The sequence below is a fragment of the Oxalobacter vibrioformis genome (assembly GCF_027118995.1).
GTDB lineage: Bacteria > Pseudomonadota > Gammaproteobacteria > Burkholderiales > Burkholderiaceae_D > Oxalobacter > Oxalobacter vibrioformis.
This window is the reverse complement of sequence record NZ_CP098242.1, coordinates 1,603,280-1,652,500: the sequence shown is the minus strand read 5'-3', so window position 1 is coordinate 1,652,500 and position 49,221 is coordinate 1,603,280. Positions and strand designations below refer to the sequence as shown.

Here is a 49,221-nt window from a genome sequence, read left to right as displayed (position 1 = left end):
ACTGGAAGCGGAAGACCAGGCACTGTTAAGGCCGCTGCACCTGATTACGGCCAAACCCACCATGTATGTGGCAAATGTTTCCGAGGATGGATTTGAAAACAATCCGCTTTTGGACAAACTGTCAGAATATGCGCAATCCAAAAATGCCCCTATTGTGGCTATTTGCGCCGCTATTGAAGCGGAAATTGCCGAGTTGGATGACGAGGACCGCCTGGTCTTCCTGGCTGACATGGGTATGGATGAACCCGGGTTAAGCCGATTGATTCGCGCTGCATACAGCCTTTTGGGCCTGCAGACTTATTTCACGGCAGGCGTCAAGGAAGTTCGCGCATGGACGATCAGAAAAGGGGATACAGCACCTATGGCTGCCGGCGTTATCCATACTGATTTTCAGCGAGGATTTATTCGCGCACAAACCATTTCGTACGACGATTTTGTCACCCATAAGGGAGAACAGGGTGCCAAGGAAGCCGGTCGTGTTCGCGCCGAAGGAAAAGAATATGTGGTACAGGATGGAGATGTACTGAACTTTTTATTTAATGTCTGATAGGGTTTAACCCTTATATTTTTTTGTCCCGCGCAGACCATAAAAGATTAATAAATTAACAACACCCTTGAAAGCGAACCATTAAATATTAAAAAACTGAATTTAAGCCGATTTTGAACAGGTTTTAGGGCATCAAGACAACAATCAGCACCCGTTCAACCAGATGTGACGCAGAGAACATGGAAAAAACCCCGTTTGATAGCAACAAAAACAAGCATCTTACGAATCACGAGGCCGATGATGAATATCCAAAACCTTCCCTATTCCTTGACGCATCTGTCATCCATGGACCTGATTGAAGAAAATACACAACTTCGTGACCAGATGGATCGTCTGCTTCGTTTTGGCCACGAAAATCAGCAGATACTGAGCCGTAACCATGAAATGAGCCTGAAGCTTATCGCGGCGGATACATTGACCGACCTAATTCGGCATATTTTTGTGACGATGAAAAACACTGCCCAGCTTGATGTGATTTCCACGATCCTCCTTGACCCCAAGGATGAGCTCGGCGAACTGGTTTCTTTCCTTGGGATTGACACCAGCAAACATCCCCTCCTTATGCTGGCGCAGAATATGGAATCCTTTCACCCTTCTTTAAGCAGCCTGCATAAACCGCTTTTAGGATCATACTGTCCCCAGCAACATCGCGGGCTTTTCACTGCGGTTTCCAGACCGCCAAGAAGTGTTGCTGTCATCCCATTCAGACGCCATCATCGCCTGACCGGTTTTGTCTGTCTTGGCAGTATGGATATCAATCGCTTCATTTCCGGCATGGCAACGGATTTCCTCCAGCTTCAGGGTTCCATCATGGCAATCTGCCTGGACAACGTCATTACGCAGGAAAAACTCAAACAGGTCAGCTTGACCGATCCACTGACGGCCATTGGCAATCGCCGTCATCTGGAAGAACAGTTACTCAAGGAACTCTCATTGGCACGCAGGCACGACAGCGCCCTGTCATGCCTTTTTATTGATATCGACAAATTCAAACTGATCAATGACCGCCTGGGACACCCGGCTGGTGATGAAGTGCTGAAAGAACTGGCAATCCGGATCAAAAATGAGTTGCGCAGCTATGATATTCCTGCCCGATTCGGCGGTGAAGAATTTGTCCTGGTGCTGCCCAATACGGAATCACACGATGCAAAAACCATCGCGGAACGCATTCGCCTGGCAGCAGCCGGCAAAGCATTCAGTCTGCCTGACAAGGAGTTTTGTGATGTCACGATTTCCATTGGCGGTTTTACTGTAACCGGCATTGAACCCGGCCAGAGCCTGTCCGATCTGGCTTATTTTATTCTGTCACAGGCTGATCTGGCATTATATGAAGCAAAAGAGAGCGGAAGAAACCGGGTTGTCTGGGCAAACCAGGCTCATCCTTTTCCCGGCAACGCAGAAATGAATGAAGGATGAGCCTAGCCCTGCCGCTGGAGGGATTCAAATTTCACACGCAGCATGTCGTGTGTTTCAGCCAGTTCCGGCGTTCTGACAATACAGTTGACGGGACAAACAATGGCACATTGCGGCTCATCATAATGGCCGACACATTCGGTACAGCGTGACGGGTTGATTTCATAAATTTCCGGCCCAAGAACAATCGCTTCATTAGGGCATTCCGGCACACAGACATCACAGTTAATGCAGTCCCGGGTAATAAAAAGCGCCATGTCTGCTCCGGATAAATGGGAATATCCCTCCTGCCTGATGGACAAAAGGGGAAACTGGAGCGCTGATCAATCCGTCATCAGACGGATTTTGTTTTTCAGCCAGTTTTCAACAGAAGGGAAGACAAATTTGGAGACATCCCCGCCCAGGACTGCGATTTCACGGACAATCGTGCCGGAAATAAACTGGTACTGATCCGAAGGCGTCATAAAGAGTGTCTCGGCTTCCGGCATGAGATATCGGTTCATGCCTGCCATCTGGAATTCATACTCAAAATCAGAAACAGCCCGCAATCCGCGGATAATGACGCGCGCATCGTGCTCCCTGACCAGATCTTTCAGAAGGCCGGTAAAGGCAACCACTTTGACATTCTGATAATGACCCAGCACTTCATTGGCAATCTCAAGCCGTTCTTCCATTGTAAAGAAAGGTTTTTTGGTCCTGCTGTCTGCCACGCCGACAATCAGTTTTTTGAATAATCCGGATGACCGCCGGACAATGTCCTCATGACCACGCGTAAGTGGATCAAATGTACCCGGATAAACGGCAATGGTCATTTTTTTTCATTCCTTCAATAAAAACAGCAGGCTCATATTATGCCTGAAGATGGTCTTCATACAGCAATTGCAATAGGTGATAACAGACATGTCCTGCCCTGTCCTGTCGAATTATATGCCATTGCCTGCCATTTTTGCTCAAGTTTTCAACAGTTTCTTCGCTCAGAAAGGTGGATGATTCAACATACACAACCCCCTCTTCCTTGAGCAAATCCGCACACAACGGCAGGATTTCAGGCAGGATATTGGCCTGAAAAGGAGGATCAAGAAAAACAACATTAAACTGTTTTTTTTGTGCAACAAGACGCTGCGCTACCTGGAGGGCATCACCCTGCACAAGCGTAACCAGAGCCCCGGCATTCAGTTTGTCACTGGTCGCCTGCAACTGTGCAAAAGCCGCACGGTGTGACTCCACCATCGTTACCTGTCTTGTGCCGCGGCTTGCCGCCTCAAAACCGAAAGCGCCGGTACCGGCAAAGAGATCAAGACAATCCATGGCTTCCCAGCGGCCGCCAAAAAGCGTATACAACCAGTTAAACAGTGTTTCCCTGACACGGCTGGGCGTCGGTCGCAGGTCGGGTGCCACACTGACGGGTAAAAGCGAACGCTTCCACTGTCCACCAATGATCCTGACCTGGTAGCTGAGTTTGCTTTTCTGGCTGGCAGATGATTGTCGACGTCGCATGTCACTCTTTTCTGTTGGGCTGATGAAGCACGGATTATTTCGATTCGCCAACAATCACTGTTGACAGACGATCGGCAGAGAGTTTGCGGGCAAAGGCTTCGCGTACATCAGCCACCGTGACAGCATTGATGCGATCCGTCCAGTTGTTCAGATAATCCAGCGGCAAACCATAGTATCCGATCATCGAGACCAGAGCGAGTATCTTCACATTGTTGTCCATGCGAAGCGGAAAACCCTCAACCAGATTGTCTTTTGCCGCTTTCAGTTCCTCTTCGGTCGGCCCGTTCTGCATGAAGGTATCAAATGTCTCCCTGACCACCCGGATCGCTCCTTTTGTCTGTTCTTTTTTTGTCTGCAGGCTGATCATAAACGGCCCCTTTTGCATGCGCGACTCAAACTGGCTGAAGACACTGTAGGAAAGTCCTCTTTTTTCCCGGACCTCCTTCATCAGACGGGAAACAAAACCCCCTCCGCCCAGGATGTAATTGCCGACTGTCAGTGCAAAGAAATCCGGATCACCGCGCGTTAAGGCTGGCATGCCAACCAGGATATGCGACTGGGTTGCCGGGTGTTCAATAAATTGTTCGCCCCCCGCTTTCACCGCCACATCCGGCAACGGGGCGGTTTTTTGTCCCGCAGGCTGGCGGTTCAGCCGTACACTGAGCTCTTCTGCGATGGCTTCGGCACGGGAACGGGAAGCATCTCCCACGATAGTAATCGTTGCTGTCTCGGCCACATAATACCGCCGGTGAAATTCCTGCAAATCCTTGCGGGTAATGGTGGAAAGCGACTCGGGCGTCGGGCTGAAAGCATAGGGATGTGAGCCATACAGCGCTTTCATGAAGGCACGGGAAGCAATGGCGTCCGGCTGTGTCAGTGCCTCACGAATGGCGGAAACAGCCCGTGTCCTGTCCCGCTGCAGCATATCGGCAGGAAAAGCCGGTTGAGCAAGGAGCCGTGCCAGTACACGGATCGCCTGGTCTGACTCTTTTTCTGAAGACAATGTCCTCAGGATGACACTTGATCTGTCCATGCCGGCACTGCCGGAACGCTCGGCACCGGTATCGGCAAACGTGTCTGAAATCCGTGCTTCCGTCAGCGCCGGTTCTTTGAACGGCGCTGCTGAAGCCACGATACCCCGCGCCAGCATCAGATTGGTCAGCGCAGCAAGGCCTGCCTTTCCATCGGGATCCCTTCGTGAGCCGGCATCAAAATCCACGCTGATATCCAGAACCGGAATGGCATGCGTCTCAACGAAAAACACCTTTGCGCCGTTTTTTGTCTGCCAGGATTCAATGGTGATTGCCGCATGAAGCGGTATCTGCACCAGCAAAAGCATCGTCAGCCCCAGCAGGCGGGTAAACCATGAAGTGAATATATCGTGGTAAGAAAACAGTTTCATAAGCTGAACCAATCCCTGTCTGTTAGTTGGCATCAATGTCTGAGAGGCGCCTGAGGCGGCTTTTTATTATGGTCCAGTGGCAAAGGAACCAGGGTTCCCACGGTGAGCGTATCATCGCCAAAATACCGGGAAGCGACAGACTGGACATCATCTGAGGTCACTTCCTTGAGTTTTTCAATGACACGATCCATCTGCCGGTAACCGATACCGGTCATTTCCAGTACACCGATTTCCAGGGCCTGGCCGAAAAGCGAATCCCGCTTGTATATCTGCGAAGAAATAATCTGCATTTTCACCCGCTCAAGTTCAGCCTGCGATACCCCTTCCCTTGCAATCCGGGCAACCTCTGCGCGCAGGCGTTTTTCGAGTTCAGGGGTTTCTGTCCTGCCAAGCGGTACAGCGGCAAGCGTAAAAAGCGCCGGGCCTCTGGATGGCGTGGCATAACCTGCCGCAACACTGCTGGCAACTTTATCCTTGCGCACCAGCCTGGCAGACAGGCGGGCATTATCATAACCATCCAGGATGGCTGAAAGAACATCCAGGGCATACACATCCCGGTCATTTTCAATATCACGCAATGAAGGTACCTTGAAGGCCAGCACGACCATCGGATTTTCCGCAGGCGCCTTGACGGTAACGCGCCGTATGCCCTGCTGCTTTGGCTCTGTCTGCGGACGGCTCGGGATCACCTCACGGGCAGGAATATTCCCGAAATGTTTTTTTGCCAGGGCAAATACGTCCGCGGCCCTGACATCACCCACCACGACCATGGTGGCATTGTTCGGCGCATACCAGCGCTCGTACCAGTTTTTCGCATCAGCCGCTGTCATGTTTTCCAGGTCGTTCATCCATCCGATGATCGGCCAGTGATACGGGTGTGCCACAAATGCTGCGGCATATACCGCTTCATCCAGAAGCGATGCCGGCTGGTCTTCCGTACGCAGACGTCTTTCCTCCATGACAACCTTGATTTCCTTGCCAAATTCTTCCGTGGTCAACAGGAGACTTTGCATCCTGTCAGCTTCCAGTTCCATCATCCGTTCAAGCTGGCTGTTCTGGATCTGCTGAAAGTAAGCGGTGTAATCCCTGCCGGTAAACGCATTGTCACGCCCACCAAGTGACGCCACCATCCGGCTGAATTCACCCTGTCCGTATTTTTTTGTCCCCTTGAACATCATGTGCTCCAGCACGTGTGCCACACCGGTTGTCCCGCTGGTCTCATCCATGGAGCCGGCCTTGTACCAGACCATATGCACCACAACCGGCGAACGGGTATCTTCCCGGACAATGATTTTCATCCCGTTTTCAAGCGTAATGTCTTTCGCTTCCTGTGCGGACACGGTACCTGACATACCCAGCACAAAAAATAAAAGGCCCATCAGAATATTTTGAAATTTCATAGTGCCGGCTCTGCTAAAATGATGATTATTGTCAGACAGCAAAACGGCCTTTGCTGTCTTTTTAGTGATTACAGTATATTGCGCATCCATGTTCAGCTTTTTTCGAAAAAAAACCGAAACAAATGCCTCCGATGAGGCAAAAACAGACACACCTTCCACACCGGAAACAACAGAGAATCCCGCTGCACCAAGCCCACAAACTGAAACTCACGTTCCTGATACTGCCACAAGCGCGCCGCCAAGCCAAGAACATCCGGCAGAAAATCGCTCATGGTTTGATCGGCTTAAAGACGGTTTATCCAAAACCTCAGCCAATCTCAATATTTTCGGCACCGTCATGCTGGATGACGACCTGTACGATGAACTGGAAATGGCGCTCTTGACATCGGACGCCGGTATTGAGGCTACGGAACAGCTTCTTTATGACCTTCGGGAGAAAGTCGGCCGGGAGCGTCTGTCACGACCGGAAGACATTCGTAACGCCCTGCGGGAACTCCTGACCGATATGCTCAAACCACTTGAGAAACGTCTTGAAATCGGCCGTCACCAGCCACTGGTCATGATGATTGCTGGCGTCAACGGCGCAGGCAAAACCACAACCATCGGCAAGCTGGCCCGCCATCTTCAGGCACATGGCCAAACGGTACTGCTTGCTGCAGGAGATACCTTCCGGGCCGCAGCCCGGGAACAGCTGGCCATCTGGGGTGACCGCAACCAGATTACGGTCATTGCACAGGAATCGGGTGACCCGGCTGCGGTTGCCTTTGATGCGGTACAATCTGCCAAGGCAAAAGGTATCGATGTTGTCATGGTGGATACGGCTGGCCGTCTGCCCACGCAACTGCATCTGATGGAAGAGCTGAAAAAAGTCCAACGCGTCATCGGGAAAGGCGAAACATCCGCACCGCATGAAGTGCTTCTGGTGATCGACGGTAATACCGGACAGAATGCGCTGGCACAGGTAAGGGCATTTGATGAGGCGCTCACCCTCACCGGACTGATCGTCACCAAACTGGATGGCACGGCAAAGGGAGGCATTCTCGCTGCCATTGCCAAAGTCCGTCCCATTCCGGTTTACTTTATCGGTGTGGGTGAGAAAATTGAAGATCTGCAACCTTTTGTTGCCGAGGAATTTACGCGAGCGTTATTGAACTGAACCGCAAAACATGTCTGCCATGATCGAATTTTTTGATGTTTCCCGTTTTTATCCGGGTGATATCACTGCTGTCAGCAATATCACCTTCTCCATCCAGCCGGGAGAAATGGTGTTTCTGACCGGTCCCTCCGGCGCAGGCAAATCCACGCTGCTCAAAATGATCGCCGCCATCGAAAAACCGGATGACGGCACACTTACCGTCAATGGACAGGATATTGCCAACCTGAGACCGGCGGGCATTGCTTCTTTGCGCCAGAACCTGGGACTTGTCCTGCAACAGCAGGCACTGCTTGAAGACAGAACCATCCTGGACAATGTCATGCTGCCACTGATCGTAACCGGCACATCAAGAGCTGAAGCAGAAGCCCGCGCCAACGCAGCCCTGGACAAGGTTGACCTGGCAGATCGCGCCTGGTTTCGTCCGCAAACCCTGTCTGGGGGCGAACAGCAGCGGGTAGCGGTTGCCCGGGCGATCGTCAACAAGCCAAAAATCATCCTGGCAGATGAACCGACCACCAATCTGGATCGGGAAAGCGCCGTCAAGGTCATTGATGCCATCAGCTTTTTCCAGTCGGCAGGTGTCACCTGTATTATCGCAACACATGATGGCCAGTTGCTTGAGCGGGCAAACCGGATTATTTATCTGAAACAGGGGCGGCTGATCAAATCCGAGCAGCGCGTCAGGCCTCAGACGGGAAGACCATGAGTAACTGGTTCAGACAGCATTTTTTCGCCATCGGTGACGCCTTTGCCCAATTGCGGCGTGCACCCGGCAATTCTTTTTTCAATATTCTCGTCCTGTCCATGACGCTGGCTCTGCCGTTTGCCGGTGTCACCCTGCTGGAAAATCTCCAGACACTGACAGGCCGGATGGCCGTTGAACCTGAAATCAGTATTTTTCTGAATCTTGAGGTTTCCCGTGAAGATGCACAGGCACTCGAACAACCCATCCGCCGTATCCTTTATTCCGATGAGCGCAGCAACCAGGTTGTTTTCATTCCCAAGGAAAAAGCGCTGCAGATCCTGCAGCAAAAAGAAGGCATTACCGACATCGTCAAGACACTGGGCCGAAACCCACTACCGGACGGATACCTTATCCGCATTGCCCGTAATGATGGCGACCCGCGTTTTGCACTGCATATTGAAAACATTGCCCGACAGCTGGAAGGACTTCCCCATGTGCAAAAAGTCCAGATAGATTCCGCCTGGATAAAACGCCTTGCCGCATTTGTCCGTGTAGTCCGGATGTGTATTCTCTTTCTCGGCATCACGCTGGGTGTTGTCGTCATTGCCGTCATTTTCAATACCATCCGTCTCCAGGTGCTCACACGGATTGATGAGATCACCCTGACCCGAATGGTTGGCGCCACCCGTTCCTACATCCGGCGTCCTTTTTATTACACGGGCATCCTGCTCGGACTTTTTTCAGGCGCTTTGGCGCTGGGTATTGTCGTATTGGCCCTGTATCCCTTGAACAACGTCATTGCAGACCTTGCCCGCCTTTACGCATCTGATCTGCAACTGGCGCCGCCCAATCCGCTTGTTTCAGTGTCCCTGCTCCTGATCAGTGCCGCTTTGGGCTGGATAGGCGCGCTTTTTTCGGTCAATCGCCACCTGGGCCGCATGAGCTGATTGGCCTCATTCGCAAAAGCCATTGATTTTCAGGGAAAAAGCCGCTTTTCTTGCGGCGTCTCAAACCCATCCGGACATCCTGTTTTATCCTGATTTCACTTGGGTCAGGACTCATTGATTTGCCGTGGGCGAAAAGTGGATTTTTCCTGTCTGTCAAGGCGTCGGGGCAAAATCAGACGAAGGCGTATTGGACATACGGCGAGGTCGATTTTGACCCGACAACACTGGCAGACGGGGAAAAGTCGCTTTGCAGCAGGCTAATTAATGAGTCCTGACCCTAGGCCTTGCGCCCGTCTTTAAAACGCATGCGCCCGTTAGCACTCTCTCTCAAAGAGTGCTAAAATAGAGGGTATGGAAAAACAATTTAATTCACTCACCTTGGAAAAAGTTAAGGGGGAAGCATGACCGCATCCGCACCATCTGCATTGATGCCGGCGAACAATCATTTTTTGGCTCTTGGTTTTACCGGCGCTCTGGGCAATATTGAAGCCTACATCGCAGAAGTCAACCGCCTGCCGATGCTCACGCATGAGCAGGAGACTTCACTGGCCGAGCGTTATCGTGAACACAATGATCTGGCTGCCGCACAGGAACTGGTGCTGTCACATCTGAGGCTGGTTGCCTCCGTTGCCCGTGGCTATCTGGGCTATGGCCTGCCGCATGCCGACCTGATCCAGGAAGGCAATATCGGCCTGATGAAAGCAGTCAAGCGTTTTGATCCCACTATGGGAGTACGCCTGGTTTCCTACGCCATTCACTGGATCAAGGCAGAAATTCATGAGTACATCCTGAAAAACTGGCGTATGGTCAAGGTTGCCACAACCAAGGCCCAGCGCAAGCTCTTCTTCAATCTGCGCAGCCACCGCAATGGCAGTGAAACCATGAATGAAGCACAAATCGACTCTCTGGCAAAAAAACTCAATGTCAAACGGGAGGAAGTGCTGGAAATGGAAACCCGCATGAATGGCCGTGACATTGCGCTGGAACCGCCAACTGACGATGACGACGAAAGCTTTGCGCCCATTTCCTATCTTTCATCGGAAGAAAACGAGCCGACCAGGGTACTGGAAACGCTTGAAACGGAACGGCTTCAATCCGAAGGACTGGAAGAGGCGCTGGGCAAACTGGATCCGCGTTCCCGCCGTATCATTGAGGCACGCTGGCTTGCCAACGATGAGGGTTCCGGTGCAACCCTGCATACCCTCGCAGAGGAATTCGGAGTATCTGCCGAGCGTATTCGCCAGATCGAAACCGCTGCCATGAAGAAGATGAAAACGGCGCTGGTTGCCTACCAGTAATCCGGCAGGTATGCCACAATAAAAGGCACGTCAGGTGCCTTTTATTTTGCCTGCGCCACTGGCCAGGTGTTACAGGCAAGCCTGACCTGAAAGAAAACGCCTGAACCATGCCGCTTTTTCAATATGCGTTAAAGCCCGTTAAAGAATGCCTGTTCCCGCTGAGCGACAACGGGCAGAAAAATGTTGCCTGGTTCTGGCTGACAGACAGTGCTTACTGCATTGACCTCGGCACAGTCAGGCTCTTTGAAAACTCCCGTATCTGGCAGGAAAAATACGGATTGCCCCCTGAGGCATCAGGATGGGATGAATACCCCTATATCAGGCAACTGGAGGATTTGTTTGACATCCTGCCTGAAATCACCACACCGGTTCCCGATTGGGCATGGAAGCGGGTTGGCACGCCAGAAAAACGCTTTGCACTCAAAAGACAACTCGACAACTGATTCGAAAAACTGGATGCTCCGTCTGATGAGAAATGGGAACTTTATGGCGATATGACTCGCCTGGTGTGGGACAACAACCGCCTGGATACCGGCTACCTGCGTTTTCGCAGTTTTTGCTGGTTCTGCCGCATAGGCGAACAGCTTGTCATCCAGTATGATTTCCGCGACATCGACGAAGATGGCCTCCCGGTCTGGTCTGCCTCTATAGGCTCATATGAAATATCCTACGAGCTTTTTATGCAGGAGATGGAAAATCTCCTGCACCATTTTTTCCTCGACATGGAAAAACAGTTTGGTCAATGGGTAACGTATCACCCCGAATTCAACCGTCTCGCCTGACCCGTGCTACCGGATGCACAATCGGTATCACGGCTTTCACTGGCGATATGGGAAGAAATGAACCGGTGCTTCTGCCTGTTTTTCTTTCTCCGGGTAAGAGCAGAAAGCGTGGCCGTAGATAATCTCAAACGGCAGGCTGATCCTGCCATCAGCATCCCTTTCATTTTCCAGATAATCCAGTAAATCCGAATAAGCTGTTTTTCCCATCAACCCCTGCCTGCGTGTACGAAGGGCATTTCCGCCCAGTGCACGAACATCTGAAAGCAGACTGTTGACATGCTCATAGGTGACGTGAATCACCTCCCTGTCCAAAACAGGCGAAACAAATCCGGCTTCAACCATCCTGTCGCCCAGATCATGCATTTCCGTAAAAGGGAGGACGTGTCCATACCCGTCCACCTGCTGAAAAGCCACTTTCAGGGGAGAAAGTGTCTCCGGACCAAAGCATGAAAACATCAGCATGCCGTCCTTGCTTAGTACACGTTTCCATGCCGAAAAAACGGACAGCGGCTCGGGGTGCCAGTGCAGCGACAGGCTGGACCACAGCATATCAAAACTGCCGTTCATAAAAGGCAATTCGGCAAAATTGGCACAGACCGTTCCCATCACCTTTCCGTGTTTTTTTGCCTCAAGCAGCATGGCATGGGAAGCATCCAGCGCCACCATTTTTGCACCGGGGAAGCGATCCCGCAAAAGCGGTAAATCCGCTCCCTCCCCACAGCCGGCATCCAGCATCCGCTTCGGTTCAACCCGGATCATCGACAGTCGCTCGTGCATCCGGTCTGCCACTTCCCTGCGCAGGAAAGCCGAGCCGGCAATGCGCGAAGGAAGAGCAAAAAGCTGCCGTACCCGCATGAGGTCAACAGGGCTGTCAGGCAAAACGAGCGGTTCTTCCGAAAAGGACATGAATTTCAAAAAGAGAATGCGATAATGTGTGAAGTTTAACCCTGAAAGAAAAATTCGGCGAATGATGGCGTTATTGCGATGCCACCACCTTCTAGACATGCTGCTGACACTCCGGAAAAAAACAGCCCGGCTGGCTGATCACATTGTGCGCTCCCTGCCGCACTTTTGCGCGCTGTGCCATTCACCCGGGTCATCCGGGCTGTGCGATAGCTGTCAGAAACGCTATTTTACCGGGGATGAGACCCGATGCCGCCAATGCGCCCACCAACTGACAGAAAGCAAAAACGATGTTCGTCTTTGTGGCGTCTGCCTCAAACGCTCCCCGACGTTTGACCAGACAATTACAGCAGCGGACTATGTCCCACCGATTGACCAGCTCGTCCAGTCGCTCAAGTTCGGCAGCCGCCTGGACCTGGCACCGCTTTTTGCTACCCTGATGGATCGCGCCATACAGAAAAACTCGCTGGAAAATACGTCTTATCCCACCATTCTGGCGCCTGTCCCCCTATCCAATAACCGGCTTATCACACGAGGGTTTAACCAGGCCCTTGAAATCGCAAAGCCGCTATCACACCAACGGAACATCCCCCTTATGCCGCACCTGATTGAACGTATTCGTGACACCCCTCCCCAGACAGTCATTTCCTTAAAGGAGCGGCGCAGAAATATCCGCGGGGCATTTGTTATCAATGCCGCATTCAAGACACAGATACAGGGTGCGCATATCGCCATTGTTGACGATGTGCTGACAACCGGTGAAACGATGGGCGAGCTGGCGCGCCTGCTAAAACAGGCAGGCGCCGCACAGGTCAGCGGTTTTGTTTTTGCCCGAACCCCGCTTTGAATCTGGAGAAGGCATGTTTCACGTCGTACTCGTTGAACCGGAAATCCCCCCCAATACAGGCAATATTATCCGTCTTTGTGCCAATACCGGTGCGCAGCTCCACCTGGTCGAACCCCTGGGATTTCCACTGGAAGACGCCAAAATGCGGCGAGCCGGGCTTGATTATCATGAATTCGCCACAATGAAGGTTTACCGTAACTGGGAAGATTTCATCACGAAAAACCAGCCGGATAAAAACAGAATGTTTGTCCTGACAACACATGGCGCCACGCCTTTTGCCAATACCCCCTTCAAGCCGGGAGATTTTTTTGTCTTCGGCTCAGAGACAAAAGGACTGTCTGCCGGACTGCGCGACAGTTTTCCTGTATCACAGCGTATCCGTCTGCCCATGCGCCCGGATAACCGCAGTCTCAACCTATCCAACAGCGTGGCGGTTGTCGTTTTTGAAGCCTGGCGCCAGAACAGTTTTGAAGGCAGTGTCTGAAATAAAAAAACCGGCGGTCAAATGACCGCCGGTCTGGTCTTGTTAAAACCGGTCAACCGCCAAAAAAGTCTTTCACTTTCTGCCCCCATGACTTGTCCTGAGGTGTATGTCTTTCACCACCTTCCACGACCAGCTTGTCGAATTCCTTGAGCAGTTCTTTTTGTTTGTCGGTAAGTTTCACCGGTGTCTCCAGCGTCACATGACAGAAAAGATCACCCGCCTGGCCGGAGCGCACGCCTTTGATGCCCTTGCCGCGCAAACGGAATATCTTGCCCGTCTGGGTACCCTCCGGGATATTGAACGATACCTTGCCATCCAGTGTCGGCACCTCGATATCGCCACCAAGCCCTGCCCGACCAAATGAGACGGGCACTTCGCAGTGGAGATCATCGCCTTCCCGCTGGAATACCGGATGCGGCTTGATGCGGATTTCCACATAAAGGTCTCCCGGCGGCCCGCCATTGGCTCCTGGCTCACCATTGCCGGAAGAACGGATCCGCATGCCATCATCAATACCGGCAGGAATCTTGACTTCCAGGGTCTTGTTGCGCTTGACGCGGCCTACGCCGTGACACTGAATACAGGGGTCCTTGATGATCTTGCCCATGCCGTTACAGGTGGGGCAGGTCTGCAGGATACTGAAAAATCCCTGCTGCATCCGCACCTGGCCGGAACCATCACAGGTCTTGCAGGTTTCCGGCGTGGTGCCCGGCTTGGCACCGGAACCATGACAGGTATCACAGACATCCCATGAAGGAACGCGAATCGTCTTGTCAGCCCCTGTTGCGGCCTCTTCAAGCGTAATATCCAGGTTGTATCGCAGATCGGCCCCCCGGTACATCTGCGGGCCGCTGCTTCGCTGCTGCCCACGGCCGGTGCCGAAAATATCGCCAAAAATGTCGCCAAACGCATCGGCAAAGCCACCAGCACCAGCTCCAGAACCTCTGAAGCCTCCCCCCATATTCATATTGGGGTCCACCCCTGCATGGCCAAACCGGTCATAAGCAGCCCGCTTTTCCTCATCGGACAGCATCTCGTAGGCTTCCTTAACCTCTTTGAACTTGGCTTCTGCCGTCTTGCTGTCGGGATTGCGGTCAGGGTGGAACTTCATCGCCAGTTTGCGATAAGCCTTCTTGATCTCATCTTCCGACGCATTTTTGGGTACGCCCAGGGTTTCGTAAAAATCGCGTTTTGACATGTTGTTTCACACTATCCAGTTGTCTCCGGCATATCAGTATCTACCGGATGCTGTTTCCTTTTCCCGCCTGGCTCACTTTGTGTGGCGGGAAACCTGCCCGGGTATCAGGCAGAAAGCCGGACCAGGGTTTCATGAAAAGTGAAACCCTGATCCGGCAGTATACATAAAGCCTCCCAGAAGTTTATTCGCTCTTGGCGTCTTTATCTTCGTCCTTGACTTCCTTGAATTCTGCATCAACGACATCGGCTTCCTGTGGCTGGTCGCCCGCGGCCTCTGCGCCGGCATCGCCGCCTTCGCCAGCAGCACCGGCCTGCTGGGCCTGCATGTCGGCATACATTTTTTCACCCAGCTTCTGCGCGGCAGTGGAAAGCGCTGATATTTTGGCGTCAATCGCTTCCTTGTCATTTTCCCGCAGGGTTTCTTCGAGTTCCTTTATGGCATTCTCAATGGCATCCTTGTCGGCAGCCTCAAGCTTGTCGCCATACTCGCCCATCGATTTTTTGGTTGAGTGCAACAGGCCGTCGCCCTGATTACGGGAATCCGCCAGTTCACGCATCTTATGGTCTTCTGCGGCATTGAGTTCCGCATCCTTGATCATGCGCTGGATTTCTTCCTCGTTCAGCCCGGAGTTGGCCTTGATGGTGATCTTGTTTTCCTTGCCCGTGGCCTTGTCCTGGGCACTGACATTCAAAATACCATTGGCATCAATATCAAAGGTCACTTCGATCTGCGGCATGCCGCGCGGTGCTGTCGGGATACCCTCCAGATTGAATTCACCCAGCGCCTTGTTGCCCACAGCCATCTCACGCTCACCCTGGTATACCTTGATCGTTACTGCCGGCTGGTTATCCTCGGCGGTGGAGAATACCTGGCTGAACTTGGTCGGGATGGTTGTATTTTTCTGGATCATCTTGGTCATCACCCCACCCAGGGTTTCGATACCCAGCGACAGTGGCGTCACGTCAAGCAAAAGCAGATCCGTGCGGTCACCGGAAAGCACCGAACCCTGCAGTGCAGCACCAACCGCAACCGCCTCATCCGGATTCACATCCTTTCTCGGTTCCTTGCCAAAGAATTCCTTGACCTTTTCCTGCACCTTCGGCATGCGGGTCATACCGCCTACCAGGATAATGTCATTGATATCACTGGCCTTGAGTCCGGCATCCTGCAGCGCAATTTTGCATGGCTCGAGGGTGCGGTCAATCAATCCTTCCACCAGCGACTCAAGCTTCGCGCGGGAAATCCGGACATTCAGGTGAAGCGGTGTGCCATTGTTCATGGCGATGTACGGCTCATTCACCTCGGTCTGCTGTGCGGAAGACAGCTCGATTTTGGCGCGTTCTGCAGATGCCTTGATGCGCTGCAGCGCAATCGGATCATTTTTCAGGTTGATGCCATTCTGCTTGTTGAATTCTTCCAGGATGAAATCGATCAGGAGCTGGTCAAAATCTTCACCGCCCAGGAAAGTATCACCGTTGGTCGACAGCACTTCAAACTGCTTGTCACCTTCGACATCGGCAATTTCGATGATGGAAACGTCAAATGTACCGCCACCCAGATCATATACCGCAATCTTGCGATCACCCTTGCCAGCCTTGTCCAGGCCAAAAGCCAGCGCTGCTGCAGTCGGCTCATTGATGATGCGCTTGACGTCAAGACCGGCAATACGGCCGGCATCCTTGGTTGCCTGGCGCTGTGAGTCGTTAAAATAGGCCGGTACCGTAATGACGGCTTCGGTGACTTCCTCACCCAGGTAATCCTCGGCGGTTTTTTTCATCTTGCGCAGCACTTCAGCAGAAACCTGCTGCGGAGCCAGACGCTTGTCATCCAGTACGGAAACCCACGCATCGCCATTATCCGCCTTGACGATGGAAAATGGCATCAGGCCGATATCCTTCTGGACCTCTTTTTCATCATAGCGACGGCCAATCAGGCGCTTGATCGCATACAGGGTATTTTTCGGATTGGTCACTGCCTGCCGTTTAGCTGCAGCGCCAACCAGGGTTTCGCCGTCTTCCTGATAAGCAATAATGGATGGCGTCGTACGCGTCCCTTCCACGTTTTCAATGACCCTGGGTTGTCCCCCTTCGATTACCGAGACACAGGAGTTGGTGGTTCCCAGGTCAATACCAATAATTTTTCCCATTTTTTTTCCTTTCAAACCAGTTTTTCAGATCCGGACAGGGTTCCAAAGTGTTTGCCGGTTCAATTACCGGCGGCCTTGAGCTATCCGATCAATTTCTTTCACTTAACCCTATATGGCGCTTAATTCAGCAGTTTCAAGATCATTTTGCGGCAGAAACAATCACAATCGCCGGTCTGAGCAAACGATCAGACAGCATGTAACCCTTTTGCAATACCTCAACAATGGTATTGGGGGCCTGATCAGACGGCACCGTTGAGATAGCCTGATGCTTCATGGGATCAAGCTTTTCTCCTTTGGCAGGAATAACGGCCACCAGCTTGTTCTGCTCAAACACATGGGCAAGCTGACGCAATGTTGCCTCAACCCCTTCCTTGATTGACTCAACAGATGGTGCCTCCACTTTCAGACTCATTTCCAGGCTGTCTTTCACCGCAAGCATCGCCTCGGCAAAGCCTTCAACAGCAAACTTGTGCGCCTTGGTGATCTCTTCCTGTGCCCGACGGCGAATATTTTCCGTCTCGGCCTTGGCACGCAGGAAAGCATCATGCATTTCCGCTGCTTTCTGCTCCGCCTTTTCCAACTGCATTTCCAAAGAAAGCGTTTCTGTTGCCATTTCTTCAGATGGAACGATGATTTCATCGAGTGTGACATCTTTCTGACTTTCAGATGATGCGCCCTCTTTTTTGTCGTCCTGCACGATTTCCTCCAGATCAAAACATAAGCAATCCCTGACAGTTGGGGGCAGCATGCGGCTTTTCAAGCCATATTTTCAGGAAAATGTAAAAAAAACGTCCTCGCGCAAAAGAGCGTCATTCTGACAGCATCTCGCGGGCATGCTTGCGTGTTGTCGCTGTGATTTCGATGCCACCGAGCATCCTGGCAATCTCTTCGACACGCTCTTTATCAGTGAGTTTCACAATACGGGAAACCGGATGATCGGCTTTGTCCGATGTCATTTTGCTTACCTGGAAATGCGAGGCAGCCTGACTGGCCACTTGGGGAAGATGGGTAACACACAACACCTGGTGCCCTTGTCCGAGCTTTTTGAGAAGGCGACCGACCACTTCCGCCACCCCGCCACCGATGCCGCTATCCACTTCATCAAAAATCAGCGTTGGCGTTTCGGTTGCTGTGGATGTGATCACGGATATGGCAAGGGCAATACGCGCCAGTTCACCGCCTGAGGCCACTTTGGCCAACGGCCGCAAGGGTGAACCGGCATGGCCTGCCACCATGAATTCAATCTGTTCAAGCCCGTATGGCCCGGGCTGACAGGCATTTAACCTGACCGCAAACTGGCCGCCTTCCATGCTGAGACTATCCATGGTGCCGGTAACCGCCTGCCCCAGCAATGTTGCCGCTTCAGCCCGTTTTTTGCTCAGGGCGTCGGCTGCCGATAGATAAGCCGCCTCAGCCGCATCCGCTCTCTTCTGCAACACGTCAATATCCTGTGCTTCGGAAAGCGCCTGGAGGCGGGTACGCTGCACATCCAGTTCGGCAGGCAGGTCCTCTGGTGTCACACGGTATTTTCTTGCAGCAGAATAAAGCGCCTCCATCCGTGCTTCAACCTGTTTCAGGCGCTCGGGATCCAGATCAGTCCGTGACAGATAGTCACTCAGCATATAAACCGCTTCCTGCAACTGGATCCTGGCGGAGTCAAACAGTTCAACAACAGGGGAAAGCCCGTCGTCTATTTCGGCCAGCCGGGAAAGTTTTTGCTGCATGGCATGCAGGCGCGACAGGACAGGCACATCGGACTCTGACATTTCTGCCAGTGCCTCCTGCGCGCCCCCCATCAGGCTCGCGGCATTGGTCAGGCGACTATGACTGCTGCTGACCTCAGCCCATTCATCAGGCCTGGGCGCCAGCTTTTCCAGTTCTTCCACCTGCCAGGCCAGGCGCTCTTTTTCCTCAAGAAGGTTCTTGGCATTCGCCTGTGCCTCGCGACAGCGCGCATCCAGCTCCTGCCAGATACGATAACGTGACGCAACCGTTTCCCCTTCATTGTGCAAACCGGCATGCCGGTCCAGCAACGTGCGCTGCCCATCCCCTCTGAGAAGTGACTGATGCGCATGCTGCCCGTGGATGTCGACCAATAGCTCCCCCAACTCACGCATTTGCGCAGCGGTTGCCTGGACACCATTGATAAACCCTCTGGAACGACCGGAAGCATCAATAACGCGCCGCAAAAGAACAACGTCCTCCTCCGTATCGATCTCGTTTTCTTCCAGCCACTTTCTGGCCGATTCGCCAAGAGAAAATTCCGCACTGATTTCGGCTTTGGCGGCACCATCGCGAATCACACCCGGGTCACTTCTGGCACCCAGCGCCAGTTCCAATGCATCAATCAGAATGGATTTGCCTGCGCCGGTTTCCCCTGTGAGTGCAGAAAACCCGCCCCCGAACTCCAGTTCCAGGGCATCCACAATCACAAAATCACGAATGGCAAGCGTATGAAGCATGGTCAATCCGTATTATGTCCGGTCATGCGGACGGTATGTGCCAATAGGTAGCGGATACCCTCATTTCTTCTCCCGCACGGCGGTCTCACCCCAGTACAGCTTGTTGCGCAGGGTGTCGTAGTAACTCCACCCCTGTGGATGGAGAAAAGTAATGGTGTTGGATGAACGTTTGACAACAATCCGGTCTCCCAGTCGCAGGCTGGCAAAAGACTGGGAGTCATAATTCACGCTGGGCTGGTTTGCCTCAATCAGCTCAATAACAATTTCACTGGTATCCGGCACAATGATCGGCCGGTTTGAAAGCGAATGCGGCGCGATGGAAACAATGGCAATACCGCCCAGATTCGGATGCATCATCGGGCCGCCTGCTGACAGCGAATAAGCCGTTGATCCGGTTGGCGTGGACATGATCAGGCCGTCCGAGCGCTGCTGGTACATGAAGTGGCCATCCACCTCCACCTTGAGATCAATCATGCCTGATCCGCCGCCCCGGCAGATCACGATATCATTAAAGGCCGTCGCCTGATAAATGGCTTCACCCTCCCGGATAATCGCCCCTTCAATCAAAAAGCGTGTCTCCGAGACATATTTACCCTGCAGCATCTGTTCCAGTACCGGCAGCATCTGCTCCAGCGGAATATCCGTCATAAACCCCAGACGACCATGATTGATACCCATCAACGGCACCGTATAAGGAGAAAGCTGGCGGGCAATGCCGAGCATGGTGCCGTCTCCCCCGATCACAATGGCAGCAGCAGCCCGTGTACCGATATCTTCAATATTCATCGGTGTGACATTATCAAAGGGGATATTCATTGCCGTTTGTGATTCATACACCACAATGTAGCCGGCCTGCTCAAGGAAATCTGCGATTTTTTTCATCGAGTCCAGAATGCTTTCCGTATAGGACCTGGAGACGAGAGCAAAAATTTTCTTTTTTTCAGACATTTTTAAAAATAGTTTGCGGTTTGCCCAGTTTTCAGATTACACCAAAACACCGGTTTTTCCCCTGTTATTTGAGGAATAAATCAGGGCCGTGTTTCAAAATCAGCATAAACCGGGATAAATGCGTAAAATAAGATGGCGACACCTACTGCACCCCCATACGATCCCGTTTTTTGTGATCTTTGTCAACGGCTCAACTATCTGATGAAAAGCACCATCAAAGCAGTTCTCTTTGACCTGGACGATACGCTTTGGGCCATTGACCCGGTTATTGCCCGGGCAGAACAGGTTCTGTTTGAGTGGCTCAAACGCCATACCCCTGCGGTGGCCAGTGACAGCTTTATTGAAACTTTTCGCACCCGGCAAAAACGCCTGATTGAACAGCATCCCCGATACGGATATGCGCTGTGGGAACTGCGTCATGCCTGTCTCGTGGAAGCTTTTGAAGAAGCCGGAATCAAAAGCACAGCGGCAGACGACGCCATGCAGGTTTTCAGCAGGGCGCGCAATGATGTCCATCTGTACGATGATGTGATTCCGGCCCTGGCCAGCCTCGGCCACCGGTATATGATCGGCTCCATTTCCAATGGCGCGGCAGATCTGGAACATATCGGGATCGCTCACCACTTTCGCATTTCCCTTGTTGCCTCGGCATTTGGCCGCCCAAAACCGGAGCCTGCTATTTTTCATGCCGCCTGTGACGCGCTGGAAATCCATCCCGGCCAAGCGGTATATGTGGGAGATGATGCGGAAAATGACGTCGCCGGCGCCATGCGTGCCGGCATGAAAACCGCCTGGATGAAGCGGCCGGATCTCGTACCGAAAAAAGCCCTGCCGGAAAATGTCAGGCCGGATATCATTGTGCATTCCCTGGGCGATCTCGAAAAACTGCTCATGCCATAATAGCGGCTGACTATTGAATCAGGCCATAACCTTACATACAATACCCCGATGCAACTTGAACCACGCGCAAAAATCCTGCTGAAAACACTGATAGAGCGATATATCGCCGAAGGTCAGCCGGTTGGTTCACGTGCGTTGTCCAAGCTCTCCAGCCTGGAGCTTTCTCCTGCCACCATTCGCAATATCATGGCGGATCTGGAAGACATGGGATTTATTGCCAGCCCGCATACGTCAGCCGGCCGGATTCCCACACCGAAAGGATTCCGTATTTTTGTTGACACCCTGCTGACCGTCCAGCCCATCAGCGAGAAATCGGTTAAATCCAATATCCAGCACAGCCTGCAGATCGGCCAACCGCAGAAAATCATTGCCAATGCTGCCCAGATGCTTTCCTCGCTGTCCCAGTTTGCCGGGGTTGTACTGGCTCCCCGCCACGAACAGGCTTTCAGGCAGATTGAATTTCTGCGCCTTTCGGAAAAACGCATTCTGCTGGTTATCGTTTCCCCTTCCGGGGATGTCCAGAACCGGCTGTTACTGACTGAGACAGATTACACGCCCTCACAACTGGTTGAAGCCGCCAATTACATCAACCGGAATTTCAGCGGGCTGCAGCTCGATGACATCCGTATGCGACTGCATGCCGAACTGCAGCAATTGCACAAGGACCTGTCTAAACTCATGGCTGCGGCCATCGAAGCCAGCAATGAAGCGCTAACCGACGACAGTGAACATGTTGTCATTTCAGGCGAAAAAAACCTGCTTGGCGTATCTGATCTCACCTATGACATTTCATCGCTCAGGCGGCTTTTCGATATGTTTGAGCAAAAAACCGAGTTGATGAAGCTGCTGGATGTTTCCAGCAAGGCAACGGGTGTCCAGATCTACATCGGGGGAGATTCCCAACTGGTCCCCATGGATGACATGAGCGTGGTCACCGCGCCTTATCAGGTCAATGGCAATATTGTCGGCACCCTGGGCGTCATCGGCCCGACACGGATGGAATACCATCGGGTTATCCCGATTGTGGATATTACGGCACGCCTCTTATCCAGCGCACTCAGTCATCCGGAACACGGTATCAAAAACGATACCGATTGATCTCGTCCCGTGTTTTTTCGGCCACTTTGCGGGATGCCCTGGCAAATACTTCATTTTCTGCAATACCGGCATACAGGATGGCACGGGATGAGTTGATCATCATGCCTTTGCCATCCGGGGTTTTGCCTGCGGCAACCGTCGCCTGGATATCACCGCCCTGCGCGCCGATGCCGGGCACCAGAAGCGGCATGTCACCAATGATTTCCCTGACAGCGGCCAGTTCCTGCGGGAAGGTTGCGCCGACCACCAGGGCACACTGGCCATTGGTATTCCATTTTTCGGCAACCAGGCGCGCCACATGCTGGTACAGCGGCACCTGGCGGCCCGCTTCATCAACGGGCAAAAACTGAAGATCCGAGCCCCCCGGATTGGAGGTGCGGCACAGGACAATGGCCCCTTTTTCCCTGTACTGAAGATAGGGCTCAACCGAATCAAATCCCATGTAGGGGGAAAGGGTAACGGCATCGGCCTGATAACGCTCAAAGACTTCGCGAGCATACTGCTCGGCGGTGGCACCGATATCCCCGCGCTTGGCATCAAGAATCAGGGGAATATGCGGGTATTTTTCGCGGATGTATCCGCACACTGCCTCAAGCTGATCTTCTGCCCTTTCCGCATGAAAGTAGGCAATCTGCGGCTTGAAGGCACAGACAACATCCGCCGTTTCATCAATGATGGCCCTGCAGAAGGCAAAGATGGCATCCGGTTTTTTCTGGAGATAAGCGGGAAAACGCTTGGTGTCCGGGTCAAGCCCGACACAGAGAAGCGAATGGTTGGCTTCCCACGCAGCATTCAGTTTATCCAAAAAATTCACAGTGCATTCTCCAGAGACAAAGTGTATATTGTAACGCGTATAACAAGCGAATCGCCCATGAATTCCTTATCGAGAAAAGACATTCTCCTGCTCATCGTCCTCACGCTTTTCTGGGGACTCAACTGGCCGGTAATGAAATTCGGCGTGACAAATATCCCGCCGGTGACATTTCGTGTCATGGGCATGTTCTGTTCACTGCCGGTCATGTGGTTTTTCGCCCGCCGGATGAATGAATCCATTGCCGTTCCCAAAGCATACATACTTCCACTGATCAGGCTGGCCATTCCCAATATCCTGATCTGTCAGACCATGATGATTCTCGGCGTCAAAATGCTGTCCTCCGGGCGCGCCGCCATTCTGTGTTACACCATGCCGGTATGGGCAGTGATATTTTCATGCCTGCTGTTTAAGGAAAAACTCTCCCGTATGGCGTTTTTTGGCATCATCTGCGCAGCCGCGGGTGCCCTGCTTTTACTTTCCGGCGATTTTTCCGTGCTGTCTTCCGGTTCCACCGGCACATGCATCGCACTCGGTGCTGCGGCCATCTGGGGATACGGCACGGTTCAGCTCAGGCGCAAACAGATACCCGTTCCCACCAGTTCCCTGACTTTCTGGATGATCGCTTTCAGCGCAACGGTCATGGCACTGATCGCGCTCATCTTTGAGCATCCGTCGTGGCGAATGCCGGAACCGCTTGAGTGGGCCGCAATCTTATACAATGCTATCTTTGTATTTGGCGTTGCCACCACGATCTGGAATAAAATGGCACGTACCCTGCCACCGGTTGCTTCAGGCCTGTCCATCATGATGGTGCCTGTCGTTGGTGTTTTTTCCGGCGCATGGATCCTGTCAGAAACCCCGCACTGGCAGGATTATGTCGCGATGCTGCTGATCCTGGTTTCCATGAGCACGGTCCTCTTGAAACCGGGTGCATCCGCCCGCAAATAGCTTTATGACCGGAGGAAACGCTGATTAAATGGCTTGGGGAGATGAAGTGCAAGGCGCCCGGAGCGCAGCAACCAAGACATATCCTAAGATAGGCGAAGGGTGCGAGCACCGCGTAACGCAGCAATTCGCTCTCAAAGCCTTTTAATCAGCGTTTCCTGGACTTTTCTGATCTGTTTATTTTGAGGACTGTATGAAAAAATTAATCCGTTTCGTGATAATTTCCGCCACTGCCCTTCTTCTCAGTTCCTGTGGCTACAACCAGTTCCAGCAAAAGGATGAAGCCGTAAAAGCGGCATGGGCGGAAGTGCTGAACCAGTACCAGCGCCGTGCGGATCTCATTCCCAACCTGGTCAATACCGTCAAGGGATACACCCAGCATGAAAATGAAACCCTTGTCCAGGTAACCCAGGCACGCGCCGCAGCCACCAGCTTCCAGATCACACCGGAGGTGCTGAACAATCCGGCATCCTTCCAGAAATTCCAGCAGCTCCAGGGCGAACTGACTTCCGCACTTTCCCGGCTGATGGCCGTATCCGAACGTTATCCGGACTTGAAAGCTGACGGACGCTTCCGCGATCTGCAGGCACAGCTGGAAGGAACAGAAAACCGGATCACGGTAGCCCGCCAGCGCTATATCCAGACGGTAGCAGACTACAATGTGCTGGCACGGAGCTTTCCCTCCAACATTACCGCACTGGTATTCGGCTATAAACAGAAAGCCTCCTTTACCGTTGATAATGAAAAAGCCATTTCAACAGCACCGGCTGTCAATTTTGACAAGTGATGCCTAAGTGATGAAACACCCCGCGTTTTTTCGTCTGCTTTTCGCCTCACTGCTTGTTTTATTGTGTGCGGCCAGCCAGGCACAGGAACTGAAAGCTGTCCCCCCGCTTCAAACGCGGGTAACGGATCTGGCCGGTATGCTCACCCCTGACGAACGGGAGACACTCGAAAAAACATTACGGGACTATGAGGCCGAAAAAGGCAGCCAGATCGCTCTCCTGCTGGTTGACAGCACCGAGCCAGAATCCATTGAGCAATACAGTATCCGGGTCGTCGATGCATGGAAACTTGGCAGGGAAGGCGTTGACGACGGCGTTTTGCTGCTGGTTGCCAAAAACAACCCGCCCGCGCTGAACCGGCTCCGGATTGAAAGCGGACGCGGCACAGAAGGCGTGCTGACCGATATCCAGGCCAAGCGTATCCTCCAGGATGTCATCGCCCCGCGCTTCAGGCTCAATGACTTCTATGGCGGACTTTCCGCCGGGGTTTCTGCCATTATCGCCACACTGAACCAGGAAGAATTTGCACCACCGGCAGAAAAGGAACAGCAGGCAAGTCAGATCGGATCATGGCTGTCTTTCTTCATCATGCTGCTGTTCATTTTCATCCTCATCCGCTCCAGAAGACGGGGCGCTTTTCTGAGCGGTATCATACTGGGCGGAAGCCTCGGCAGATACCGGGGAAGGGATGATGACCGCTTTGGTGGCGGTGGCTTTGGCGGCGGTGGCGGCGGATTTTCCGGTGGCGGGGGTGGCTTTTCCGGCGGCGGCGCCTCGGGCAACTGGTAAGGAGTACATCATGAGCCGTTTTTTCCGACATCTTTTCACCACCCGCACGGCAGCAAGCCGCGTCTTTCCTGCGACGACACTCAAAGCCATCGAAAGCTGCATTACCGAGGGCGAGAAAACCCACCGGGCCGAACTGCGTGTCATTATCGAACCAGCCCTGTCAATGGATGCCATCCGTGCAAAAACCGCACCGAGAGAAAGAGCGCTTGAACTCTTCGGGCGCTACGGCATCTGGGATACGGAAGAAAACTGCGGTGTCCTGGTCTATATCAATCTGGCGGACCGTCAGGTTGAAATTGTGGCAGACCGCGGTGTTGCCCCCAAAGTGGATCAGAAGGAGTGGGATACCATCTGCTTGACCATGACAGAAGGATTCAGCCAGGGACGTTTTCAGCAAAGCACACTGGACGCACTGACATCCATCAATCAACTCCTCAAACAGCATTTTCCGCTGAACGGGCCACGGGAAAACCAGCTGCCGGATGAGCCCATCCTCCTTTAGCTGTTATTTTTCCTCAATAAAAAAGCAGCCGAAGCTGCTTTTTTATTTGGTAACACGGACTATTTACTTGGCTGGAACAGGCGGCGGCGTTTCCTCTGTCGCCGCAGGCTCTACTGCTGCCGGTACAGCCGACGAGGTAACCGGCGGCGTGGTATTCACGTTCATCTTGCCGGTTGCCAGTGCAGGCTCTGTCACCGCCTTGGCAGGAACAGTCGGTGCCACCACAGCGGTTACCGGCTCAGGCTGGGTATCCGCTTCGGTTACCGTCATCGGCAACAGCGGCACAATGAGCAATGCCACAATATTGATGATCTTGATCAGTGGATTGACCGCCGGGCCTGCCGTATCTTTATACGGATCGCCCACCGTGTCACCGGTCACCGCCGCTTTATGGGCTTCGGAACCTTTACCACCAAAGTGACCATCTTCAATGTACTTTTTCGCATTATCCCAGGCACCGCCCCCGGTCGTCATGGAAATCGCAACGAAAATCCCGGTCACAATCGTCCCCATCAGCACACCACCCAAAGCAGCAGGTCCCAATGCCAGGCCAACCACAATCGGTACGACCACCGGCAGGAGGGATGGAATGATCATTTCCTTGATCGCCGCCGTTGTCAGCATGTCTACTGCCTTGTCGTATTGGGGCTTGCCTTCACCGGTCATGATGCCCTTGATCTCCTTGAACTGGCGGCGCACTTCAACCACGACAGCACCGGCTGCACGGCCAACCGCTTCCATCGCCATCGCGCTGAAAAGGTAGGGAATCAGGCCGCCAATAAAGAGGCCAATGATGACACGCGGATTGGACAGGTCAAATGTCGTGGTATGACCGACGGACTCCAGCGCATGCGTATAATCGGCAAAAAGCACAATAGCCGCAAGTGCTGCCGAACCGATCGCATAGCCCTTGGTCACCGCCTTGGTTGTATTGCCCACGGCATCAAGCGGGTCGGTAATGGCGCGAACGGAATCCGGCATGCCGGCCATTTCCGCAATGCCACCGGCATTATCGGTAATCGGGCCATAGGCATCGAGTGCCACGATAATCCCAGCCATCGACAGCATGGACGTCGCCGCAATAGCAACACCGTACAGGCCGCCACAAAACTGGTAAGAAACAAAAATGGCAACACAGACTGCCAGCACCGGATAGGCGGTTGACTTCATGGAGATGCCCAGACCGGCAATAATGTTGGTGCCATGACCCGTCGTCGATGCTTCGGCAATATGCTTGACCGGCTTGAAGTCGGTTCCCGTATAGTACTCGGTGATATAAACCATGAGTCCGGTGAGAACAATACCGACAACCGACGCGCCAATCATCTGCCAGCGCATGTCTTCCGGCATCATGAACCAGGTCACAATCACGAAACCAATCAGTGAAAGTCCGGCAGACCACCAGAGCCCTTTGTAAAGCGCTGACATCACCTTCTTGTCCGGATCAGCCTTGACCAGCGAACAGCCGACAATCGAACCGATAATGGAAACCCCGCCCAGCACCAGCGGATACAGAATCGCCTGGGTCGTGGCATTGGTAATCAACAGCGCACCCAGGAGCATGGTCGCAATCAGGGTGACCACATACGTTTCAAAAAGGTCTGCTGCCATACCGGCACAGTCACCCACATTGTCACCCACGTTGTCGGCAATCACGGCAGGATTGCGCGGATCATCTTCAGGGATACCGGCTTCCACCTTGCCGACCAGGTCTGCACCCACATCAGCGCCCTTGGTAAAAATACCGCCACCCAGACGGGCGAAAATCGAAATCAGCGACGCACCAAACGCCAGGCCGATCAGCGGCTTGATGATGTCATGGGCAGAAAGTGACGTATTGGCCGGTGCAACGAGGATCAGTGCCAGATAGAAAAGGGCCACGCCCAGAAGACCCAGCCCGGCAACCAGCATCCCGGTAATCGCGCCACCCTTGAAAGCGACATTGAGCGCTTCGTTCATGCCGGTAACCGCTGCCTGCGCGGTGCGGACATTGGCGCGAACCGAAACATTCATGCCGATAAAGCCGCATGCGCCGGAAAGTATGGCGCCGACAAGAAACCCGATAGCGGTAGAAAAACCCAGTCCCGGAATAAACCCGATGGCAATAAACAGGACAATACCGACAACGGCAATCGTACGATACTGGCGCGCCAGATACGCTGCAGCTCCCTGCTGGATCGCCTGCGCGATATCCTGCATGGCCTGGTTACCGGCATCCTGCTTGAGAATCCAGTTTCTCGTCACAAGACCGTATACAACGGCAATAATTCCACACACTACGGCAAACCACAAACCTGCTGCCATGTTTACTCCTTTTTATTATCTATCCAGTCGTTATGTAATTGAAAATCTGCTCGAAAACGGGGTCAGTTGCTCAGGGCACTGAGCAGGTTGGCCGTGATGTCATCCACTGCGCCAACGCCGGAAATACGGCGAAAACGGGGAGCACCGGGTACGCCGGATTCAGCCCACTTGCTGTAATAGCCCACCAGGATTTCGGTCTGCTCATGATAGACGGCCAAACGTTTTTTCACCGTTTCTTCCTTGTCATCATCACGGACGATCAGCGCTTCACCGGTAATATCATCCTTGCCGTCATTTTTTGGCGGGTAAAACTCGACATGGTATGTCCGCCCGGATGCCGGATGAACACGGCGACCGCTCATGCGGGCAACAATCATTTCATCAGGCACATCAATTTCCACCACATACTCAATGGCAATGCCTGCTTCCTTTAAGGCCTCAGCCTGCCCCAGTGTTCTCGGGAAACCGTCAAAAAGATACCCGGCCTTGCAGTCCGGCTCTTTAAGACGTTCTTTTACCAGGTTAATGATGAGGTCATCTGACACCAGACCACCGGCATCCATGACTTTTTTCGCTTCCAGGCCAAGTGGTGTTCCGGCACTGACAGCCGCCCGGAGCATATCGCCGGTAGAAATCTGTGGAATACCGTATTTTTCACGAATGAATGTGGCCTGGGTACCCTTCCCGGCACCTGGGGCTCCTAACAGGATGAGGCGCATTGCAATTTTCCTATCTGATCAAAATGGACAACAAAAAAGAGGCCCGTGTCCGTTTTTTCGGACCACAGCCCTGTTTTGTCCATATAATTAATTTGCGTATTTCCCAAAAACATTAGATTTTAACTTGGAATCGCAACAATTTCGAGTGTTTTGAGTTACTTAGACTGATCCTGAGCCAATAAAAAATGCCTTCGCACCCGTTCAAGGTCTTCCGGCGTATCAACACCCGCGGCTGGAATCGTGTGGCTCACATAGACGGCTATGGTATGGCCGTGCCATAAAACCCGCAGCTGTTCAAGCGCTTCAAACTGCTCGACAGGCGAAATCGGCAACGTGGGATATTGCTGTAAAAAGGCGTTACGAAACGCATACAGCCCGACATGTCTTAAGGCTTCATAACCTGCCGGCAGCTTCTGCGGCTTCTCAGCAAAAGCGGATCGATCCCAGGGAATCGGCGCCCTTGAAAAATAAAGCGCGCGATCTTCGCTGTCTAAAATCACTTTCACAATATTCGGATTAAAAAGATCCCCGGCAGCATGAATCGGATGTGCCGCTGTGGCCATCGGTGTCTTTTCACTGATTTTTGCAGCCGTCGCGGCAATCAGCTCCGGTTCAATCAATGGTTCGTCCCCCTGGACATTCACAACAACCGCCTCATCCGGCCACTGCATTTTTTGGGCCACTTCAGCAATACGGTCCGTACCCGACGGATGGGTTGCCAGCGTCATCATGGCTGTCACGCCATGTGCCGTGCAGGCACCAATAATAGAAGCATCATCGGTTGCCACAATCACTTCCGAGGCACCGGAAAGACGGGCCCGCTCGGCGACACGAACCACCATCGGCTTTCCGCCGATATCGGCAAGCGGTTTGTTGGGAAGACGGGTGGACGCCAGACGGGCAGGAATAACAACATGAAAGGACATAAGATCAGCCGCTCAATATAATGGATCAGGGAAATTCATCGTCTTCAAGTTCCCGCGCCTGGTCTGCCCACATGACAGGAATACCGTCGCGGATCGGATAAGCCAGTCGGTCAGAGCGACAGATGAGTTCCTGTTTTTCCCTGTCATAATGAACCGGCGCCTTGCACAGCGGGCATACCAGTATGTCAAGCAGTTCCGTATTCACGGCATTTCTCCACTATTTTCTGTTCCAGTCCATCATCAAGCTGCGCTCTCACCGGCACAACCCAGATACGTGTGTCCTTTGCGATGGCAGCTATTCGGGCACATTTTACTGCATCTTTCTCCGTGACCAGAATGATATCCGCATCCATTTTCTCAAAAGGGTTGCTGGCATAATCAAAATGATCAGGAAGTGGGCATGTCTGTACCTCCAGACGGGCGGTTTTCAGCATGACAAAAAAACGGGCCGGGTTGCCGATCCCGGCAACGGCTGCAATCCGCAGACGCCCATGCCGCCCGCTTTCGGACAGTTCGGCCAGCGTCATGCGCCTTGAACGGTCCATCAGCATTTCAGCCGTATCGCCGGCCAACTGCATCAGGAAAATATCCGGGGAATAAATCAGATTGCCGGGCGCCGGATAATTCATGCTGTTGACCACGGTAAAATCGCGGCGACGGGAAACAGGCTCCCTTAATGGTCCCGCAGGCAACATCCACCCGTTTCCGGCCCCCCGCCCGTCAAAAAGAACCATCTCGATATCCCGCTGCATGGCATAGTGCTGCAATCCATCATCTGAAATAATGACATTGACGTCAGGGTGCCGCTCAAGCAACAGCCGGGCCGCATCCACCCGCTTTTTTCCCACCACAACCGGACAGCCGGCGTTCAAACGGATCAGAAGCGGCTCATCTCCGGTATTGCCCGGCAGGGAATCCGGCAGAACCTCCTCCGGCAGCTTCCCCTTTGCGCCATAACCCCGCGAAACAACGCCCGGATGAAAACCCGCGCGCGTCAATGCTTTAGCCAGCCAGATCACCAGGGGGGTTTTTCCGGTACCGCCTATAAAAATATTGCCGACCACCACAACCGGTACCGGCAGTTTCGACGATTTGAAAAACCCTGCCTGGTAAGCTTTTCGCCTTGCCCAGACCACCAGGCGAAAAAGCAGGGATAGCGGCCACAGGAGCCCGGCAAGCCTGCCGCGATCCTGCCAGATAGCCATCCAGTCTGTTTTTGGTGACGATTTCATCGATCCGGGATTATCCCCCTGCTTCTGACTGCGTGGCAAACGTCAGCCTTTCCAGTCCCGCCAGGCGGGCGGCTTCCATGACATTGATGACGCGCTGATGAGGGGCACTGCCGTCAGCGGCAATAATCACAACCGGATCTTTCACATCGGTTGACTCCGGCGCGATAATCCGCATTTCCCTTGCCAGTTGCGCCGGATTTTCGTAAGTGATGCGATGGTTGTTAATGGCATACTGGCCTGACGCATCAATGGTCACATACAACTCATTAGGCCGCTCCGGCATCATGTCGGCATGCGCCGTGGGCAGGGTAATCTGCAATTCCGTGTATTTACTGTACGTGGTTGTCACCATCAGGAAAATCAGGATAACCAGCAGCACATCAATAAACGGAATCAGGTTGATTTCCGGTTCATCACGTGCTTTGCGCTTACGAAAATCCATGGGTGCTCTCTATACTTCCATAAAATGCTGGCTGTGTACCACCTCAACCAGCTTGACCGCCTGCATTTCCATTTCCACAAGAAAGCGGTCCACCAGTGCGCGGAAATGCCGGTAAAACACCAGCGTCGGCATCGCAATCAGCAAACCGAATCCCGTGTTGTACAGCGCAATGGAAATCCCCTGCGCCAGTTGGACCGGATTGGCGCCCGCAGCAGTCTGTGCGCCAAAAATCTCGATCATGCCGACAATCGTGCCGAAAAGCCCCATCAGCGGAGACAGTGTCGCAATCGTGCCGATTGTCGTCAGAAAACGCTCCAGTTGATGCGCTACCCCGCGTCCGGTTTCCTCAATGGAGTGCCGCATCTCGTCACGCGACAGTCCGGCATTTCTCAGCGCAGCGGCCAGAATAATGCCCAGCGGGGAATTCTGCTCCAGCCGTTCTATCGTCTCTTCATTGACATTGCCTTCCCGGTAAACCTGTATCACTTCATTTAGCAATCCCTTGGGCACGATGCGGTTGCTGCGCAGGTACCATAAACGCTCAATGATCAGTGCCATCCCGACAACAGAGGCAATCAACAAGAGCCAGATAGGCCAGCCGGCAGCTTCAATAATGGCAAACAAGCAACCCTCCCGATTCAGTTAACAATCCATCCGGTGACATCACCGGCTTTCATCCATTTCTATAATCCCAGCTCTTTCTTCATGGCGACAACCGCTTTTCTCACCTGTTTTGGCGCGGTTCCACCGGCATGGTTCCGTGCAGAAATCGATCCCTCCAGCGTCAGGACAGACATCACATCTGCTTCGATCAGTGGAGAAAAAGCCTGCATTTCTTCCAGCGTCAGATCACTCAGGTCACAGTTTTTTTCCACACAGGTGCGCACAGCCCTTGCCACGACCTCATGGGCAACCCGGAAAGGCAGCCCCTTTTTCACCAGGTAATCTGCCAGGTCCGTTGCTGTCGCATACCCTTCCAGTGCCGCCAGGCGCATGGATTCCACTTTGAGCGTGATCGCACCGACCATATCGACAAAAATACGCAGGGTATCAATCAGCGTATCCGCCGTATCAAAAAGCGGCTCCTTGTCTTCCTGGTTGTCCTTGTTATACGCCAGCGGCTGCCCCTTCATCAGCGTCAAAAGCGACATCAGGTTGCCGTTTACCCGGCCGGTTTTTCCGCGTGCCAGTTCCGGCACATCCGGATTTTTCTTTTGCGGCATGATCGATGAACCGGTACAGAAACGATCGGCAATATCAATGAAATTGAATCGCGGGCTCATCCAGATAATGAACTCCTCGGACATACGCGAAACATGCACCATCACCAATGCCGCAGCGGCACAGAATTCAATGGCAAAATCCCGGTCAGACACCGCATCCAGTGAATTGCGGCAGATGCCCTCAAAACCGAGCGTTTTTGCGACTCGCTCACGATCGATATTGAATGTGGTTCCTGCCAGCGCAGCCGCGCCCAGCGGCAGGCGATTGACCCGTTTGCGGCAGTCGGTCATACGCTCCATATCCCGTCTGAACATCTCGGCATACGCCAGCATATGGTGCCCGAATGTCACCGGCTGGGCGACCTGCAGATGAGTAAAGCCGGGCATGATCGTATCAGCATGCTGATCGGCCAGCCCCAAGAGCGCGCCAATCAGGTTGCGCAGCAACCCGGTAATCCGGTCAATTTCAGAGCGCAGGTAAAGGCGCACATCCGTTGCCACCTGGTCATTGCGTGACCGACCGGTATGCAGGCGTTTTCCCGCATCACCGATCAGATCGGTCAGGCGTTTCTCGATATTCATGTGCACATCTTCAAGCGCAATCTGCCAGTCAAATTCGCCGGCATTCACCTCATTCGTGATCTGCGCCATCCCGCGCTGGATATCAGCATAATCCCCGGCACTCAGTATCCCCTGTGCCTGAAGCATTTCCGCATGGGCAAGCGACCCCTGGATATCATAAACGGCCAGCCGCTTGTCAAATGTGACCGATGCCGTATACCGCTGTACCAGCGCATCCACCGGCTCGGAAAAACGACCGGACCAGGCATCCCCTTTTTGAATGGAATCTGAACTCATAATGTAATCCTGATGAATTTAGGGATTATAAAACAGCCTCGCCCTAAAAACCCGCCCTGTTCATCAAAAGAAAAATCCCCGTCACACGGGGATTTTTTTCCTGAGTCATCAGACAGCTTATTTTTTCAACTGGTTGATGTCCCTGACCGCACCACGATCAGCTGACGTTGCCATGGCGGCATAAGCCTGCAGGGATTTTGATACCACGCGCTCCCGATTGACCGGTTTCCATGCCTTGTCACCTTTGGCGTCCATTTTCCGGCGCCGCTGGGCCAGATCGGTATCGCTGATCTGGAGATTGATGGTGCGCGCCGGAATATCAATTTCAATCATGTCGCCTTCTTCAATGAGGCCAACCGCACCGCCGGATGCCGCCTCTGGTGAAGCATGCCCGATCACCAGCCCGGATGAACCACCGGAAAAACGGCCATCGGTGAAAAGTGCACAGTCTGAACCCAGACCCTTTGATTTGATGTAGGACGTCGGATACAACATTTCCTGCATGCCGGGACCGCCCTTGGGGCCCTCATAGCGGACGATAATGACATCACCCGGGAAAATCCTGTCTTGCAAAATCGCCTCGACCGTATCCTCCTGGCTTTCAAAAATGCGTGCTCTGCCGGTAAATTTCCAGATACGCTCATCCACGCCGGCCGTCTTCACGATACAGCCATCAAGCGCGATATTGCCATGCAGAACAGCCAGGCCGCCATCTTCCGTATAAGCATGTTCACGATTACGGATACAGCCGGACACCCGGTTGGTATCCAGCTCCTCATACCGCCGATCCTGCGAAAATGCCACCTGTGTCGGCACGCCGCCTGGCGCTGCACGGTACAGCGACAGCACCCCTTCATCTTTTGTCGTCATCACGTCATAACGGGCAATTGCATCTGCCATCGTCGGGCTGTGAACCGTTGGCGTACTGGTATCAATCAGGCCGGCACGCGCCAGCTCTGCCAGTATGCCGAAAATCCCGCCGGCACGATGTACATCCTCAATGAAATAATCATGCGTTGCCGGTGACACCTTGCACAGACAAGGCACGTGGCGGGAAACCCGATCAATATCAGCCATCACAAACGGCACTTCCCCTTCATTTGCCGCCGCCAGCAAGTGCAAAACCGTATTGGTCGAGCCGCCCATGGCGACATCCAGCGCCATCGCATTTTCCAGTGCCGTCTTGGTCACAATACTGCGTGGCAGCACCGAGGCATCATCCTTTTCATAATACTGTTTGGCCAGCCCGACAATCGTCCGGCCTGCACGCAAAAAGAGTTCTTTTCTGTCGGCATGCGTGGCAACCAGCGTACCGTTGCCTGGCAGCGCCATCCCCAGCGCTTCCATCAGGCAATTCATGGAGTTTGCCGTAAACATCCCCGAGCACGAGCCGCAGGTCGGGCAGGCCGAACGCTCATAGTTCATCACTTCTTCATCACTGATCTGCGGATTTCCTGCCTGGATCATGGCATCGATCAGGTCAATCTTGACGATACGCTGCTCCTTTTCATCCGCATTTTTCTGGCCATGCAGCACATCCACCAGCTTGCCGGCCTCCATCGGGCCGCCGGAAACAAAAATGGCGGGGATATTCAGCCTGAGCGCGGCCATCAGCATCCCCGGCGTAATCTTGTCGCAATTGGAAATACAGACCATCGCATCTGCACAATGCGCATTCACCATATATTCCACCGAATCGGCGATCAGTTCGCGTGACGGCAGGGAATACAGCATCCCACCATGCCCCATCGCAATACCGTCATCCACAGCGATCGTATTGAATTCCTTGGCAACCCCGCCAGCCGCTTCAATCTCGCGCGCCACCATCTGCCCCATATCCTTGAGATGGACATGCCCCGGCACAAACTGGGTAAATGAATTGACGACGGCAATAATCGGCTTGTTGAAATCACCATCTTTCATCCCTGTCGCACGCCACAACGCGCGGGCGCCGGCCATATTGCGTCCATGGGTGGACGTTCTGGAACGATATTCGGGCATTTTGTCTTTCTCCGCTGATTTGATTCAAAAAAAGAATTATTGTGACACGAAACCGCGCTGCACGTATCATTGCCTCTGCCAAAATGCAGTCTCTGCACCTGAAAAGATTAAAACACCTCAAAACTTGCTGCACCTCAAAAATATCAGGTACCTAACAATTTAAACTGTGACACAATACAACACTTCACCAAAGAAAGGCCATATCCGGCAGGTGTGCCCGGAACGGCACCAGACATGCTCATTCACCCGCTCCCCGACCCGGTGGCAATCCAGCTGGGACCACTTGCCATACACTGGTATGGCCTTATGTACGTTGCAGCGTTCGTCCAATTCATCCTTCTCGGCAATCTACGCCTGAGACAACCACATATCGAACAGGCCGGCTGGAACAGGAAAGACCTGGACAATCTGCTTTTTTATGGGGCATTCGGCGTTATCATCGGCGGTCGCCTGGGGGAAGTGTTTTTCTACAACCCGTCCTACTTTTTGTCACACCCACTGGAAATACTGGCTGTCTGGCAGGGGGGCATGTCTTATCACGGCGGCTTTATTGGCGTTTTTATTGCCATGTGGTTTTATGGAAAAAAATACCACAAGGGTTTTATTCCTGTCCTCGATTTCATCGCCCCGCTGGTCCCGCTTGGCTATGCCGCAGGCAGAATCGGCAACTTCATCAATGCCGAGCTGCCCGGACGTGTTGCAGATGCTTCCCTGCCCTGGGCCATGATCTGGCCCAACGTGGATATGCTGCCGCGGCATCCATCACCCCTGTACCAGGCACTCTTCGATGGGGTCATCATGTTTTTCCTGCTGTGGGGTTTTGCCAGAAAGCCCCATCCGGACGGCGCTGTCAGCGCCTTCTATCTTTTCCTGTACGGCATCACCCGATTCTTTACCGAATACTTCCGCATCCCGGATTACACCGTATCCTTTCTGGGGGTGACCATTTCAGCAGGACAAATGCTCTCCCTTCCAATGATTCTGGCTGCAATCATATGGTTTTCTCACCTTTATGCCAGAAAATCGCATGACATGCTGAACAAGACCTGGCACCGGATCGACAAATAATTGCTGATTCTGCAATACTCCCGGCATCCTGCTGCGCCCCTGCTCATGCGTGACAGGTGCTCCTGAACAGGCAATAATTGACAAAACGAAGCGGTTTCCGCTTATGATGACGATTTTTTAGATCGCTGTTTTCATGCGTTTTTTGCCAACACAACGTCTATGCTGATTCATCCGCTACCCCATCCGATCGCCCTCAAAATCGGGCCGCTGGCTGTTCACTGGTATGGACTGATGTACCTGCTTGGCTTTATTGCATTTCTGGTTTTCGGCCGTATCCGCATCAGACAGCCGCACATGGCACGGGCGGGCTGGACGGCGAAAAATCTTGATGACATGCTGTTTTACGGTGTTATCGGTGTCGTTCTGGGTGGGCGGCTCGGTGAAGTGCTTTTCTATGCTCCCGCCTATTATTTTTCCCATCCACTGGAGATTTTCGCCATATGGAAAGGCGGCATGTCTTATCACGGTGGCGCACTGGGTGTTCTCGCCGCTGCATGGTTTTATGGTCGCAGAAACAACCGGGGACTTCTGGAAATCATGGATCTGATTTCGCCGCTGATCACCTTCGGCTATATCACAGGCAGAATAGGCAATTTCATCAATGCCGAACTTCCCGGGCGTATTGCTGATCCCTCGCTTCCCTGGGCCATGATCTGGCCCAACATTGACAACCTCCCGCGCCACCCTTCCCCGCTTTACCAGGCCCTGGTGGATGGATTGCTGGTCGCTGTCATTTTATGGATTTATGCAAGAAAGCCCCGGCCGCCCGGCGCCGTTACCGCGTTTTACTGCCTGCTTTACGGGATGGCCCGCTTTTTCACGGAATATTTCCGCACACCGGATTATGAAGTTACCCTTGGCTGGTTTACTATTTCAGCAGGGCAGCTTCTGTCTGTCCCGATGATTATTGTGGGCCTGTGCGGACTGTTTCTGGCCTACCGCAACTATTCCACAAGGCGGCTCCCATAGCTGGTTTACCCTGTCTGCAAAGGCAATAGGCCCCCCTGCAAAATCAACCTTTTCCTTTCGTCATGATCTTGCGGATCACCTCGGAAGAAAAGCCGCGCTGCTGAAGGAAACGCATCTGCCTTGCCCGCTCTTTCTGATCCGTCGCCAGCTCACCGAATTTTCTTTCCCATACCTCGTAGGCACGGGCGGCCTCATTGTCAATCAGTTCCTGCATCGCATCATCAGGCAACGCGTCTGTCACCTGATGATTACGCAGCTCCTGTTTGATCCGGCTGTTGCCGTAGCGCCCCATACGGCGACGGACGAGCGATTCCGCAAAGCGTGTATCCGACAAAAAACCCTGTGCTTCAAGCCAGGCCAGCAAATCACCCAGATCATCCCCGTCTTCCACAAAACGAAGGAGCTTGCGGGCAAGCTCCTTTCTGCTGTAGTCACGCGATGACAAATAACGCAATGCCCTCGCTTTCAAACTGGGTACCCGTGTCATATTCGTGCAACAGGTGTGTGATTATGCGGCTTTACTTTTCACTCTCAGCTTTTTCTTTCGCCGCTTTTGTGACCTTTTTCTCTTCCCCTGTCATGGGAGGCAATTCCGGCACGCCCAGTGCCGCGCGCACCTTGTTTTCAATTTCACGCGCCAGTTGGGGACGCTCGCGCAGGTAATTGCGCGCATTATCCTTGCCCTGTCCGATACGTTCACCATTATAGCTGTACCATGCGCCAGCCTTGTCAACAACCTTGGCATCAGAGCCCAGATCAAGAATTTCGCCTTCGCGTGATGTACCCTCACCATACAGGATGTCAAAATGTGCCTCCTTGAATGGGGGCGCCGTTTTGTTTTTGACCACTTTGACGCGTGTTTCGTTTCCGATCACCACATCACCGGATTTGATGGAGCCGGTACGACGGATGTCCAGGCGAACGGATGAGTAAAACTTCAGCGCATTACCGCCGGTCGTCGTCTCCGGATTGCCGAACATGACACCAATCTTCATCCGGATCTGGTTAATGAAAATAACAGTGGTATTGGTCCGGTTGATGCTGCCGGTCAGCTTGCGCAGTGCCTGCGACATCAAACGCGCCTGCAGGCCCGGCAGGGAGTCGCCCATATCTCCTTCAATTTCCGCCTTGGGCGTCAACGCAGCGACCGAATCAATCACGATCAGATCCACCGCACCGGAACGCACCAGTGCATCGGTGATTTCAAGCGCCTGTTCGCCGGTATCCGGTTGGGAAATCAGGAGTTCATGCAGATTGACACCCAGTTTCTGGGCATAATTTACATCCAGCGCATGCTCGGCATCAATAAAGGCACAGGTGCCGCCAAGCTTCTGCATCTCGGCAATAACCTGAAGCGTCAGGGTGGTTTTACCGGAAGACTCAGGCCCATAGACCTCAACCACACGTCCGCGTGGCAGACCGCCTACGCCCAGCGCGATGTCCAGCCCAAGCGATCCTGTAGAAACAACAGCGAGTTCTTCTGCCACTGCACCGTCATCCATACGCATGACAGAGCCTTTGCCAAACTGTTTTTCAATCTGTGCCAGCGCCGCTGCCAGCGCTTTACCTTTTTCCGAATTGGCTTTTTTATCATCCATGAGAATCTTCCCGCAAACTAAAAAATTGATCTGTTAGGCCATAATGAAGTTGTATTGTACTGTACAAATAAACAGTGTGGTAAATTTTTTCTGTACTGTTTTTGAGCGAAAACACCCGTCCGGGTGCTTCTTTTGCACGCATTCAAGGGGTCTGTTAAAATAAAAGATTGCTTTTTTGCACCAGTGATTACGTCCGCTTTGGTGCAACCTTTCAGCAATAATTTGTTTATTCTTGATAAACCATGCCACTCCCTGATTCACCCAATCGACGTGCCTTAAAGCACACACGCAGACTTCATGTCGAATTCTACCTGAGAGAGGATGAGCTCTGGGATATTGATGCCCGTTTTACGGATGTCAAACCCTTCGATCTTGAAGTCACCTCTTTTGTCATCCCGGCAAACCGGCCGCTTCACGATCTGTCGATTCGGATCACGACCGATGCAAAATCCAATATTGTCGATGTTTTGGTGGTATTTGATCAGGTACCTTTTGGCGGCTACTGTGAACAGATCGAAGCGAAATATCAGCAACTGATCGGCCTGAATCTTTTGAAAAATTTCCGGCAGGGCGTTCGGGAACGGCTGGGCAAGGCCGCCGGTTGTACCCATATGAATGAACTGGTTGAACTCCTGCCCTATGTTGCGGTACAGGTTCTCATCTTTGGCGAAAAAGACACCAGCGAGAAAACGGCTTTCCAGCAAAGCGGCGAAAAACCCTTCCATCTGGATGGCTGCCATGCACTCCGAACGGATGGCCCGGTTGTCGCAAAGTTTTATCCGAAATGGGTGGCAGACGACATTTCATCCAGCAAGGAATTCGGCTGATTCAGGCTTTGCCGGAAAACGGGTTTGCTGACAAAGCCCGGCTTGTGGATAACTTTGTGGAAAAATGGCCTGAATAAACAGGTTGTCTGTTAAAAAAACAATTTTAAGAAAATACACGAGAATTAACCGTTTTTCATTGATAAATCATTGCGTTAGCACCCTCTCCAAGTTATCACAGCCTGATGGTTCTTCTCTGTTACTGTATAACCTTGTGGAAAGCTTCCTGATAAACCGGCATGAATCCTGACATCACAGAACAACATACGGCAGCAGCACCTCCTGTCCTGACGGTCTCGGCACTGAACCAGTCTGTTGCCCGCCTGCTGGAAAAAAGTTTTGCCCTGACATGGATCGCAGGTGAAATCTCGAACTTTACACGGGCAGCTTCCGGCCACTGGTACTTCACACTCAAGGATGATACGGCCCAGGTTCGGGCTGTCATGTTCCGGGGGCGCGCCCAATCAGTCGGTTTTGACATCAGGAATGGCGACAGGATTGAAGCACGCGCCACCGTAACCCTTTACCCGGCACGTGGCGACTACCAGTTGAATGTCGAAGCAATCCGTCATGCCGGCGTTGGCAACCTTTTTGAAGCTTTCCAGCGCCTCAAGGAAAAACTGGCAAAAGAAGGACTCTTTGAAACAGACAAAAAGCAGCCCCTGCCCGTTTTTCCCCGGACCATCGGCATTGTGACCAGCCTGCAGGCTGCAGCACTGCGCGATGTGCTGACAACCCTTTCCAGACGAGCACCACATGTTCGTATTATTCTGTACCCGGCTCCCGTCCAGGGAGACGGCGCAGGAGAAAAAATCGCCCAGGCAATCCAGACGGCATCCACACGTGCAGAAACCGACATGCTCATCGTCTGCCGGGGAGGCGGCAGCATGGAAGACCTGTGGAGCTTCAATGAGGAAATCGTCGCTCGTGCCATTGCCGCATGCACGATTCCGGTTATTTCCGGTGTTGGTCACGAAACCGATACCACCATCGCCGACTTTGTTGCCGATCTTCGCGCCCCGACACCAACCGGTGCGGCAGAAATGGCCACCCGCCCCCAAACTGACTGGATGAACACCATCAGAACACAGGCGGAAGATCTCCAGTATGCGATGGAACGCATCATGGCCAATACCCGCCAGCATGTAGATATGGCTTCGCGTCGCCTGATCAGCCCGGCAACCTACACCCGGCGGGAAAAAATCCGTCTTGGCGCACTGGCAGACCAATTGTCAAACGCCAAAAAGCGGCTCGTCACCGATGCACAAAACCGGCTGCTGCACCTCTCAATCCGCCTGAGAGGAAAACTGCCGGACACTGCCGTATACCATACCCGGCTCCAGACAACCCGGCGCCAGATGGCATCCCTTATCAGTGCCGCCATGACCAGTCATCGGCAAGGCGTGGCTTCATGGCATGCACAACTGGAACTCCTGAGTCCCGAGCGGACACTTGAGCGCGGCTATGCCATTATCACCGATAAGCGCGGGCGCGTGATCCGTTCCCCGCTCAAATTACCGATACGGGAAAATGTCACTATCCGGCTGGCTCAGGGCAGCGCACAGGTTGGCATTGCCAGTGTCCAGCCCGAAATCGAATAAACGGCCCAGGCTCTGCCCTTACATTCGCAAGGGCAGAGCCTAAACCTCATCCACTTCAAAAAGACGGCGGTATTCCCGCATGGCGTACCGGTCTGTCATCCCCGCAATGTAATCCGCAATATGACGGGCATGGTCTGCTTCCCGGTTGGTTTTCGCCCGCTCATCCGGCGGCAGAAGCGACGGATCTTCCATGAATACATGAAAGAGCTGGCGGATAATGAGTCTCGCCTTGCTGCTCATGCGGTTGACCTGGTAATGCCGGTAGAGATTGGTGAAAAGAAACGCTTTCAGCGCCGCCGCTTCTTCTGCCATTTTTTCTGAAAAAGCAATCAACTGTGGCGCATGGCGCACATCTTCAATATGGGAGGGTGCCACTTCACGTATTTTTTCCTCTGAAGTACGTGTCAGGTCAACGATCAGGGCACTGATCATCCGCCGGATGGTTTCATAAACCATCCGGCGTTCACTGATACCCGGCATCGCCGTTTTTACCTCGTGCCACTGTCGGGCAAAAAGGTCGATTTCCTGCAATTGTGAAACCGTAATCAGGCCGGAACGCAGACCATCATCAATATCATGATTGTTATAGGCAATTTCATCGGCCCTGTTGGCCAGTTGCGCTTCCAGCGAAGGCTGCCTGTTTTCCAGAAAACGGCGGCCCAGTTCTCCCAGCTCAATCGCTTTCTCGTCAGAACAATGCTTGAGGATGCCCTCACGTGTTTCAAAGGTCAGGTTCAATCCATCAAATGCACCATAACGCTGCTCCAGCACTTCAACAACACGCAGACTCTGCAGATTATGCTCAAACCCGCCAAACGCTGCCATACACCCATCCAGCGCATCCTGCCCGGCATGTCCGAAAGGCGTATGCCCCAAATCATGCGCAAGAGAAATCGCTTCGACCAGATCCCCGTTCAACTGCAGATTACGTGCAACGGATCGTGCAATCTGTGCCACCTCCAGACTGTGTGTGAGCCGGGTACGAAAAAGATCTCCCTCATGATTGACGAAAACCTGGGTCTTATACTCCAGCCGCCTGAATGCGCCACAGTGAATAATCCGGTCACGGTCACGCTGAAAGGCTGTACGTGTTACCGGTGTCGGCTCATCATAAACACGGCCGTGCGACTCGGATGATTTGGCGGCATAAGGCGCCAAGTGGTATGGATTCATGTCTGTCCCCCTAAGATGGGCTGTATGCCGGGAAAACCAGTGGCCTCGTTATACCGCGTTGACGCAGGCTTTCAGCGTCTCGCGCAGCATTGCATCCGGCACCGTGGTCACAAAGGCGGACCCGAGCGATTTCAATAGAATGAACTGGATCTCGCCGCCAGCATTTTTCTTGTCCACCTGCATCAGCTCAATCCAGCGATCCACCCCAAGATCAGGCGCGACGGTTGGCAGCCCGGCTGCTTTAACCAGTTTACTGATGCGTTCCGTTGAGGCGGCATCAAGCAATCCCATCCGGCATGACAAGTCAGCAGCCATCACCATGCCGCAACCAACCGCTTCACCATGAAGCCACTCACCAAACCCCAGCCCGGCTTCAATGGCATGACCAAAGGTATGTCCAAAATTCAGGATCGCTCGCAAGCCGCTGCTTTCTCTTTCATCCTGCCGCACCACATCCGCCTTGATTTCACAGGAACGGCCAATGGCATACGCCAGTGCTGCCCCGTCACGCGCCATCAGTTGCGCAATATCTTTTTCTATCCAGGCAAAATAGTCAGGGTCTAAAATGGCGCCATGCTTGATGACTTCCGCCATCCCGGCAGACAGTTCGCGATCCGGCAGCGTATTCAATGTCAGGGTATCGGCAATCACCGCCTCCGGCTGGTAAAACGCGCCAATCATGTTTTTTCCCAGCGGGTGGTTGATACCCGTTTTCCCGCCGACAGAAGAATCCACCTCTGCCAACAGCGTGGTCGGCACCTGGACAAATGGAATGCCCCGCATAAAACTCGCAGCCGCATAACCGGTCAGGTCACCAATCACGCCACCACCCAGTGCCAGCAGCGTGGTTTTCCTGTCGCATTTATTTTCCAGCAGGATATCAAATACCGTCATCAGGCTGGCCCAGTTTTTTTCCTGCTCGCCATCAGGCAAAACAATGGGAATAACCTGTTTTCCAGCCGCTTCAAGTGATCGGGTCATCTTCTCCAGGTACAACGGCGCCACAACCGTATTGGTCACCACGACTATCCGGCTCCCTTTTACCAGCCGAGCAATGAGTTTGCTGTCATTGATCAGTCCCGGCCCGATTTCAATCGGATAACTGCGCTCACCAAGATCAACCTGCAAATGAATGTGTTTGGATTCTCTTGTCACCATGCTTTTTTTCTGTCGCCCTTCATTTTTTTTGCGGTTTCTGTTTTTTGCATCCGGCTTTCCGCCCGTTTTTATCTCTTTGCGTTTCCCGGTCATTTTTCCCAGAATGGATTGCACCATGGCATGCACATTCTGCCGCCCGGTATCAATCACAATATCGGCAACTTCTGTATAAAAGGGCTCACGCTGCCGGAAAAGCTCCTCCATCTTCTTCCTGGGATCGTCAGTCTGTAAAAGCGGGCGATTCCTGTCGTGCATGGTTCGCTGCAGCACATTATTCACGGACGCACGCAGATAAACGACTGTTCCGCGCTCCTTGAGATAACGCCGGTTTTCCGGACTGATCACTGCACCACCGCCTGTAGCCAGCACAATCCCTTTTCGCGCCGTCAGATCACGAATGGCATCGACCTCCCGCTTGCGAAATGAATCCTCTCCTTCAATCTCAAATATCCAGGAAATGGAAGCACCTGTCCGGGATTCGATCTCATGATCCGAATCAATAAAGCGCAGACCGAGCCGCTTCGCCAGCGCTCTTCCCACCGTTGTCTTGCCTGACCCCATCAGGCCCACCAGAAATATATTTTCGCCCATGCGAAATTGTAACCTGTGATTTCATCTGCGAATACCTTCACGTCGTTTTCCTTTCCCTGACAGAAAAAAACACAGAAATTTACAAATTAATTTGAACCGGAACGTAATATTCCAATGCGAAGATCTGCAGTTTCAAGGATAATGTCGGTTCTCATTGATTTACCGTTTGCACTGCATGATTTCAAGGAAAAAGAAGGGCTCCCCCCGAAAAAAAGCACCCTGGACCAAACAGCGGGTATTGCGCACCCTCTTTAACACGGCTGTCGTGTGTTTTGGCCTTGGCATTGCCGGCGCCTTGACGGGCGCGTTTGCCATGGTCATGGTTTATCCCAACCTGCCTGATCTGGATCAGTTGACCGATTACCAGCCGAAAATGCCGTTGCGCGTCTATACCGCAGACAATGTGCTTATCGGCGAATTCGGAGAAGAAAGACGCAATCTGATCCGTTTCAACGAAATTCCGGATGTCATGAAAAAAGCCGTTCTCGCTATTGAGGATGACCGCTTTTACCAGCATGGCGGCATTGACTATCTGGGTATCATGAGGGCGGCCTTTCGCAACCTGACAAGCGCCAACAGGCAAGGCGCCTCGACGATTACCCAGCAGGTCGCGCGCAACTTCTTTTTGACCAGCGAACAAACCCTCAAGCGGAAAATGTATGAAGCCATGCTGGCCTGGAAAATCGAAAGTGCACTTTCCAAGGACCAGATTTTTGAAATCTACATGAACCAGATTTACCTGGGACAGCGAGCTTTCGGCTTTGCCTCGGCTTCCCAGATCTACTTCGGCAAAAGGCTTCAGGATGTCACCACAGCCGAAGCAGCCATGCTCGCCGGACTCCCAAAAGCGCCTTCAGCGAACAACCCGGTAGCCAATCCGGCACGTGCACGGGTCAGGCAGCAATACATCCTGCAGCGCATGCACCAGCTTGGCTATATCAGCCAGGCCGAGTATGAAAAAGCCAAAAACGAAGTCATCACGATCAAGAATAAAGCCAATGAATTTCCCATTCATGCCGAATTCGTGGCAGAACTGGCTCGTATGCTCGTCTATGAGCAGTACAAGGATGAAACCTATACAAAGGGCCTGAATGTTTACACCACCATCACAAGTACTGATCAGGAAGCCGCTTATCGTGCGGTCAGAGACGGTGTGATGGATTATGAAAAACGGCACGGTTTTCGTGGTCCCGAAGGCTATATGGAAATTCCGGCATCCAAGGAAGAAGCCGCTGAAGCTATCGAAGCCGAACTCGCACATTATCCTGACAGCGATGAATTGCTGGCTGCCATTGTGCTGGAAGCCTCGCCCAAAGTGGTACATGCTGTGATCTCTTCCGGCGAAGAGATTCACATTACCGGCAAAGGATTGAGCTTTGCGGCATCCGGACTTTCCGCAACGGCAAAACCCAGCAGACAGATCAAAAAAGGCGCCATTATTCGTGTCACCAAAGAAAAAAATGATACCTGGTCCATCACGCAAATGCCGGACGTGGAATCCGCGTTTGTTTCTCTCAATACGCATGATGGTGCAATCAAGGCAATGGTTGGCGGCTTTGATTTCAACAAGAGAAAATTCAACCATGTGACCCAGGCATGGCGGCAGCCCGGCTCCTCATTCAAGCCGTTTATTTACTCCGCATCACTGGAGAAAAAATTTGCCCCCGCCAGTATCATCAATGATGCGCCCATCCAGTTTACCGCTGCACAGACCGGCGGGCGGTCATGGGAACCCAAAAACTATGATGCCCGCTATGAGGGACCGATGACGATGCGTCGGGGGCTGACAAAATCCAAAAACATGATTTCCATCCGTGTGTTAAACCAGATCGGCCCACAGTATGGACAGGAGTTTCTCACCCGTTTCGGGTTTGATGCAGAAAAACATCCTCCCTTCCTGACCCTTGCTCTGGGCGCCGGATCAGTCACACCATTGCAGATGGCTGCGGCCTATGCCATTTTTGCCAATGGCGGATACAAGGTATCGCCCTATGTCATCTCTTACATGACAGACATCAAGGGCGATATCATTTCTGAAGCCCAGCCGGACAAGGCCGGTAATGAAGCCAATCGTGTCTTAGATGAACGCAATGCCTTTATCATGGACAGCATGATGAAGGATGTGGTTCTCCAGGGTACCGCCGTACGGGCACGCGCACTGGGCCGGCCGGATCTGGCAGGAAAAACCGGTACAACCAATGACTCTGTTGACGCCTGGTTTGCCGGCTATCAGCCAAGACTGGTTGGCGTGGCATGGATTGGTTACGACCGCCCGAGAAATCTGGGCAGTCGTGAAACCGGTGGCGGCCTGGCCCTGCCAATCTGGATCAACTACATGAAAGTCGCCCTTAAAAATGTGCCGATATACAACAAGCCGGTACCAAGGGGGATTCTCTCCGTGAATGGCGATTACTACTACATCGAAAGTCCGCCAGGATCCGTTGTTAACAATCTGGGGGTCGAATACAAGGAGCCTGAACCGGATGCGGATGATGATGCGGGAGAAATTTTCTAACACATGAAATCACGCAGGCATACGTTTTCGGTTTTTGCACTGGCCGCTGCTGTCACCTCTGCTTTTCTTTTAGGTGCCTGCGGACAGACGGGTGAGCTTTACATGCCCGACACCTGGTCAACCAAACCGCCTCCACCACCCAGGGAGCCACGTCTGAAAAAGAAACCGCAGCAAACCGCTGAAGGAACGTCTGCAAGTGAAACACAAAAAACAGACAAAGGGAACTGACATGCCAATGACTCATTTTGCCTACCGGGATAATATTCTATGTGCTGACCATGTTCCGCTGACCGATATTGCCAGGCAATACGGAACCCCCCTGTATGTCTACTCAAAAACAGCGCTCACAGAAAACTATCTGGCCTATGCCGATGCCTTAAAAAAATACCAGCACCCCGAGACACCGGGCCTCGTGTGCTTTTCCGTCAAATCAAATTCCAATCTGGCCGTACTGAAAATTCTGGGAGACCTGGGTTCCGGATTTGATATTGTTTCAGGCGGTGAACTTTCACGTGTTATCGCCGCTGGCTGTGACCCCCGCAAGGCCATCTTTTCCGGTGTCGGCAAAACCAAAGAGGAAATCCGTTTTGCGCTCGAAAATGACATCCTGTGCTTTAACATCGAGTCACCCGCTGAACTGAACCGCATCAATGAAATTGCAGGTGAAATGGGAACAACGGCCCCTATCTCCTTTCGCGTCAATCCGGACGTCGACGCAAAAACCCACCCCTATATCTCAACCGGCCTGAAAGAAAATAAATTCGGTGTGGCCTTTGACGAAGCCTTCGACTGCTACAAAACCGCCGCTGCCATGCCTAATATCAGGATCACCGGCATTGATTGCCATATCGGCTCCCAGTTGCTGGATGATGGTCCACTTCTCGAAGCCTTTGACCGGCTTGTCATCCTTGTCGACAGGCTCAGTGAGGCAGGAATCGAACTGCACCATATCGATATCGGTGGCGGCATTGGTATTGCCTATCACGAAGAGAAACCGGTCGCCGTTCCTGACTACCTGGCACGTCTGTATACCCGCATCAACGCCTGGCGTAACAAACAGTACGGAGGAAAACCCATCCAGCTGATGCTGGAGCCGGGACGCTCCATTTCCGGCAATGCCGGCGTCCTCCTGACCGAAGTCCAGTACCTTAAAACCAACACAGATAAAAACTATGCGATCGTAGATGCTGCCATGAATGATCTGATGCGCCCGGCGCTGTATGATGCCTGGCATACGGTATTGCCCGTGCATAAGCGGGAGATGGCAGCCGCCACATACGATATCGTCGGCCCGATCTGTGAGTCAGGAGACTGGCTGGCAAAGCAGCGTGACCTTGCCGTGACATCCGGCGATCTGCTCGCTATCATGTCTGCCGGTGCCTATGGCATGGTCATGGCATCCAACTACAACACGCGTGGAAAAGCTGCGGAAGTGATTGTCGACCATGAACAGGTTCATCTGGTTCGCCGTCGCGAGTCCGCAGAAGATCTCTTTGCCTTTGAGAAAGTGTTGCCCTGATTATGTCACGACTCTGGCAAGCCCGTTTTTTTACCACGGTCAATCACCTGCGTGATCTGCCTCGGCTTGATGTGCCGGAAATCGCCTTTGCCGGCCGTTCCAACGCAGGCAAATCCACTGCCATCAATATCCTGTGCAACCAGAAAAATCTGGCACATGCCTCCCGCACCCCCGGCCGCACCCAGCATATCAATTTCTTTTCCATCGGTGGCGCGCATGTGGCACAGCACAGGAAAGATCCGGTAAAAGAAGACGAAATCGAAGCGTTTCTGGTTGACCTGCCGGGATATGGTTATGCCGAAGTCTCGGGTAACGCCAAGCTGCACTGGCAAAAACTGCTGGGTGACTATCTGATGACACGCCAACAACTGGCAGGCCTTGTACTGCTCATGGATGCCCGCCGTCCGTTCCAGCCGCTGGACATCCAGATGCTTGAGTGGTTTGCCGGTGCAGGCAAGCCGATTCACTGCATTCTGACCAAATCCGACAAACTGAACCGGAACGAATCCAGCAAGGCACTGCATCAGACAAAAACCACGCTGAAAAGTTATG

At 52.9% G+C, this 49,221-nt stretch carries 47 protein-coding genes and 1 pseudogene (2 of these 48 only partly in view); 23 read left to right on the top strand and 25 right to left on the bottom strand.

Annotated elements, in window-relative coordinates:
- Together ychF and NB640_RS08220 are read left to right on the top strand one after the other, a co-directional pair.
- On the top strand, positions 1–547 hold the 3' portion of the coding sequence (gene ychF / locus NB640_RS08225; protein WP_269308253.1) for a redox-regulated ATPase YchF. 545 nt of this gene lie to the left of the window's left edge; 547 of the gene's 1,092 nt are visible here — the last part of the coding sequence; its start codon lies off the left edge, out of view; its stop codon occupies positions 545–547.
- Positions 548–784: 237 nt separating this feature from the next.
- Positions 785–1,963, top strand: coding sequence for a DUF484 family protein (locus tag NB640_RS08220; RefSeq protein WP_269308252.1), 1,179 nt, complete (start codon positions 785–787; stop codon positions 1,961–1,963).
- Positions 1,964–1,965: 2 nt separating this feature from the next.
- Here NB640_RS08220 and NB640_RS08215 read toward each other — a convergent pair whose 3' ends face one another.
- The 5 genes from NB640_RS08215 to NB640_RS08195 all read right to left on the bottom strand — a co-directional run bounded on the left by NB640_RS08215 (position 1,966) and on the right by NB640_RS08195 (position 6,259).
- On the bottom strand, positions 1,966–2,217 hold the full coding sequence (locus NB640_RS08215; protein WP_269308251.1) for a YfhL family 4Fe-4S dicluster ferredoxin: 252 nt from the start codon (positions 2,215–2,217) through the stop codon (positions 1,966–1,968).
- A gap of 66 nt (positions 2,218–2,283) precedes the next feature.
- On the bottom strand, positions 2,284–2,772 hold the full coding sequence (gene coaD, locus NB640_RS08210; RefSeq protein WP_269308250.1) for a pantetheine-phosphate adenylyltransferase: 489 nt from the start codon (positions 2,770–2,772) through the stop codon (positions 2,284–2,286).
- Between the two features lie 37 nt (positions 2,773–2,809).
- Positions 2,810–3,457 (bottom strand): 16S rRNA (guanine(966)-N(2))-methyltransferase RsmD, encoded by a 648-nt coding sequence (gene rsmD / locus NB640_RS08205; RefSeq protein ID WP_269308249.1) that lies wholly within the window; start codon positions 3,455–3,457, stop codon positions 2,810–2,812.
- Between the two features lie 34 nt (positions 3,458–3,491).
- Entirely contained in the window at positions 3,492–4,859 is a 1,368-nt protein-coding gene (locus tag NB640_RS08200) for a M16 family metallopeptidase (protein ID WP_269308248.1), read from the bottom strand.
- Positions 4,860–4,891: 32 nt separating this feature from the next.
- A complete protein-coding gene (locus NB640_RS08195) occupies positions 4,892–6,259 on the bottom strand; it encodes a M16 family metallopeptidase (protein ID WP_269308247.1) in 1,368 nt (455 codons plus the stop codon).
- A gap of 88 nt (positions 6,260–6,347) precedes the next feature.
- Between NB640_RS08195 and ftsY the strand changes: the two genes are divergently transcribed.
- The 5 genes and pseudogenes from ftsY to NB640_RS08170 all read left to right on the top strand — a co-directional run bounded on the left by ftsY (position 6,348) and on the right by NB640_RS08170 (position 11,127).
- Positions 6,348–7,415, top strand: a complete 1,068-nt coding sequence (gene ftsY / locus NB640_RS08190) for a signal recognition particle-docking protein FtsY (RefSeq protein ID WP_269308246.1) — start codon at positions 6,348–6,350, stop codon at positions 7,413–7,415.
- A gap of 19 nt (positions 7,416–7,434) precedes the next feature.
- Positions 7,435–8,121, top strand: coding sequence for a cell division ATP-binding protein FtsE (locus NB640_RS08185; RefSeq protein ID WP_269308245.1), 687 nt, complete (start codon positions 7,435–7,437; stop codon positions 8,119–8,121).
- A complete protein-coding gene (locus NB640_RS08180) occupies positions 8,118–9,047 on the top strand; it encodes a cell division protein FtsX (protein WP_269308244.1) in 930 nt (309 codons plus the stop codon). Before NB640_RS08185 ends, NB640_RS08180 begins: the two co-directional genes overlap by 4 nt.
- 401 nt (positions 9,048–9,448) lie before the next feature.
- Positions 9,449–10,345, top strand: a complete 897-nt coding sequence (gene rpoH / locus NB640_RS08175; RefSeq protein WP_269308243.1) for an RNA polymerase sigma factor RpoH — start codon at positions 9,449–9,451, stop codon at positions 10,343–10,345.
- 107 nt (positions 10,346–10,452) lie between these two features.
- Positions 10,453–11,127: pseudogene (locus NB640_RS08170) on the top strand (DUF5984 family protein).
- A gap of 36 nt (positions 11,128–11,163) precedes the next feature.
- On the opposite strand, the gene NB640_RS08165 reads toward NB640_RS08170, so the two are convergent.
- Positions 11,164–12,033, bottom strand: coding sequence for a methyltransferase domain-containing protein (locus tag NB640_RS08165; RefSeq protein ID WP_269308242.1), 870 nt, complete (start codon positions 12,031–12,033; stop codon positions 11,164–11,166).
- Positions 12,034–12,094: 61 nt separating this feature from the next.
- Here NB640_RS08165 and NB640_RS08160 point away from each other — a divergent pair, with 61 nt between their 5' ends.
- Together NB640_RS08160 and trmL are read left to right on the top strand one after the other, a co-directional pair.
- Positions 12,095–12,877 (top strand): ComF family protein, encoded by a 783-nt coding sequence (locus tag NB640_RS08160; protein WP_269308241.1) that lies wholly within the window; start codon positions 12,095–12,097, stop codon positions 12,875–12,877.
- Positions 12,878–12,890: 13 nt separating this feature from the next.
- On the top strand, positions 12,891–13,361 hold the full coding sequence (gene trmL / locus NB640_RS08155) for a tRNA (uridine(34)/cytosine(34)/5-carboxymethylaminomethyluridine(34)-2'-O)-methyltransferase TrmL (RefSeq protein WP_269308240.1): 471 nt from the start codon (positions 12,891–12,893) through the stop codon (positions 13,359–13,361).
- A gap of 52 nt (positions 13,362–13,413) precedes the next feature.
- Here the strand turns inward: trmL and dnaJ are convergent, their stop codons facing one another.
- The 5 genes from dnaJ to NB640_RS08130 form a co-directional block, all read right to left on the bottom strand.
- The gene (gene dnaJ / locus NB640_RS08150; RefSeq protein ID WP_269308239.1) at positions 13,414–14,559 is read right to left on the bottom strand and encodes a molecular chaperone DnaJ; all 1,146 of its coding nucleotides are present in this window, start codon (positions 14,557–14,559) and stop codon (positions 13,414–13,416) included.
- Between the two features lie 181 nt (positions 14,560–14,740).
- Entirely contained in the window at positions 14,741–16,705 is a 1,965-nt protein-coding gene (gene dnaK, locus NB640_RS08145) for a molecular chaperone DnaK (protein ID WP_269308238.1), read from the bottom strand.
- Positions 16,706–16,844: 139 nt separating this feature from the next.
- Complete coding sequence (grpE, locus tag NB640_RS08140) at positions 16,845–17,402, bottom strand: nucleotide exchange factor GrpE (protein WP_269308237.1); 558 nt, start codon at positions 17,400–17,402, stop codon at positions 16,845–16,847.
- A 112-nt stretch (positions 17,403–17,514) separates the two neighbouring features.
- The gene (gene recN, locus NB640_RS08135; protein ID WP_269308236.1) at positions 17,515–19,167 is read right to left on the bottom strand and encodes a DNA repair protein RecN; all 1,653 of its coding nucleotides are present in this window, start codon (positions 19,165–19,167) and stop codon (positions 17,515–17,517) included.
- A 60-nt stretch (positions 19,168–19,227) separates the two neighbouring features.
- Positions 19,228–20,115 (bottom strand): NAD kinase, encoded by an 888-nt coding sequence (locus NB640_RS08130; protein WP_269308235.1) that lies wholly within the window; start codon positions 20,113–20,115, stop codon positions 19,228–19,230.
- Positions 20,116–20,316: 201 nt separating this feature from the next.
- Between NB640_RS08130 and NB640_RS08125 the strand changes: the two genes are divergently transcribed.
- Together NB640_RS08125 and hrcA are read left to right on the top strand one after the other, a co-directional pair.
- Positions 20,317–21,015, top strand: a complete 699-nt coding sequence (locus NB640_RS08125) for an HAD family hydrolase (protein WP_269308234.1) — start codon at positions 20,317–20,319, stop codon at positions 21,013–21,015.
- 48 nt (positions 21,016–21,063) lie between these two features.
- Positions 21,064–22,113: a heat-inducible transcriptional repressor HrcA gene (gene hrcA / locus NB640_RS08120; protein WP_269308233.1), complete on the top strand. Its 1,050-nt coding sequence runs from the start codon at positions 21,064–21,066 to the stop codon at positions 22,111–22,113.
- Here the strand turns inward: hrcA and pyrF are convergent.
- The gene (gene pyrF / locus NB640_RS08115; RefSeq protein WP_269308232.1) at positions 22,094–22,927 is read right to left on the bottom strand and encodes an orotidine-5'-phosphate decarboxylase; all 834 of its coding nucleotides are present in this window, start codon (positions 22,925–22,927) and stop codon (positions 22,094–22,096) included. The two genes, hrcA and pyrF, sit on opposite strands and share 20 nt — an antisense overlap.
- Before the next feature lie 57 nt (positions 22,928–22,984).
- On the opposite strand from pyrF, the gene NB640_RS08110 reads away from it, so the two are divergent.
- The 4 genes from NB640_RS08110 (at position 22,985) to NB640_RS08095 (ending at position 25,948) form a co-directional block, all read left to right on the top strand.
- Positions 22,985–23,875, top strand: a complete 891-nt coding sequence (locus tag NB640_RS08110) for a DMT family transporter (RefSeq protein WP_269308231.1) — start codon at positions 22,985–22,987, stop codon at positions 23,873–23,875.
- Positions 23,876–24,065: 190 nt separating this feature from the next.
- On the top strand, positions 24,066–24,659 hold the full coding sequence (locus tag NB640_RS08105; protein ID WP_269308230.1) for a LemA family protein: 594 nt from the start codon (positions 24,066–24,068) through the stop codon (positions 24,657–24,659).
- Between the two features lie 10 nt (positions 24,660–24,669).
- On the top strand, positions 24,670–25,446 hold the full coding sequence (locus NB640_RS08100) for a TPM domain-containing protein (protein ID WP_269310429.1): 777 nt from the start codon (positions 24,670–24,672) through the stop codon (positions 25,444–25,446).
- Between the two features lie 10 nt (positions 25,447–25,456).
- Positions 25,457–25,948, top strand: a complete 492-nt coding sequence (locus NB640_RS08095; RefSeq protein ID WP_269308229.1) for a TPM domain-containing protein — start codon at positions 25,457–25,459, stop codon at positions 25,946–25,948.
- A 63-nt stretch (positions 25,949–26,011) separates the two neighbouring features.
- Here the strand turns inward: NB640_RS08095 and NB640_RS08090 are convergent, their stop codons facing one another.
- The 9 genes from NB640_RS08090 to ilvD all read right to left on the bottom strand — a co-directional run bounded on the left by NB640_RS08090 (position 26,012) and on the right by ilvD (position 35,653).
- Entirely contained in the window at positions 26,012–28,252 is a 2,241-nt protein-coding gene (locus NB640_RS08090) for a sodium-translocating pyrophosphatase (RefSeq protein WP_269308228.1), read from the bottom strand.
- 62 nt (positions 28,253–28,314) lie between these two features.
- Positions 28,315–28,971, bottom strand: coding sequence for an adenylate kinase (gene adk / locus NB640_RS08085; protein ID WP_269308227.1), 657 nt, complete (start codon positions 28,969–28,971; stop codon positions 28,315–28,317).
- Between the two features lie 155 nt (positions 28,972–29,126).
- On the bottom strand, positions 29,127–29,897 hold the full coding sequence (gene kdsB, locus NB640_RS08080; RefSeq protein WP_269308226.1) for a 3-deoxy-manno-octulosonate cytidylyltransferase: 771 nt from the start codon (positions 29,895–29,897) through the stop codon (positions 29,127–29,129).
- 25 nt (positions 29,898–29,922) lie between these two features.
- Complete coding sequence (locus tag NB640_RS08075) at positions 29,923–30,102, bottom strand: Trm112 family protein (RefSeq protein WP_269308225.1); 180 nt, start codon at positions 30,100–30,102, stop codon at positions 29,923–29,925.
- Positions 30,083–31,129, bottom strand: a complete 1,047-nt coding sequence (lpxK, locus tag NB640_RS08070; RefSeq protein ID WP_269308224.1) for a tetraacyldisaccharide 4'-kinase — start codon at positions 31,127–31,129, stop codon at positions 30,083–30,085. The genes NB640_RS08075 and lpxK overlap by 20 nt, the downstream gene beginning before the upstream one ends.
- Before the next feature lie 10 nt (positions 31,130–31,139).
- Entirely contained in the window at positions 31,140–31,571 is a 432-nt protein-coding gene (locus tag NB640_RS08065; RefSeq protein WP_269308223.1) for an ExbD/TolR family protein, read from the bottom strand.
- Positions 31,572–31,580: 9 nt separating this feature from the next.
- Positions 31,581–32,195 (bottom strand): MotA/TolQ/ExbB proton channel family protein, encoded by a 615-nt coding sequence (locus tag NB640_RS08060; protein ID WP_269308222.1) that lies wholly within the window; start codon positions 32,193–32,195, stop codon positions 31,581–31,583.
- A gap of 59 nt (positions 32,196–32,254) precedes the next feature.
- Positions 32,255–33,652, bottom strand: a complete 1,398-nt coding sequence (gene argH / locus NB640_RS08055; RefSeq protein ID WP_269308221.1) for an argininosuccinate lyase — start codon at positions 33,650–33,652, stop codon at positions 32,255–32,257.
- 117 nt (positions 33,653–33,769) lie between these two features.
- Complete coding sequence (gene ilvD, locus NB640_RS08050) at positions 33,770–35,653, bottom strand: dihydroxy-acid dehydratase (protein WP_269308220.1); 1,884 nt, start codon at positions 35,651–35,653, stop codon at positions 33,770–33,772.
- A gap of 234 nt (positions 35,654–35,887) precedes the next feature.
- Between ilvD and lgt (NB640_RS08045) the strand changes: the two genes are divergently transcribed.
- Together lgt (NB640_RS08045) and lgt (NB640_RS08040) are read left to right on the top strand one after the other, a co-directional pair.
- Entirely contained in the window at positions 35,888–36,721 is an 834-nt protein-coding gene (gene lgt / locus NB640_RS08045; protein WP_269308219.1) for a prolipoprotein diacylglyceryl transferase, read from the top strand.
- Positions 36,722–36,880: 159 nt separating this feature from the next.
- Complete coding sequence (gene lgt / locus NB640_RS08040; protein ID WP_269308218.1) at positions 36,881–37,690, top strand: prolipoprotein diacylglyceryl transferase; 810 nt, start codon at positions 36,881–36,883, stop codon at positions 37,688–37,690.
- Positions 37,691–37,733: 43 nt separating this feature from the next.
- Here lgt (NB640_RS08040) and recX read toward each other — a convergent pair whose 3' ends face one another.
- Together recX and recA are read right to left on the bottom strand one after the other, a co-directional pair.
- Complete coding sequence (recX, locus tag NB640_RS08035; RefSeq protein ID WP_269308217.1) at positions 37,734–38,177, bottom strand: recombination regulator RecX; 444 nt, start codon at positions 38,175–38,177, stop codon at positions 37,734–37,736.
- A 31-nt stretch (positions 38,178–38,208) separates the two neighbouring features.
- Entirely contained in the window at positions 38,209–39,288 is a 1,080-nt protein-coding gene (recA, locus tag NB640_RS08030; protein WP_269308216.1) for a recombinase RecA, read from the bottom strand.
- A 242-nt stretch (positions 39,289–39,530) separates the two neighbouring features.
- On the opposite strand from recA, the gene NB640_RS08025 reads away from it, so the two are divergent.
- Together NB640_RS08025 and xseA are read left to right on the top strand one after the other, a co-directional pair.
- Positions 39,531–40,115, top strand: coding sequence for a DUF2889 domain-containing protein (locus tag NB640_RS08025; protein ID WP_269308215.1), 585 nt, complete (start codon positions 39,531–39,533; stop codon positions 40,113–40,115).
- Between the two features lie 236 nt (positions 40,116–40,351).
- Positions 40,352–41,713, top strand: a complete 1,362-nt coding sequence (gene xseA, locus NB640_RS08020; protein WP_269308214.1) for an exodeoxyribonuclease VII large subunit — start codon at positions 40,352–40,354, stop codon at positions 41,711–41,713.
- Positions 41,714–41,752: 39 nt separating this feature from the next.
- On the opposite strand, the gene NB640_RS08015 is transcribed toward xseA, so the two are convergent.
- Both NB640_RS08015 and aroKB read right to left on the bottom strand, forming a co-directional pair.
- A complete protein-coding gene (locus tag NB640_RS08015) occupies positions 41,753–42,886 on the bottom strand; it encodes a deoxyguanosinetriphosphate triphosphohydrolase (RefSeq protein ID WP_269308213.1) in 1,134 nt (377 codons plus the stop codon).
- A gap of 48 nt (positions 42,887–42,934) precedes the next feature.
- Positions 42,935–44,635 carry a bifunctional shikimate kinase/3-dehydroquinate synthase AroKB gene (gene aroKB / locus NB640_RS08010; RefSeq protein ID WP_269308212.1) on the bottom strand — a complete coding sequence of 567 codons (1,701 nt, stop codon included), beginning with the start codon at positions 44,633–44,635 and terminating at the stop codon, positions 42,935–42,937.
- Positions 44,636–44,810: 175 nt separating this feature from the next.
- Between aroKB and NB640_RS08005 the strand changes: the two genes are divergently transcribed.
- The 4 genes in view from NB640_RS08005 to yihA are tightly spaced (at most 7 nt apart) and all read left to right on the top strand, a layout consistent with a single transcriptional unit that may run on beyond the window.
- Positions 44,811–47,150 carry a penicillin-binding protein 1A gene (locus tag NB640_RS08005; protein ID WP_269308211.1) on the top strand — a complete coding sequence of 780 codons (2,340 nt, stop codon included), beginning with the start codon at positions 44,811–44,813 and terminating at the stop codon, positions 47,148–47,150.
- A gap of 3 nt (positions 47,151–47,153) precedes the next feature.
- On the top strand, positions 47,154–47,378 hold the full coding sequence (gene lptM / locus NB640_RS13050; RefSeq protein ID WP_408637919.1) for an LPS translocon maturation chaperone LptM: 225 nt from the start codon (positions 47,154–47,156) through the stop codon (positions 47,376–47,378).
- 7 nt (positions 47,379–47,385) lie between these two features.
- Positions 47,386–48,669 carry a diaminopimelate decarboxylase gene (gene lysA / locus NB640_RS08000; protein WP_269310428.1) on the top strand — a complete coding sequence of 428 codons (1,284 nt, stop codon included), beginning with the start codon at positions 47,386–47,388 and terminating at the stop codon, positions 48,667–48,669.
- A gap of 2 nt (positions 48,670–48,671) precedes the next feature.
- Positions 48,672–49,221, top strand: the 5' portion of a protein-coding gene (gene yihA, locus NB640_RS07995; RefSeq protein ID WP_269308210.1) for a ribosome biogenesis GTP-binding protein YihA/YsxC. It continues 149 nt past the right edge of the window; only the first 550 of its 699 coding nucleotides appear in the window; it begins with the start codon at positions 48,672–48,674; the stop codon falls past the right edge of the window.

What these genes read in the sequence shown, in the direction of transcription:
- NB640_RS08220 (WP_269308252.1), top strand. Translation starts at nt 785, where the DNA reads ATGATGAATATCCAAAACCTTCCCTATTCCTTGACGCATCTGTCATCC.
- NB640_RS08215 (WP_269308251.1), bottom strand. Translation starts at nt 2,217, where the DNA reads ATGGCGCTTTTTATTACCCGGGACTGCATTAACTGTGATGTCTGTGTG.
- coaD (WP_269308250.1), bottom strand. Translation starts at nt 2,772, where the DNA reads ATGACCATTGCCGTTTATCCGGGTACATTTGATCCACTTACGCGTGGT.
- rsmD (WP_269308249.1), bottom strand. Translation starts at nt 3,457, where the DNA reads ATGCGACGTCGACAATCATCTGCCAGCCAGAAAAGCAAACTCAGCTAC.
- NB640_RS08200 (WP_269308248.1), bottom strand. Translation starts at nt 4,859, where the DNA reads ATGAAACTGTTTTCTTACCACGATATATTCACTTCATGGTTTACCCGC.
- NB640_RS08195 (WP_269308247.1), bottom strand. Translation starts at nt 6,259, where the DNA reads ATGAAATTTCAAAATATTCTGATGGGCCTTTTATTTTTTGTGCTGGGT.
- ftsY (WP_269308246.1), top strand. Translation starts at nt 6,348, where the DNA reads ATGTTCAGCTTTTTTCGAAAAAAAACCGAAACAAATGCCTCCGATGAG.
- NB640_RS08185 (WP_269308245.1), top strand. Translation starts at nt 7,435, where the DNA reads ATGATCGAATTTTTTGATGTTTCCCGTTTTTATCCGGGTGATATCACT.
- NB640_RS08180 (WP_269308244.1), top strand. Translation starts at nt 8,118, where the DNA reads ATGAGTAACTGGTTCAGACAGCATTTTTTCGCCATCGGTGACGCCTTT.
- rpoH (WP_269308243.1), top strand. Translation starts at nt 9,449, where the DNA reads ATGACCGCATCCGCACCATCTGCATTGATGCCGGCGAACAATCATTTT.
- NB640_RS08165 (WP_269308242.1), bottom strand. Translation starts at nt 12,033, where the DNA reads ATGTCCTTTTCGGAAGAACCGCTCGTTTTGCCTGACAGCCCTGTTGAC.
- NB640_RS08160 (WP_269308241.1), top strand. Translation starts at nt 12,095, where the DNA reads ATGATGGCGTTATTGCGATGCCACCACCTTCTAGACATGCTGCTGACA.
- trmL (WP_269308240.1), top strand. Translation starts at nt 12,891, where the DNA reads ATGTTTCACGTCGTACTCGTTGAACCGGAAATCCCCCCCAATACAGGC.
- dnaJ (WP_269308239.1), bottom strand. Translation starts at nt 14,559, where the DNA reads ATGTCAAAACGCGATTTTTACGAAACCCTGGGCGTACCCAAAAATGCG.
- dnaK (WP_269308238.1), bottom strand. Translation starts at nt 16,705, where the DNA reads ATGGGAAAAATTATTGGTATTGACCTGGGAACCACCAACTCCTGTGTC.
- recN (WP_269308236.1), bottom strand. Translation starts at nt 19,167, where the DNA reads ATGCTTCATACGCTTGCCATTCGTGATTTTGTGATTGTGGATGCCCTG.
- NB640_RS08130 (WP_269308235.1), bottom strand. Translation starts at nt 20,115, where the DNA reads ATGTCTGAAAAAAAGAAAATTTTTGCTCTCGTCTCCAGGTCCTATACG.
- NB640_RS08125 (WP_269308234.1), top strand. Translation starts at nt 20,317, where the DNA reads ATGAAAAGCACCATCAAAGCAGTTCTCTTTGACCTGGACGATACGCTT.
- hrcA (WP_269308233.1), top strand. Translation starts at nt 21,064, where the DNA reads ATGCAACTTGAACCACGCGCAAAAATCCTGCTGAAAACACTGATAGAG.
- NB640_RS08110 (WP_269308231.1), top strand. Translation starts at nt 22,985, where the DNA reads ATGAATTCCTTATCGAGAAAAGACATTCTCCTGCTCATCGTCCTCACG.
- NB640_RS08105 (WP_269308230.1), top strand. Translation starts at nt 24,066, where the DNA reads ATGAAAAAATTAATCCGTTTCGTGATAATTTCCGCCACTGCCCTTCTT.
- NB640_RS08100 (WP_269310429.1), top strand. Translation starts at nt 24,670, where the DNA reads ATGAAACACCCCGCGTTTTTTCGTCTGCTTTTCGCCTCACTGCTTGTT.
- NB640_RS08095 (WP_269308229.1), top strand. Translation starts at nt 25,457, where the DNA reads ATGAGCCGTTTTTTCCGACATCTTTTCACCACCCGCACGGCAGCAAGC.
- NB640_RS08090 (WP_269308228.1), bottom strand. Translation starts at nt 28,252, where the DNA reads ATGGCAGCAGGTTTGTGGTTTGCCGTAGTGTGTGGAATTATTGCCGTT.
- adk (WP_269308227.1), bottom strand. Translation starts at nt 28,971, where the DNA reads ATGCGCCTCATCCTGTTAGGAGCCCCAGGTGCCGGGAAGGGTACCCAG.
- kdsB (WP_269308226.1), bottom strand. Translation starts at nt 29,897, where the DNA reads ATGTCCTTTCATGTTGTTATTCCTGCCCGTCTGGCGTCCACCCGTCTT.
- lpxK (WP_269308224.1), bottom strand. Translation starts at nt 31,129, where the DNA reads ATGAAATCGTCACCAAAAACAGACTGGATGGCTATCTGGCAGGATCGC.
- NB640_RS08065 (WP_269308223.1), bottom strand. Translation starts at nt 31,571, where the DNA reads ATGGATTTTCGTAAGCGCAAAGCACGTGATGAACCGGAAATCAACCTG.
- argH (WP_269308221.1), bottom strand. Translation starts at nt 33,652, where the DNA reads ATGAGTTCAGATTCCATTCAAAAAGGGGATGCCTGGTCCGGTCGTTTT.
- ilvD (WP_269308220.1), bottom strand. Translation starts at nt 35,653, where the DNA reads ATGCCCGAATATCGTTCCAGAACGTCCACCCATGGACGCAATATGGCC.
- lgt (WP_269308219.1), top strand. Translation starts at nt 35,888, where the DNA reads ATGCTCATTCACCCGCTCCCCGACCCGGTGGCAATCCAGCTGGGACCA.
- lgt (WP_269308218.1), top strand. Translation starts at nt 36,881, where the DNA reads ATGCTGATTCATCCGCTACCCCATCCGATCGCCCTCAAAATCGGGCCG.
- recX (WP_269308217.1), bottom strand. Translation starts at nt 38,177, where the DNA reads ATGACACGGGTACCCAGTTTGAAAGCGAGGGCATTGCGTTATTTGTCA.
- recA (WP_269308216.1), bottom strand. Translation starts at nt 39,288, where the DNA reads ATGGATGATAAAAAAGCCAATTCGGAAAAAGGTAAAGCGCTGGCAGCG.
- NB640_RS08025 (WP_269308215.1), top strand. Translation starts at nt 39,531, where the DNA reads ATGCCACTCCCTGATTCACCCAATCGACGTGCCTTAAAGCACACACGC.
- xseA (WP_269308214.1), top strand. Translation starts at nt 40,352, where the DNA reads ATGAATCCTGACATCACAGAACAACATACGGCAGCAGCACCTCCTGTC.
- NB640_RS08015 (WP_269308213.1), bottom strand. Translation starts at nt 42,886, where the DNA reads ATGAATCCATACCACTTGGCGCCTTATGCCGCCAAATCATCCGAGTCG.
- aroKB (WP_269308212.1), bottom strand. Translation starts at nt 44,635, where the DNA reads ATGGGCGAAAATATATTTCTGGTGGGCCTGATGGGGTCAGGCAAGACA.
- NB640_RS08005 (WP_269308211.1), top strand. Translation starts at nt 44,811, where the DNA reads ATGATTTCAAGGAAAAAGAAGGGCTCCCCCCGAAAAAAAGCACCCTGG.
- lptM (WP_408637919.1), top strand. Translation starts at nt 47,154, where the DNA reads ATGAAATCACGCAGGCATACGTTTTCGGTTTTTGCACTGGCCGCTGCT.
- lysA (WP_269310428.1), top strand. Translation starts at nt 47,386, where the DNA reads ATGACTCATTTTGCCTACCGGGATAATATTCTATGTGCTGACCATGTT.